The following is a 57671-nucleotide window of genomic DNA, read 5'->3' as shown; positions in this document are numbered from 1 at the left end:
TCGCGAACCGCTGCCACTCGTCGCCGGGCATCTTGCCGAGCAGCGACCCCTTGCCGTGCACCACCTCGTCGTGCGAGAGCGGCAGCGTGAAGTTCTCCGAGTAGGCGTACATCAGCGAGAACGTCATCTGGTGGTGGTGGTACTGGCGGAAGACCGGCTCGTGCTTGAGGTACGCGAGCGTGTCGTGCATCCAGCCCATGTTCCACTTGAACCCGAAACCGAGCCCGCCCAGATGCACCGGACGGGAGACGCCCGGCCACGCGGTCGACTCCTCGGCGACGGTGATGATGCCCGGCGCCTCGCGGTAGGCGACCGCGTTCATCTCCTTGAGGAAGGCGACCGCGTCGAGGTTCTCCCTGCCGCCGTACTCGTTGGGCGTCCACTCGCCCTCGCGCCGCGAGTAGTCGAGGTAGAGCATCGAGGCGACCGCGTCGACGCGCAGCCCGTCGACGTGGAACTCGCGCAGCCAGTACACCGCGTTGGCGACCAGGAAGTTGCGCACCTCCCTGCGACCGAAGTCGAAGATGTAGGTGCCCCACTCGGGGTGCTCGCCCCGCGCCGGGTCGGCGTGCTCGTACAGCGGGGTGCCGTCGAACCTGGCCAGCGCCCACTCGTCCATCGGGAAGTGCGCGGGCACCCAGTCGACCAGCACCCCGATGCCCGCCTCGTGCAGGCTGTCGACCAGGTGGCGGAAGTCGTCGGGGGAGCCGAAGCGGGACGTCGGGGCGTAGTAGGACGTCACCTGGTAACCCCAAGAGCCGCCGAACGGGTGCTCGGCCACCGGCATCAGCTCCACGTGCGTGAACCCCATGTCCACCACGTAGTCGACCAGCTCGACGGCCAGTTCCCGGTACGACAGGCCGGGCCGCCACGAGCCGAGGTGCACCTCGTAGACGCTCATCGCCTCCCGCAGGGCGTCACCCTCCGCGCGGCGGCGCATCCACTCGTCGTCCCGCCAGGTGTACTCCGACTTCTCGATCACCGACGCGGTCGCGGGCGGCAGCTCGGTGCGCCGGGCCATCGGGTCGGCCTTGGCCCGCCAGACCCCGTCCGCGCCGAGGATGCTGAACTTGTAGCGGTCGCCGGGGCCGAGATCGGGGATGAAGAGCTCCCACACGCCCGACCTGCCGAGCGAGCGCATGGGGTACGCGCCGCCGTCCCAGTGGTTGAAGTCGCCGATGACCCGGACGCCCCGGGCGTTGGGCGCCCACACGGCGAAGGCCGTGCCGTCCACGTCCTCGTGCCGTATGACCCGCGCGCCGAGGATCTCCCAGAGCCGCTCGTGACGCCCCTCGCCGATGAGGTGCAGGTCCACCTCGCCCAGCGTGGGCCAGTGCCGGTAGGGGTCGGTGGTCTCGTACGGCGCGGCCCCGGCGTAGGTGATCCGCAGCCGGTAGTCGGGGATCTTGTCGACTCCGGGCAGGGTCACCGCGAACACACCGTGGGCCACGTGTCTCATGTCGTGGGTTCTGTCGTCCACGAGCACCTGGACCTTCTGGGCCAAGGGCCGCAGTGTCCGGATCGTCACGCCCTCGGGACCCAGGTGCGACCCGAGGATCGAGTGCGGATCGTGGTGCGCTCCGCCCGCGAGCCGGTCCAGGTCCAAGTGCGCGTTCATGGCTTACTCCCGTAGATCGATAGCCCCTACCTTGCCCTACTCGGGTGACCCAACCCATGCCCCTGTCCGCTATCACCATGCGTGTTGGGAAAACGTGCGGATCCGATGGAGAGAAAAGTCACGATTGTCGGTTATGTAGAGGCCGGTCACAACGCCGTTCGCCGAACGTATCCGATCACCGGCGGCGTCGTGCCCGCGTTCGGGCCGCCGCCGGTGATCGCGCCGCCCGATGTCGCCCGGCGCGGCCGGCATCGGGAACGGCCGGTCAGTACGGGTTTCTGGCGGTGACGTCACGGGGGGTGATGCGGAACCCCTGCCAGTGGCTCGGCATGGGGTCGGCGTCCTCGTCGCGGGGGACGTGGTGGTAGCCGACGTTGACCCACAGGACCGGGTCGGCGAGCCGCTCCCCGTTGGTGTAGCGGTCGACGGACCGGGCGCACCGGGGAGACGGGTTGACCGTCGCCAGGCGCTCGCAGGAGCGGTAGTCGGTGACGTAGAGATCGGCCCGGGTGAAGGCCTCGTCGGCGGGGCCCCGGTACTGGGCGCTGTCGGAGTTGTTGATCTCCCAGGAGACACGGTGCCCGTCGGTGTTGCGCACCTTCCCGTCGACCACCCGCCACCAGCGCATCGGCCTGCTGACGGACCTGGCCTCCGTCGCGAACGCCGTCCGCAGGATCTTCCGGCTCGCGGTCCCGGAGCCGCTGAAGTCGTACTGCTCCACGACGTCGTCCGCCCGGCCCGCCACGTCGAAGTCCAGGCGCCAGAAGATGTTGTGGGTGTGGCTCGCCTCGAACCCGCTGTCGCCCACCCCGATGGGCCAGCCGTGCTCGGGCGTGGTGGTGAACCCGGCCAGCGACCCGGTGGCCCCCACACGCGGGGTGATCGCGCCGTCGTCGGAGAAGGCCCATTCGGCCAGGTAGGTGTACCAGCCGACCTGGAAGGCGGCGAACACCACCAGGTCACGCCCCTGGGCCGTCATGTTCAGCCGCTCGGGGACCGCCTTCAGGTGCGCGTGGCCGCGAGCCCTGGTCGTCACGCAGACGAACTGCTCGCGGCGCTCGCCGAGCGGGCAGTCCGCGGCCCGCAGCGGGATGGCGGTGTAGCCCAGCGACCCGATGTCGTGGTAGCGGGGCCGGCCCCTGTCGTACGGCACGTGGATCTGGGCCAGCGAGGTGCTGCGCAGCACGGTGATCGGCCGCTGGTTCCTCGGCGTGTAGACGATCCTGGTCAGGGTCAGGCCCTCGACGTTGCGCATCTCCCAGCAGAGCTGCCAGCGCGCCCCGTTGGGCAGGGTCTTGTCGACGCGGTACGGCGCGTTGCAGGGAGCCGCCGGAGGCCGCGCGGCCGTCGTCCCGCCCGTTCCCGCCGGGGCGCCGGACGGTGGCGGCGCGCTGGACGACGTGCGCGGTGGCGGTAGCGGCGGTATGGGAGCACCGGGTGCGGCGAGCCCTCCGGCGAGCAGGGCGCAGGAGAGGGTGAGGCGGAGGAACACGGATTACCACTCCAGAGTGTGGATCTTCTTGGCGGACAGGTCGACGACCATCCGGCTGGTGTCCAGCCAGGTGCCGTCGGGCAGCCGGACGAACAGCCGCAGGCACCGGTGGACCTCGCACTCCCCGGCGGGCCCGCTCTCGCCGGACGGGATGAAGATCAGCCCGCGCAGCCCCAGGTCCACCGCCGACCTCAGTCGCCCGCCCCCGGCCTTGGCGTACGCGTCGCGCACGGTCTTGCCGTATCCCGGGTGGGACAGCAGGAGCCCCGCGGCCGTCGTCTCCTCCTCCTTCGACGGCGGCGGTTGCACGCCCCGCGCCACGGTCTCCCGCACGACCTCGCCCCGGCCGAGGTCGACGGTCCGCACGATGAGCCTGTCGCCGCCGTAGTCGTAGAGGTACGCGTCGGCGCGGCGGCGGTCGGGGGAGGAGTCCTTGTCGTCGTCGCGCTCCACGTAGAGCAGCTTGATCCGCCCGGCGGCCATGTGAGATCTGGACCCCGCCGACGCGATCACGGTGGCCTGGGCGACCTCCTGGCCGGTCAGCGGATCTTCTCGCGCGGGCACCCCCGGGGCGGACCTCGCTGCCTGCGACCCCTGCTCTCCGGAGACGAACAACGCCGCCCCGGCGACGAGGGCCACCCCCGCCCCCGCGACCGCCATCACCATCAGTCTTCGCCCCATGAACGCCCTCTTTACTCACCGTTGACTTTTCATTGCGAAGAGTAGCGATCGGGGAGTGTCCAGACGGGTCCAAAGGCGTATTGCACTTTTGGTTTATGTTGTGGGTATTTGGGGTCTTCCGTCCGCATTTTGGACCGTGACACTCGGAGCGGGACGGGGCTCTCTCCGGTCTTCCCGTCTCCTCGGCGTGGTCCGGGGACACCGCTCCGTGGGCCCGGATAAATATCCGCCTGGGTAATTGGGGTGGGTTACGCCGGTATTTTGCTCCTTGACGGATATTTGCCCTCTGGTGAAGATTCTTGCCGATAGCGCACTTATTTCCAGGTGACCAACGACCTGGGACGTGCGCCAACTGGAGGAATCTTTCATGAGGAGCTCCCTCACCGGCAGGAGGGTGGGCCGCGCCGCGGTCCTGCTCGCCCTGCCTCTCGCCCTCAGCCTCGGCTCGCTGCCCGTTCTCGCCGTCCCCGCTCCGCCGGTCGGCGAGGTCGCCCCCGACCGGCGGTCCAGCACCGAACAGGACGGCGTGGCGCTGCTGCGCGTCATCGTTCCCGACCAGGCGGCCGTGGACCGGCTCAACGCCCTGGACGTCGACCTCGCGGAATACAAGAAGTCCGTCGAGGGCGGCCTGGAGGTCCACGCCGTACTGAGCCCCCCGGAGGCCCAGAAACTGCGTGACCTCGGCTTCGACGTACGCGGTCCCATCTCCGACCAGAGCGACGTCGCCGAGAACAAGGCGGAACGGCGGGAGGCGCTCAAGGAGGCCGCGGAGGCGGCGGCGGAGGTCGACACGCTGACCCCGCTCCGCGCCGAGTGGTTCACCAGCCTCGACGACCGGCGCTTCCTGTCGGTGGAGGTGAAGTCGAGCGCCGTCGACGCGGAGACCGTGCTCACCGCCACCTGGGACAGCGGCAGGAATACGCCCCCCGACTCGGGCGGCACCACGACGATGTCGCGCTTCACCGATGCCGGACAGTACATGTACCACCGGTTCAGCTCGCCGCTCTCCCTCACCGCGGTCCCCACCAAGGTCACGATCACGAGCAACCGCGGCGGCTCGGTCACGGTTCCGGTGACCAAGTGGCTGGGATCCCCGCGCAAGGCGCCGAACCCCCACTACGTCGCGGACTTCGTCGACCGCTACATGGACCCCACCGAGCTCACCGGCAGGATCACCGCCCTGGCCGCGGAGTTCCCGAAGATCAGCCAGATCGTCGACCTGCCCCACAAGACGAACGGCTACCGCCGGGCGGCGCAGGCACAGTTCGGCACGGTCGCGGCGAGCACGTTCTACGTGAGCTCGAAGGCGTACGGGCACGAGGGCGGCAACGACGTCAGCGTCGCCCTGGTGAAGCCCGACACCGCCTCCAGCCCGCTGGGCGTCTCCGTGAGCGGCAAGGACGTCGTGGTCAACCTCGGCACGGACGCGTCCTCCGCGATCAGCAGCACCGCCGTCCAGGTGGTGGAGGCGCTCAACGGCAACAGTGCGGCGTCGGCACTCCTGAGCGCGGCCACGTACCGGGGCAACGCCGGTACCGGCCTCGTCGACGCGGCGGCGGCGACGAGACTGACCGACAACCTGAAGGCGCCGGCGACCATCTCACGCGAGCCGTTCCAGACGAAGGCGCTGCGCATCGGCAAGAAGCGTGACGGGTCGAAGACCGGCGTGTTCCTCTACTGCCAGGAGCACGCCCGCGAGTGGGTGACCCCGCTGGTCTGCCTGGAGACCGCCGAGCGGCTCCTGCGCAACTACGCCCGCGACGGGCGGACCAAGAAGCTGGTCGACGACCTCGACATCTTCATCCTGCCCACGTCCAACCCCGACGGCGGGCATTACAGCATGTACGACTACAACATGCAGCGCCGCAACCTGACCAACCACTGCCCGGCCAACGCGGCCGACCCGGCGCGGCGCAACTCCTGGGGCGTGGACCTGAACCGCAACTTCTCGGTCGGTTCCGTCTTCGACGGCTACAGCGGCGCCTCGACCACCTGCACCAGCGACACCTTCGCGGGCCCGGCCGAGCTGTCGGAGCCGGAAGCGCGCAACGAGGTCTGGCTCACCACCCAGTACCCGAACATCAAGTTCGCGATGAACACGCACTCCTACGGCGGCTATTTCATGTGGCCTCCGGGCGCGTACAAGGCCGCCGGGCGCGAGCTGCTGCCGCGCGTCGACTACGGCACGGAGAACTTCTTCTGGGACGCCTCCGACCACATCCTCTCCGCGGTCCAGTCGTGGCGCGGCACGGGGATCTGGCCGGGCCGCACCGGTCCGGTGCCGGACGTGCTGTACTCCGCGGCCGGCAACAGCGCCGACGAGCACTGGTACAGCCGGGGCATCATCGGCTGGGACTTCGAGGTCGGCGCGGACGTCTACGACCCGGCGACCAAGCAGTTCCGGGCGGTCGGCTTCCAGCCGGACTTCGCGGAGGGGCACGAGGAGGCCATGGAGTTCGCCAGCGGCCAGATCGGCATCCTGGAGATCGCCCGGTCCTTCGCCGACGACAGGAAGCGTCCTCGGTCGGAGCTGAAGAGGACCGGCTGGACCACCACCTCGTCCACGTTCACCTTCGCGACCGACGAGCCCGCCAACGTGTACTACACGCTGGACGGCAGCCGCCCGACGCTGAGTTCCACCAAGCTCGCCGCCGCGGGGACGCGCGAGGGCGCGCAGCAGATCACGGTCACCAAGACCACCGATGTGCGCTGGTTCGCCGTTGACATCACCGGGAACGTCGAGAACGGCTACCGGCCGGACGGCCACGGCGACAACTACCGCAAGGAGAAGGTGAGGATCACCCGGGTTCCCTGACCCTCGTTCGCACGATCGCACGTTCGCGCGGCCACCGGTCCCCCCGGCCGGTGGCCGCCGCCTGTGGCGGGGGACCGGCCTCTACGGCGGGACCAGGCTCCCGGACCCGGCCCCCGGGCCCGTCGACGACGGGCCCGGGTCGCGTCCCCCGTCCGTCCGGATCGCGTCACCCGCCCGAAGCGGGTCACCCGCTCACCCGCTCACCCGGAGCGTGTCACCCGTCCGCACGGGGCACGTCCGGCAGGAGATCCCACTCCTCCCAGGAGATCTCCCTGCCCGGCCAGCGCACCGTGGCGTACGGCCACGCCTCGTCCAGCCAGGCGCGGACCACCGGCTCCAGCTCCTCCTCCAGGCCCGTGCCCTCCTCGTCGGCCCGTACCCAGAACGACACGTCGGCGTCGGCCCCCCGCTTCTCCGGAGGATCGACGTAGACGCACCCGAGCAGGCGGGACTCGTCGGGACTCATGACCGCGTAGTTGAACGACCTGCGCAGCAGGGCCTCCTTCTGGTGCCAGGCCAGGTCGATCAGGTTGTTCTCCAGCGTCATGTCGTCGAGCGGCCAGCCGCCCCACAGCGGGAAGCGCTCCCGCAGCGGGGCCGCGCTGCTCATCACGGCGTCGAAGTCGCGCACCGCGTCGTGAATCGTGATGGGCCGGATATGGAACCTCTCGTGCTTCACACCTGCGGGAATCTCATGGGACCTCGGTAGGAACGGCATGCGGACCATACTGGCGTGCCCGCCTTGGCACCCGCTGAACTCCCGCTTGCCCGGACAGTTCCGCTCCCCCGGTGTCCGCGCGCGTGATGTTCGCGTGGTGTCCGCGCGCACGGAGCGCTCCGCGTGGTGTTCACGCGCACGGAGCGCTCCGCGTGGTCACGCGCCGACGACGACGTCGATCGTCATCTCCTCGTCGCCCGGTGTGCCGGAGATCTCGATGGTCACGCCCGTCCACCCGCCGCCGGGCAGGTTCAGCGCCGGCGAGGTGTCCCTGCCGATGCTCGCGTTGCCCTGGAAGGGGTACAGGTCGCCCGCGTCGCCCCTGTTGCCGAGGCTGCCGATCCTGGCGAGCTGGCGGAGGCCGTCGGCCTGCATCAGCTCGATCGCCAGGCGCCGCTCGTCGTCGACGCCGGGAACGGCCTCGTCCACGACGTAGACCGCGACGCCCTGGTCGGGCAGGAACTCGTCCTGACCTCGCCGGCGGCGGTACTCGACGACGATGTACTGCGTGTCCTTCATCGTCCGCTCGTTGTGGACGACGACGAAGTCGCCGCCCTCGGCCGCCGGGCGGAGCGTGATGCCGCGGGTGGTCTCGGTGACCAGGCGCGGGGTGACCCAGTCGTGGAACATGCGCAGCATGCTGGTCGGGAAAACGGGTGTGACGCCGTTGTCGCCCCACGATCCCGCCGCCATCAGGCAGAAGTTGCCCAGCCCGTGCGACTTGGCGCCGGTCTGCGCCCGGTCGGTGTCGTAGTAGTCGGCCCAGCGCGCAGCCAGGTGTCCCCACTCGTGGGCGCAGACGCCGACGTTGCAGTCCTCGGGCACGGTCAGGAAGGTGCTCACCTGCAGGCCGGGCCCGACCGTGATCGGCTGCTCGCCGACGGTCCACTTCAGGCTCCAGATGAACTGCAGCCCGGCGGCGTCCGAGAAGGTCTCGGCGCCCGGACCGGCGTGCACGACGAACAGCGCGGTGACCCGGTTCTCGTCGAGCACGTCGTAGGAGGGGTCGAAGTCGACGCCCGCCTCCATGGCGGCCAGCACCGCGTCGCGCGCCATGCCCTGGGCGTTGCGCGGGAAGTTCTGCTCGTCCATCCCCGATTTGTCGTTGGCGTAGAAGGCCAGCGTCCGCGGCAGCCGGAACCAGCCGAACACCTCGCCCCGCACGTCGATGCCCCGGTCGTCGCCGAAGCCGCTGACCTTCCGGTAGAAGTCGCGCATGCTGCCCGCCTGGGTGCCGAACAGCAGCCTTTCGAAGTGCTCCACGTCGTGAGCCGGATCATGCGGCCGGTCGTCGAAGTCGACCAGCAGCACCAGGGTCCTGACGACGCCCTTGAGCTTCCTGGGCGGCCGGTTGATCAGGCTCACGTCGGGGGCGTGCGGGACGACGGCACCGTCGTCCAGACCCGCCGGGCGCGGTCCGCGCCGCTCGGAGCGCCACACCGTGTAGTAGTCCTCGAACGTCAGGTGCTCGGGCAGGATCCCGGCGGCCCTCAGCTCGTGGAAGCGGGCCTCCAGCCTGTCCAGCGCGTCTGGCGCCAGTGGAACGAAGTGCATGATGTCCCCCCTCGTCCGTCCTTCCAGTGAAGGTAGGAGAGAGAGGGGTTCCTGTCGTGAGTATCCCTACTCAACCGGCGGCCGACGCGTCCGCGCCGATCGCTCCGATCACCCCGTACCGCCGAGCCCGGCCACGAGACCGGCCAGTTCGCCGGTGCTCGCCCGGGTGAGGGCGTCGCCCATGCCGACGGCGATCGCGCCCGCGCGGATCCACTCCGGCGCGTCCCGCACGGTCACCCCGCCCGTCGGCATGAAGGGCACCTGATCGAGGGCGCGGGACAGGTCGCCGAAGGCGGCCAGGCCGATTCCCGAGGCGGGATAGAGCTTGACGACGTCCGCGCCGAAACTCATCGCGGCCAGCGCCTCGGTCGGGGTGAAGGCCCCGGGCATGGCGGCGGCCCCGCCGTCGTGCGCGGCCTCGATGACGGCGCGGTCGACGTTGGGCGCGACGACGAAGCGGGCACCGGCCTCGATCGCCGCCTCCGTCGCCCGCGCCGTGAGCACGGTCCCGGCGCCCACCACGACGTCCGGCCACGCGCCGGTCAGCTCACGGATGAGCCGCAGCGCGCCGGGGGTGGTCATGGTGATCTCGATGAGCTTCACACCCGCGGACAGAACCTCGGTCGCGGCGGCGCGCGCCTCGTCCTCGCTCCGCTTGCGAATGATCGCCACCAGCCGATGGGATCTGACCAGGTCGATCATCGATCGAATCCTTCCTGTCCTGAAACGAAGGCCTCGTACTCGTGCAGGCGCGGGAACCCCTCGTAGTCGCCCCGGTGGGCCACCACCTGGGCGGCGGTCCACGACCCGGTCCGCAGGGCGTCGGCGAAGGACCGGCCGCCGAGCATCTCGAACAGGTAGCCCGCGGTGAACGCGTCCCCCGCCCCGACGGTGTCGACGACGGCCGGGGCCGGGTGGGCGGGCAGGTCGATCGGCTCACCGCCCCGCTCGACGGCGACGCATCCGCGGTCGCCACGACGGATCACGACCCGGGGGATGCCGAGGTCGGCGAGGGCGCTCAGCGCGTCCGCGCAGGTGGTGGTCGCGCTGATGGCGAGTGCCTCGTCCTCGCCGAGGAGCAGGTCGTCGACGTCCGGCAGCAACGTGCGGCAGGCCGCGGCGGCCTCTTCGAGGGTCCACAGCTTGCGGCGGATGTTCGGGTCGAAGCTCACCGGCACGCCGTGGTCGCGGGCCAGGCCGACGAGGGTGCGCACGGCCTGGGCGGGGCCCCGGCCGAGGGCGAGCGTGACGCCGGTGACGTGGACGCGGCGGGCCCTCGCGACGAGCTCGCCGGGTACGTCGGCGCCGGTCAGCTCGGTCGCGGCGGATCCGGCCCGGTAGTAGTACACGTTCGTGAGGTGCGGGCCGAGCACCTCCTTGACCATCATCCCCGTCGGGGATTCGCCCTTCTTCACGTGGCCGACGTCCACGCCCTCGCCGCGCAGGGTGCGGTGGACCTCCACGCCGAAGGGGTCGGGGCCGACCCGCGAGATCATCGCGGGCCGCGCGCCGAGCCGGGCCAGGCCGATGGCGACGTTCGCCTCCGCCCCGGCTATCGCCTTGGCCAGGTAGGGCGCGCTGTCGAGGCGCTGTCCCTGCACGTACAGGCTGACGAGCGTCTCTCCGAGGGTGAGGACGTCGGACACCTGAACATCAGGCATGTTCATGACATTCTTTCCTGTGGTCGGTGTGGAACGCGGGGACGGTGAGCCTCCAGGTCGCTCCCCGCCGCCGGCCGGCACCCGAGGCGGGGCCGGGACGAGCCGGCCGGTCACCATTCGGCGAACGAGCCGTCGTCGTGGTGCCAGACCGGGTTGCGCCAGGCATGGCCCGCACGGTCTGCGTGGCGGACCGCCCGCTCGTCCACGGTGATGCCCAGGCCGGGGGCGTCCATCCGGCGCAGATGCCCGTCGACGAAGCGGAACGGCTCGGGGTCGACGACGTAGTCGAGGAGGTCCGCCCCCTCGTTGTAGTGGATGCCGACGCTCTGTTCCTGGATGAGGAAGTTGGGCGTGGCGAAGGCGACCTGCGCGCTCGCGGCCAGGGCGATCGGGCCGAGCGGGCAGTGCGGCGCGAGGAGGGCCCCGTAGGTCTCGGCGAGGGCCGCGATGCGGCGTACCTCGGAGATGCCGCCCGCGTGGGAGAGATCCGGCTGCACCACGGCGACACCGGCCTGCAGCGGCGCGAGGAACTCGGCGCGGCCGTACAGCCGCTCCCCGGTGGCGATCGGGATCGGCGAGCAGGTGACGACGTCGTGCAGGGCGTGGCCCTGCTCGGGAAGCAGGGGCTCCTCCGCGAACAGCGGCCGCAGCGCCGCGAGTTCCGGGAGGATGCGGCGGACCGCCGCGGCGCCCGCCCGGCCGTGGAAGTCGACGGCCACGTCGCGGTCGTCGCCGAGCACCTCCCTGGCGGCGGCGAGCCGGCGTACCACGGCGTCGATCTCGGCCGAGGTGGGAAGGGGGGAGAGGCGGCCGGTGGCGTTCATCTTGACCGCGGTGAAACCCGCCTCGACCTGGGCGGCGACCGCGGCGGCCACCTCGCCGGGCTCGTCGCCGCCCACCCAGGAGTACACCCGGAGGCGGTCGCGTACCGGGCCGCCGAGCAGCGCGTGGACCGGGGCGCCGTACGCCTGCCCCGCGATGTCCCACAGCGCCTGGTCGAGACCCGCGACGGCACTGGAGAGCACGGGGCCACCCCGGTAGAAGCCGCCCTTGGTGAGCACCTGCCAGTGGTGCTCGATCCGCAGGGGGTCCTCGCCGACGAGGTATCCGGCGAGCACCTCCACCGCCGCCCGCACCACCTCGGCGCGGCCCTCGACGACCGGCTCGCCCCAGCCGACGATGCCCTCGTCGGTCTCCACGCGGCAGAAGAGCCAGCGCGGCGGGACGAGGAAGGTCTCGACTCGCTCGATCTTCACTGCTCTTCCTCCGAGTCCCGCGAGCCCTTCGAGGTCTTCGGGTCCTTCGGGTCCTTCGAGGTCTGGGGGGACTTCGGGGGCTTCGAGTCTTTCGGGTCCTTCGATCGGCGGACCCTGTCCACGTCGTGGACGGCCTTGGCCAGCAGCACCCGCATGGCGTGTTCCGCGGCGTCGGGGTCGCGGTCGTGGATCGCCTCCACCACCGCCCGGTGGCTGGGCACCGGGTCGTCGTGGTGCTCGCCCCCGTGCACCAGGCGGTCCCGTTCGGCCAGACCGGTCTCGATGACGATCTCCATCCGCTCCAGCAGCTCGTTGTGCGTGGCGGCCAGCAGCGCGCGGTGGAAGAGCAGGTCGGCGGCCACGGCCGCCACGGGGTCGCCGTCGGCGGCGGCCATCGCGCCGAGGGCGGCGTCCAGGGCGGCGCGGTCCGCCTCCGTGGCCCTGTCGCTGGCCAGCCGGGCGGCGGCGGGCTCCACGATGGTGCGCACCTCGTGCAGCTCGTCAAGCAGCCGCGGGTCGGTGTGCTCGTCGAACTGCCAGCGGATCACATCGCCGTCGAGCAGGTTCCAGTCGGTGCGCGGACGCACGAACGTGCCGCGCCGCTGCCGGGCGTCGACGATGCCCTTGGCGGAGAGCACCTTGAGTGCCTCGCGCAGTGCGGTGAGGCTCACGCCGAGCTCCTCCTGCAGAGCCACGATGTTGAGCGTCTCGCCCTCGGCGATCCCGCCGCTGAGAATTCGCCGCGCGACGATCTCGACGGTCTGCCCGTGGACGCCGCGATGTGCGTACCGTGCCAAGGTTTTCGCGCCTTCCCTGTTGGTGAACGATGTTTCAGGCCGAGGCTTTCATCGCGGTCCAGCCGCCGTCCACAACGAGGCTGGCGCCGGTGACGTAGGCCGCGTCCGGTGACGCGAGGAACGCGACGGCGGCGGCCACCTCCTCCGGGGTGCCGAACCGCTTCGCGACGGTCTCCACGACGCTGCGCCGCCGGTCCTCCTCCGGCACCTGGTCCCAGGCGGCGGTGAGGATGGGGCCGGGGATGACGGTGTTCAGCCGGACCTCGGGCCCGTACTCCACGGCGAGCTGCCTGCTCAGGGCGAGGAGCCCGCCCTTGGCCGCCGCGTAGGCGGGGCGGCCGGGCAGGCCGACCAGGGCGTGCACGGAGGAGACGACGACGACCGCCCCCCGGCCCGCCCGCAGGTCGGGCAGGCAGGCCCGCACGCCCAGGAAGGTGCCGGTGAGGCTGACGGCCAGCTGGTGGTCCCACGACCGGCGGCTGGTCTCGTGGGCGGGCGCAACCTCGACGGCGTACGCGTTGCTCACCAGGATGTCGACGGGGCCGAATCTGGCGCGCGTGGCGTCGACCGCCGCGGCCCAGTCGGCCTCGTCCGAGACGTCGCCGACCACGGACAGTGATCGACCGCCGGTGGAGCGGATCTCGTCCGCGAGGTCCGTCGCGTCACGGACGTCCAGCAGCACCACGGCGGCACCCTCGGCGGCGAGACGCCGGGCGCTCGCCGCCCCGATCCCCGCCCCGGCCCCCGTGACCAGTGCGACCTTCCCCGAAAGCCGGTGCATGATCAGTCTCCTGTCGCCTTGCCGGTCTCAGTTAAATCATTAATTATGAAATATATTGACAGTCGATGGGGACCGATGCAACCTTCTGCTCACGACGTTCACATAACCGACACAAAGTGATGTCACGTAACGTGTCGACGAAGGAGGGAACACCCTTGAGCGACTTCGACTCCGGTCGCCGCCGGTTCCTCGGGCAGATGGGACTCGCCGGTCTGGGCGCGCTCGGTGCCGCCGGACTGGCGAGCGGCTGTGCCACCTCCGCGACCAGGCCCGCCGCGACGGCGGCCGCCACCTCGTCCGGTGCCGCCCCGGCCGGGCCGGTCACCCTCCAGTCCAACCTGTCCTCGCCGCAGGCCAAGGCGGCGATGCAGAAGATCATCGACGGGTTCAACAAACTGGGCAAGGGCACGGCGACGCTCAACACCGTCGCCTCGGAGACCTACCGCACCCAGCTGCCGACCTACCTCACCTCCGCTAACCCGCCCGACCTCTACACCTGGTACGCGGGTTCCGTCGCCAACAACTACGCCGACAAGAACCTGCTGCTCGACGTGTCCGACGTGTGGGGCTCGATGGGCGACTACCCCGCGGCGCTGCGCGAGCTGTCCACCGACGGCACGGGCCGGCAGATCTTCGTGCCGATGAACAACTACTGGTGGGGCTTCTTCTACCGCAAGTCCAACTTCGCCAAGTGGGGTGTGCAGGAGCCGAAGACCTGGGCCGAGTTCCTCACGCTGTGCGAGACGCTGAAGGGCAAGGGGATCCCGCCGATCGGCATCGGCCTGGGCGACACCCCGTGGGTGGCCTCCGTCTGGTTCGACTACCTCAACATCCGGATCAACGGCGCCGACTTCCACCGGGAGCTGCTGGCGGGCAAGCAGCGCTTCGACGACCCCAAGGTGAAGGCCGTCTTCGCCAAGTGGCGCGAGGTGCTCCCCTACTTCGACCCGAAGGGCAAGGCCTACCCGTTCCAGGAGGCGACCACGGCCCTGCTCGGGGGGAAGACCGGGATGTTCCTCATCGGCACCTTCTTCGCCGACGCCGCCCCCAAGGACGCCCTCGACGACCTGGACTTCTTCCGGTTCCCCATCATCGACCCCGCGGTGCCGATCGTCGAGGAGGCCCCGACCGACGGCTTCTTCGCCAGCGCCAAGTCGGCGAATCCGGCCGGCGCCAAGGCCCTGCTCACCTACCTGGCCTCGGCCGAGGCACAGGAGCTCTACATCGCGAGCAGCTCCGGCATCGTGCTCCCCGCCAACCCCAAGGCCAAGGCGGCCGACTCGCCGCTGGTCGCCAAGGGCAAGGCGATGCTGGACGAGGCCGCGGAGCTCACCCAGTTCTTCAACCGCGACTCCAGCGACGCCCTGCAGCCGACCGCCGACACGGCGCTGACCAAGTTCATGGACAAGCCTGACGAGATCGACACCATCCTGAGCGAATGGCAGACGGCCGCGCAGAAGGTCTTCAAGGGGTGAGGTGATGGCCACCCTCCTGTCAACACCCCCGGCGAAGCCGGCGAGCCGTCGGCGGCGATCGGTCCAGAGCCTGTCGCCGCTGCTCGCGGTGTTCGTCCTGGTGCCCTTCGTGGTGGAGAGCATCTGGGTCTTCTGGCCCGCGGTGCAGGGCCTCTACCTGTCGCTGACGCGCTGGGACGGGCTCACCCCGCCCGAGTTCGTCGGCCTGGCGAACTTCGCCGAGCTCGCGGGCGATCCGATCTTCCGGGGCGCGCTCGGCAACACCGTGCTGTGGCTGGTGCTCTTCGGCGGGCTCTCCGTGCTCGGCGGTTTCGGCATGGCGCTGGTGCTGCAACGCGACCGGCGGGGCGTCGGCTTCTACCGGGCGGCGCTCTTCACCCCGGTCGTCTTCTCGCTGGTCGTGACCGCGCTGGTGTGGCGGGTCTTCTACCAGCCCGACGGGCTGGCCGACCAGGTCCTCACCGCGGTCGGGCTGGAGCACCTGAGCCGTCCCTGGCTCGCCGACCCGGACACCGCGCTCTACGCGGTGATCCTGCCCGCCCTGTGGCGGCAGATCGGCTATGTCATGGTGCTCTATCTCGCCGGGCTCAAGGCGATCGACCCTGCCCTGTACGAGGCGGCCAAGGTGGACGGGGCCGGGGGCTGGCAGCGGCTCAGGCACATCACCGTCCCGCAGTTGCGCGGGGTCAACGCGGTCGTGCTCTCGGTCATCGTCATCGACTCGCTGCGCTCCTTCGACATCGTCTGGTCGCTCACCAGGGGAGGGCCGTACCACTCGTCCGAGTTGCTGAGCACCTACATGTACTCGGCGGCGTTCCAGAGCCTGCGCCTCGGCTACGGCTCGGCCATCGCGGTGGTCATCTTCGCGCTCGCACTCGTCGTGATCCTCGGCTATCTGGTCCGTGCCTTCAAGGAGGAATCATGACAAGAGGGCTTCGGACCGGGGTCTTCCACGGGAGCATGGCGCTGCTGTCGCTGCTCTGGCTGTCACCGATCATCTGGGTGGTGCTCACCTCGCTGCGCACCTTCGACGACGTGGCCGCCAACGGGGTGGGCAGCCTGCCCCGCTCGTTCACGCTCGACACCTACCGCCAGGCGTGGAGCGACGGCGGCCAGCTCCAGTCGCTCGTCAACAGCTTCCTGGTGACCGTGCCCGCGGTCGCGCTGAGCCTGCTGCTGGCGGCCATGGCGGCGTTCGCGCTGAGCCGCTACCGCATCCCCTTCCGCCGCACGCTGCTGCTGCTCATGCTCGCGGGCAACCTGCTGCCGCCGCAGATCCTGCTCATCCCGGTCTCCAAGTTCGCCGAGCTCACCGGCACGTATGACACGCTCGCCGCGCTGGTCGCCGTCCACGTCGCGTTCGGGCTCGGCTTCTACACCTTCGTCCTGCACGGTTTCATGCGCGAGCTGCCCTCCGCGATCCAGGAGGCGGCCACCATCGACGGCGCGGGCGTCGCGCAGGTCTTCTGGCGCATCGTGCTGCCGCTGACCAGGCCCGCCCTGGCCGCGCTCGGCGCGCTCTCCTTCACCTGGATCTTCAACGACCTGCTGTGGGCGATCACCGTGCTGCGCACGGACACCAAGATGCCGGTCACCCCGGCGCTGCTCGGGTTGCAGGGCCAGTTCGTCTCCTCCTGGAACGTCATCGCGGCGGGCACGATCATCGCCGCCGTGCCGACGCTCCTGGTGTTCCTGCGGTTCCAGCGGCACTTCATCTCGGGCCTCGCGATCGGAGCGGTCAAGTGACGCGGTGGGTGCCTCGTGGCGACACGACGGAGTACGCGGTCGCCGTGCCCGAGCACGACAGCACGCCGACGCCGTCTACCGCCACGGCGACACGGCCCACTCCGGCGGCCACCTGACCTCGGCGGGCCTGCCGGTCCGCCGGACCGCGGACCACGACGCGGAACCGGTCGTGTTCCACCGGGGGTGACCTCTGGACGCCCTCCCCGCGTGGCGCGCCGGTTCACCCGGTTCGCTTGGTCACCTGCTTCGCCCGGTTCCACGGGTTCCCCGCGGCGGGCCCGCCGCGGGGTGTCTCTTGTCGTGTCCCGGGGGTCAGCTACAGGTCGAGCCGTTGAGGGTGAACGAGCCGGGGGCGGTGTTGGTCCCGCTGTAGGAGGCGTTGAAACCGAGCCCGGCGGACTGCCCGGGGTTCAGGGTGCCGTTGTAGGCGGCGTTGCGGCCGGTCACGACCTGGCCGGACTGGGACCAGGTGGCGTTCCAGCCCTGGGTGACCCGCTGGTTCCCGGGGAAGGTGAACCTCAGCTCCCAGCCGTTGATCGCCGAGGTGCCGGTGTTGGTGACGGACAGGTTGGCGGTGAAGCCGGTGTTCCAGCTGTTGGCGCTGTAGGTGACCCGGCAGGAGGAGGGGCCGGGCGTGGGGGTGGGTGTGGGCGTGGGCGTCGGGGTGGGGGAGGGGCCGGGGGTGTCCAGGCCGAAGAACTGGATCGCGGACTCGGCCATCCCGCTCTGGGGCAGGTTGTGCCCGACGCCCGGCAGGCTGTAGGACTCGACCCTGACGGTGCCCGCGGAGTCGGCGTAGCGGCTGCGGTTCCAGCCCGCCCGGGGCGTGTCGGTGGAGGTCGGCGTCTGGCTCAGGCCGTGGACGTTGGTCCACTGCTTGACCGCCTCGCCCAGGTTCGGATAGCGCAGGGTGGAGTCCTCGGTGCCGTGCCACAGCTGGACGCGGGGCCGGGCGCCGGTGTATCCGGGATAGGCGGCCCGCACCAGGTTGCCCCACTCCTGGGGAGTCCTGATGATCGTGCCGTTGGCGCACTCGCTGTTCCACCCCGAGGAGCTGGCGAAGCAGCCGAAGGGGACGCCCATGAAGGCCGCTCCGGCCTTGAACACGTCCGGATACAGACCCAGCAGGACCTCGGTCATCATCGCGCCGGAGGAGGCACCCGTCACGTAGACCCGCGACGGGTCACCGTTGTGGCGCTGCTGGGCGTAGGTCACCATGGACATGAGCCCGACCGGGTCGCTCCCGCCGCCGCGCCTGAGCGCCTCGGGGGAGGAGACGTCGAAGCAGCTCCCGCTGCGGGTGGCCGACGGGTAGATCACGACGAACCCGTACTGGTCGGCCAGCGAGGCGAACTGCGTGCCGGAGTGGAAGGCCGGGCCGGAACCGGTGCAGTAGTGCACCGCCAGCAGGATGGCGGGACGGGGCGCCACCCGATCCGGGACGTAGATGTGCATCCTGAGATTGCTGGGGTTCGTCCCGAAACCGGTGACCTCCACCAGGGACGCGGAGGACGCGGGTGAGGTCGTCAGCGCCAGGCCGAGCAGGAGGGGAAGGGCCGCGCACAGCAGTCGCAGGGCCGTTCTCATCCGACTGCTCCCCGGTCCCGGCTGGGCCCGGCATGGAACATCGCTGTCGGACATCGTGGCTCTCCTTTCGGCTACGGCCGATCGCCGGAGCCCCTGACCGTGGCCCCGGCGTTCGACGCCTCACACTTGTCGCCGAAAGTTAAAGTTGTTTGCCGAAATTTTCAATCACCTGAGCGAGGGCACGGGCACGCGTCCGGCGCGATCCTTCCTCCCCGCGGTGTTTTCTCACAGGTGGGAAACACCTTTGGTGCGTGCCGCGGCGGGGCCGCCCCCGCGTCCTTCGGTGAAAGTTTCCATCCCTCCCGCATTCCCGGCGGCGTACGGGGGCCCGGACGTTCTTGTCCGCCGGGTCGAGGTTCAGCCGGGCACGGGCTTCCACGGGCTTCCGGCCAGGAGCCCGCCGTCGACGCGGATGCTCGCCCCGGAGATGAAGGAACCCGCGTCCGACGCCAGAAGCAGGCACGCTCCGACCAGCTCGGCGGGCATCCCCGGCCTGCGCAGGGGGCAGCGCTCCAGGATCCAGGAGGCGCGGTCGGCGTCCTCCCAGAGAGGGCGTGACAGCGAGGTCATCAGGAATCCGGGGGATATACAGTTCGCCCTGATGTTGTATCGGGCCCATTCGATGCACATCGTCTTGGTGACCTGCGCCAGGGCCGCCTTGTTGGCGCCGTAGACGGAGACGCCTTCGAGCCCGATCTCCGTGTTTATCGACGTGACGTTGATGATGGAACCGCCCCCGCCCGCCCGCATGACGAGCATCGCCTCGCGGGCCAGGAAATACGCCGCCTTCAGATTCACATCCGAAATCTCGGTCCACAGTTCCGGGGTGACGTTCGCTATGGGCTCGCGGGTGTTGATGGCGGCGGCGTTCACCAGCACGTCGAGGGTGCCGAATTCCTTTCTGGCCGCATCCGCGAGATTCTTGGGAGCGCGCGGATCCCGGAGATCGGCTATCACCACCGTGAAGTCGACTTTCCCGGCCTCCAGCAGGGATATGAGGGCCGAGCAGCGCTCCGTGTCGACATCACTGATGACGACACGTGCTCCGGCGGCGGCGAGTCCCGCGGTCAGCCATCCTCCGACGCCGCCACCGGCTCCCGTGATCAGGGCGACTTTGCCGCTCATGTCGAACAGGCTGGCTGGAGCCAGGTCGTCCAGGCTCCATGAATTATTCTGATCGTGCGCCGACATCATTGCGGAAAGGCCGTGATGACTGTTCAACATGAATTGCCCATCGATTGGTGCCGTGGCTTCACGGGGTCAGCTCCAAAGGCGCAGGATATCCGACGTCCTCTCCCTTCCGAGGAATCCTGAAATGCTGACACGCCGTCCCCGCGTGGTCTCTTTCACCGCATGGAGTCGTGTTGACCTGATGATGACCAGGTCGCCGACGCATGGCTTGATGGTGATATCAGGAGAAGGCAGGCTTTCCGCGTCGAAGCCGTACGTCCTCGACGTGGAGGGAATGTTCCGGGATCTGACGCCGTCGAAGGTCAGATCCCAGACGTGTAGTTCTCCGCCGTTTTCCGGGGCCTCCAGATACAGGTTCACCCCGAACTGTTTCGTGAACCGCATGTTGAAGTAGTCGAGCATGATCTTCGCCAGCACCGGATCGGAGATCAGCACCGAATCCATCGATCCCGTCAGGTCGACCGGCGGGAATATGAAAACATTCACCCTGCCCTCCTTGTGGGTGATGTGCAGGCTGAGCGGATGGGGGAGAGGGCCGATGTAGTCCTGATCGAACACGGCGAAGGAGACCCGCCCGGTGGCCAGCAGCTCGCAACTCCGCTCGGCCAGCCACAGCGACTTCTGAATGGTGTCCACGCTGGCTATGCTGCGGAAGCTCTTGAGCGGGCTCCGGCGGCTTTTTATGCTGTTGTGGACCTCCGTGAAATACTTGTCCAAACCAGGGTGTTCCCCCTTGGGCGGTGACAGGTTCAGGGTGCTGACGGTGGTGGCTCCGACGGTGATGTTGACCAGCTTCTCGAGAAACTCCTCGCTGGTGGTGAAGACCTCGATTCCCCTGGCCGGCTGCCGGAGCAGTCGCTCCTGCCTGTCACGGATGTTTTCAAGCCGTCCGTAGACATACCCGATGAAGGTCGCCATGGTGCCCAGGAGATATCCGGCCACGAGATCGAGTGGTACGGGTATCGGCCGGGGGAGAAACAGGTTTATGACTCCGACAGGTAGCGCAACGATCGCAAATAGTCCTGATAGCCACATTGCGAGTTTTCCTGCTACGCGAGTCGCTTCGTCACTCAACACGCCACCTGATCGTTTTAGCGTCCGGCTGATCGTCTGGCGATCAGGCTACGCCCGCACCGCGATCCTTTGTAGGCCCTATATGCGAGTGCTTCGGCAATGATTCGCGGCATATCTGGTGGATTTCATTAATCGGTCATGCTTTTTCCGGCCTGAATGCGCAGGCGTAAGCGGCCGGGCGAAACCGCACCGATCTCATGACGGACCGGGCGCGGGGAAGCCGTCACGTACCGGCCGAAGACCCGTCGAAGGACCGGTGGAACGCTCCGGGCGCACGCGAACTCCTCCCAGGGGGGCGCCGCGAGCCGCGCCGCGGACAGCGCTGGAAGGGCTCGCCGCGCGGTCAGATCCGGGCGGCGACGCTTCGTGCCTCCGCACCGGAAAGCGCCCTGTCCCAGAGGGCCACATTGGTGATGGCACCCGGCCAGAAGTCCACCGGCTCGCCGAAAGTGGACCGGCCGACATAAAAGGGACCGCTGGAGGGACGGATCGGCTCCTTCAGGAGCTTGACCCCTTCGAGTCGCCCGTCGACGTACATGCGGATCTCACCGGCGGAGCCCGCCCCCCTGTCGTGGACGGCCGCGAGATGCACCCAGGTCAGGGGTTTGACCTTCGTCGAGGAGACGACCCGCTCAGGCCGCCCGCCCTCCCCGTACACCGACAGGGTCCAGTACTCCCCCCCGGCCGGGGCAGGTGGAATCCGGCCGCGCCCGAGCCGTGCAGGACATGTACTGCACGCTGAACGAGAAGTACCCGTTCGTCGCCTCCTGGCTCGCCGCGGCGGCGTAGTAGAAATCGCTGGGAGAGCGGTCGATGCGAACCCGCGCCGCGGCGGTGAAGCTTTCCGTCGAATCGACGACGGGCCCGCGGTCGGTCGCGGCGTATCCCTTGACCCCGTCGAAGTACAGCGCGCCTTTCGCCGCCCGCGGTGGATGCGCCTCCCAGTTCGCGCCCCGGTTGAGAAGCAGCCCGTTGCCGCCCGCGGAGTCCCCCGCCCTGGAGCCCGCCCGCTCGCCGAAGTCCCAGAATCCGGCCAGTCCCGCAGGCAGCCCGCTGACGGCGGGCGTCTCCACGGGCGTCTCCACAGGACGTTTCGCGGCGCCCGGTTCGGCGTTGTCCGGCCTCCCGTCCTGGAGGACGATCGCGGTGACGGCGGCGGCGACCGCCGTCGCGGCGGTCAGGGACGCGATCACCGAGCCTCTCCTGAACCACGGAGTGGCCGCCCTGGTGGGCCCGGCCTCGACGTCGTCGGCGACCGGGAGCGCCGCCCCGGCCGGCTGCCACGGGACGGCGGCGGGCTCGCCACGGCCCGCCGCCCGGTACCCCGGTGGGTACGGTTCGACGAAGGTGCCGTGACCGACCAGCGTCTGGAGCACCTGGATGGCGGTGGGCCGATCGGCGGGATCCTTGGCCAGGCAGCGTGCGAGCACGCCCCGCAGCGGAGAGGGAAGGCCCGCCAGGTCGGGACTCTCGTTGAGGATCCTGTTGGCCACCGCGGCGAAGGACGTCCTGCCGAAGGGCGGGTTTCCCGTCGCGGCGAAGACCATCGTGGCCGCCCACGCGAAGACATCGGTGTGCGGCCCGGCGGGTTGCCCGCTGAACTGCTCGGGAGCCATGTAGGGCGGAGTGCCGATGAGGGAGTTCGTCGTCTGCTCACCGGAGTCGAGAGCGCGGGCGATGCCGAAGTCGACGACGCGGGGGCCGTCCGACCCGATCAGGACGTTGGAGGGCTTGAAGTCCCGATGGACCACCCGGGCACCGTGGATCGCCGCCAGCGCGGTGATCGTGTAGGTGGCCAGCCGCTCCAGCGTGTTCTCCCCGAACACGCCGTTCTTCTCGACCGCCTCCTGCAGCGACGGCCCGGCCACGTACTCGCTGACGATGTACGGACGTTCGCCGTCGACGTCGGCGTCGAGGATCGCCGCGGTGTGGGCCTGCGGGACGCGGCGGGCGGCGGCGAGTTCGCGGACGAACCGCGCGCGGACCTCTCTCGTCGGGAGCCCTCCGCTGAGGACCTTGACGGCGACCGGGCGCCCGTCCGGGGTGCGTCCGAGGTAGACGACCCCCTGCCCGCCCACCCCCAGGCGCCCCTCGATGCCGTAGAGGTCGATCCGGCGCGGGTCTTCGTTCCCGAGGGGGAGGACATCGATTCTGTCGAACATGGCGCCTTACCGTGTCGCGGTGCGTCGGCCTGCCGGTTGCGGCGAGGACGCGGGCACCTCCCGCCGGGCCGGAGGCCACGACCATCCCGGCTCGCGAACGCCCTCGCACCGCATCCGTCGGTCTCCGCTTCCGGCCCGCCGTCCACCGCCCGGAAGCGCGGCGGGGAGCCGCCGACCGGCGGCATGGAGCGACAGCGAAAGCAGATCATCGAGCGGATCCACCATAGCGTCACCCCACCCCCGGTCATCGGGAGAATCCGGACATCGGCGGCTTGGCCCCCCTCGGTGGCTCGCCTCTCTCAGCGGCACCGTCGTCTTCGAGACGACCACCGCCGGGGTGGCGAGCCGGCCCCCTGCTCGGCGTCGGGCGGGAGGCCGTCTTCGCCGAGCCGGGCCGCCGAGGGGGCGGCCGGTGGCTGGAAGGTCGGCGGTCGCTGGAAGGTCAGCGGTCGCTCCACCTGATCTCGTAGGGCCGGAGGGTGAACTCCTCGCCGTCCACGGTCGTGGTGACCTCCGCCTTGGTGGTGTTGACCATCACCAGTTGCCGAGGCTGCGCGAGCACCCGGACCCCGGGATCGGAGGAGGTGACCTTCTCCAGCTCGGCTCCGGCCGGGAACCACGTGGTGAAGTCGCTCACCAGCTTGCCGGTGGGGAGTGTGGCACCGGTCCGCGGATCCCACATGCACCCCTGGCAGGTGCCCTGCTTGGTCTGCGGGTTCCAGTACAGCGCCGTGGCGGCGCCGCTCTCGGCGAACTCGATCATCGAGGCGGCCTGGACGGCGAGCCGCATGGGCTCGGGCCACGTGGTGTTGTCCTCGGGGACGAAATACCACTCCGCCCACCAGACCGGCATGTCGCCGGTCCTCTCGCGCAGCCAGGTGGTGACCGCGCTGAACTTGCTCAGCGCTCCGAACGCGTCGGGCAGCATCTCGTGGGCGTCGGTCAGCGAGGCGCCGTCGACCACGACGAAGTCGGCGCCCTTCTTGTTCTTGAACCAGTACTCGAAGGCGTCCAGGGCGTTCTGGTTGACGACCCCCCACTTCCCCCGCAGCTCGGACTTGCCCGTCCTGTTGCTGTCGAAGCCGAGGTAGGGCCCGCCGACCATGGCGTCGGGCCGGGCCGCCTTCACCGCGTCGTAGACCTTGTTGTAGAGCGTGGTGTAGCCCTTGAAGTCCGCGGGCTTGGAGTGGTCCTTCCAGAAGCCCTTGAACTCGTTCCAGACCATGAAGTACTTGACGTCGCGGTACTTGGTGGCGACGGCCGCCGACAGCTTGGCGAAGTCGTCGAAGTGCTTGGGGTAGGGCGCGTCCTCCAGGTGCTCGTCCCAGCCCACGTCCGTGGTCGGTCCCTCGGGACCGCCCTTCATCCAGTCGGGGGCGCAGCAGAGCGTGATGACCTGCGTGCCGCCGGACTTCCTCATGAGGTTCGTCCGGCTGTCGAGGTCCTCCCAGTAGAACTCCCGCGGGCGGGGCTGGGGGTTGAGCGCTCCGAACCCCATGATGTGCTGGTTCTGCAGCATCGGGGTTTTGGCGAGCGTCCCGGCCACGACCTGCTCGAACTCCTGGGTGACGTTGTTGGCGCTGACCCCGGTGTGGGTGAGCCCCCAGCGAGGCCACGCGGGGTCGACCGGCGGCGCCTTCTGGATCTTGGCGCTGGGCGCCGCCGGTGAGGCGGCGGCGGACTGCCGTACGACGGGATCCGCCTGTTCAGCGGTGTCGCCGGAGGAGCAACCCGCCGCCACCAGCGTCATCGCGACGACCCCCGCCACCGAGGCGATGACCCGACCGGGACGCCGCCATGCGGATCTCCCACTACCTGATGACACCTGATACCCACCCGATCTTCAGCATCCGCTTTGCGCAGAGCGTTCCACAGGCCGCGTAAGAGCGTCATACAGGAACGCGGTTCACAGGTAAGCGTTATGGCCGGCCTGCGAAAACGCCCCCCGGGGTTTCGGGGGGCGGGCGTGTCCCTGCGTGCCGTCCCGCTGACCGGGTCGACCGTACCCTGCCGCGTCCGGCCGGTGGGCGGGGTGTCCAAGGAGACTCCGAGGACCTCTGTGTGACCTTTCCCACGATCACCCCTTGTGCGGATTTATACGCATAACATCAGCGGCTGACTCCCTAGGGTCTGCGGTGTCCGAAAAGTGACACTGCGAATCAAGGTGGAGGTTCTCATGAATGCCTTTGAACAGATCGGTGGCGGGCGTGTCTCCTGGCGGCGCGTGATGGGCCGCGCGGCGGTGGGCGCGGCGACAGTGGCGCTGGCCGCCGGTGCGGTGACGGTGCCCGCCGAGGCGGCGACGGCCGCACCCGCCGCCGCGATCACCGGCGAGGCGGCAGGCCAGGCCAGCCAGGCCACTCAGGCCACTCAGGCCAAGAAGTACTACTTCGCCGCCGGGCTCCTGGGCAGGAACGAGGTGCCGGAGCCGGGTAAGAAGGTCAACGACCGGGACGGTGTGGCGGTCGCGAAGTTCCGCATCCACGGGAACCGCTTCTACTACTTCGTCCAGTGGAAGAGGACCGCCAAGCCCAGCGCCTTCCACATCCACAAGGGCAAGGCGGGCAAGAACGGCCCCGTCGTCATCGACCTGCTGTCCAACGGCAAGATCCGTGGCAACACGAGCTTCGGCTCCGTCGTCGTCAACGACTCCAGCCTGCTCAAGGGCATCAAGAACAACCCGAGGAACTGGTACGCCAACCTGCACACCAAGCAGTTCCCCGACGGCGCGGTCCGCGGCCAGCTCACCAAGGGCGGCCGCTGGTAGCTCGTCGCGTACGTCGCCCAGGGCTGTGGACGACCTCTCGTATTCCTACTCCATCGCCGCCCGGATGGCCTGCGTCCCGTCGCGAACCGCGTCGAGCAGGGCCTGGTACTCGGGCTCGGCGACCCCCCTGGACGACTCCTCTCCCGCGCGCGACTCCTCTACCGCCCGCAGGTAGGCCAGCCAGAAACCGTGGATTCTTTCGGCCACATTGCCCGGAAGTACGAGAAGCCGGGGGTATTCGCCTTCGCGCAGGGCTCGCCGGCCGGGTCGCTTGAACCACATGTTCAGCCCGGCCATGGAGGAGATCCAGGAACCGATCAGATCGACGAGGTCGTTCCCGATGACCGAGCTCGTCAGCATTGTGAGCGCGAGGTTCATCGGCGGCGACGGAGTGGGTTTCCTCAGCTCGTCAGGCGGGGTCCAGCTCGGGAGCGGATCGCGAAACTCCCGCATCCACTCGGGAAGATCCCTGATCGCCGTCACCCCCATCGGAATCCGGGCGAGTCCCGCACACGGCCTTCGACCTCGCAGACCGCCGGCGGCCCGGATCGGCGGACCGTCAGCGATCCGATCAACGGCCCAGCTGGAAGGCCGACATCGGGATGTGCAGCCAGGTCGGCCGGTTGCGCGTCTCGTAGACGACCTCGTACGCGGCCTTGTCGAGTTCCAGGGCGCGCAGCAGGACGGCGTCCTCGGCGTGGAGGTGGCCCCCTCCGGCGGAGTAGCCCGCGAGGAAGGAGGAGCGGTTGAGCTCGGCCCACTCGATCGCCCGGGGGCGCAGGGCCTCGGCGTCGGGGTGGTCGGCCAGCAGGTGGCGGGCGGCGTAGTCGAAGGAGCGGAGCATCCCGGCCACGTCCCGCAGCGGGGAGGACAGGGCGCGGCGCTCGGCGATGGGCTGGCCCGGCTCGCCCTCGAAGTCGAGGACGATCCAGTCGTTGGTGGTGCGCATCACCTGGCCGAGGTGGTAGTCGCCGTGGACGCGCTGGACGGGCATCTCCCCGGCCACGTCCGAGACCCGCTGGTAGGCCTCCTCGGCGACGTGGGCGTGCTCGCCGAGCTCGGGCACCTCCTCCACCGCGATCCCCAGGCGGCGGCGGAACTCCTCGACCATCCGCTTGACCTCCTGCGACTCGACCACGTCGGTCGGGAAGGCGGCGGCCATCTCCTGGTGGACCTGGGCGGTGGTCACGCCGAGACGGTAGGCCTCGGAGCTGAAGTCACCGCCCGCGTCGGAGGCCGACGGTTCGAGGGAGCCGTACAGGTCGCGGACGCTGGCCAGGGCGAGGGCCCAGCCGTCGTTGGCGTTCGACAGGAACTCCTGGGTCATCGCCAGCGTGGTGGTCTCGCCGTCGAGGTCGGTCTCGATCCAGCCGTACGGCTGGGCGATGTGCTTGCCGTCGCGGCGGGCCAGGGCGGTGACGATCTCCAGCTCGGGGTTCACCCCGGCGGTCAGGCGGCGAAACAGCTTGCAGATGTAGGTGTCGCCGTACACCAGAGAGGTGTTGGACTGCTCGGCGCCGAGGACCAGGCTGCGCTTGGAGGTGTCGATCTCCACCCCGTCGAGGTGGCGGAAGCGGAGCGCGCCGAGGTCGCGGCCGGAGGCCATGCCTTCGAGCAGGGTGCCGGTGAGATCGGCGTCGTAGGCGGCGTCGTAGTAGCCGCCGCCGATGTGGGCCGGTTTGAAGCGGGCCCACTCCGGCGCCTCGCTGCCGAGCAGCAACTGGTAGCGGTCGCGTGCCCCTGACTGGTGAACCGAGATGATCAGGTGGCGCAGGCGTGGTGACAGCTCCACATCCGAGTCGACGACGAGATCGTCGATCGGGCGCCCCTTACCGGCGAACCATCGTTGATGGGCGATCCAACCGGTAAGGAGCTCCGTCAACACGGCTTTACGCCTCCTGGGATGCGGGTGGCAGGGTGAACCAGTAGAACCCATGCCCAGGAAGAGTCAAAAGATACGGAAGCTCGCCAATCGGTGGGAAAGGAACTCCGCCCATCGTCTCCACGGGGATCGATCCCTCGAAGCGGCGGAGGTCGAGCTCCACCGGCTGCGGGAACCGGGACAGGTTGTTGACGCACAGCATCCGGTCGTCGCCGAGCTCGCGGACGAAGGCGAGGACGCTCGGGTTGGAGGAGTTCAGCTCGGTGAACTCGCCCAGACCGAAGACCGGGTGCCGCTTGCGGATGTCGATCATTCGCTTGGTCCAGTGGAGCAGCGAACCCGCGCTCCGCTGCTGCGCCTCGACGTTGAGCGCCTGGTAGCCGTAGATCGGGTCCATGATGACCGGCAGGTACAGGCGCCCGGGGTCGCAGTCGGAGAATCCCGCGTTGCGGTCGGGGCTCCACTGCATGGGGGTACGGACACCGTCGCGGTCGCCCAGCCAGATGTTGTCCCCCATGCCGATCTCATCGCCGTAGTACAGCACGGGAGATCCCGGAAGGGAGAGCAGCAACGCCGTGAACAGCTCAATCTGGTTGCGGTCGTTCTCCAGCAGCGGGGCCAGCCGCCGCCGGATGCCGACGTTGGCGCGCATCCGGGGATCCTTGGCGTACTCCGAGTACATGTAGTCGCGCTCGTCGTCCGTCACCATCTCAAGCGTGAGCTCGTCATGGTTGCGCAGGAAGATGCCCCACTGGCAGTTCTCCGGGATCTTCGGCGTCTGGGCCATGATCTCGGAGATGGGGTAGCGCGACTCCCGCCTGACCGCCATGAAGATGCGCGGCATCAGCGGGAAGTGGAACGCCATGTGGCACTCGTCGCCCCCGGTGGCGGAGTCGCCGAAGTACTCGACCACGTCGGCGGGCCACTGGTTGGCCTCGGCCAGCAGCACCCGGTCGGGGTAGAGGCGGTCGATCTCCGCCCTGACCCGCTTCAGGTACTCGTGGGTCCTGGGCAGGTTCTCGCAGTTGGTGCCGTCCTGCTCGAAGAGGTACGGGATGGCGTCCATGCGGAAGCCGTCGATGCCCAGGTCCAGCCAGAAGCGCAGCACCTCCAGCATCGCGTCCTGCACGTCCGGGTTCTCGTAGTTGAGGTCCGGCTGGTGCGAGAAGAAGCGGTGCCAGTAGTACTGGCCCCGGACCGGGTCGTGGGACCAGTTGGACGTCTCGGTGTCGACGAAGATGATCCGGGCGTCCTTGTAGAGCTCGTCGTTGTCGTTCCAGACGTAGAAGTCGCCGAACGGCCCCTCGGGGTCGTGGCGGGAGGCCTGGAACCACGGGTGCTGGTCGCTGGTGTGGTTCATCACCAGGTCGGCGATGACCCTCATGCCACGCTTGTGCGCTTCATCGACCAGTTTTACGAAATCTCCGAGATCGCCAAAATCAGGAAGGATCTTCATGAAATCGGCGATGTCGTACCCGCCGTCGCGCAGCGGCGACTCGTACAGCGGAAGCAGCCAGAGGCAGTCGACACCGAGCCACTGGAGATAGTCCAGTTTCTGGATGAGACCGCGGATGTCTCCGGTGCCGTCGCCGTTGGAATCGGCGAAGCCCCGGATGAGAACCTCGTAGAAGACGGCACGCTTGAACCAGTACGGATCGCGCGGCTTTTCCTCGTCGAAGGTGTTCGGAATTGGCTCAGGTAGCTGACTCACCAGTGGACTCCCCGCTGTTCTGCCGGTATGGGCGTACCCGGCCGGCTCACCGCTGGTTCGCCGCCGCGGCACGCAGAGTGAAGACGTGCGCTGGGTGGATGTGGGGATCGAGACGCACGTAGTTGTCCTGCCGCCAGCGATACGACTCGCCCGACAGTTCGTCGTCCACGACGAACTCGGCTTGCCAGTCGAGACCGAGGGCGGGCATGTCCAGCGACACCGTCGCCTCGTGGGTGTTGTGCGGATCCAGGTTCACGACGACGAGGACAACGTCGCCCAGGCCGTGCCGTCGTGTGGCCGTGTCATAGGCGCCGGGCAACCGCTTGGAGAAGCAGATCACATCCGGGTGATTGACGCTGTGAAACCGTAGATTACGCAGTTCCTGGAGCGCCGGGTGTGCTCTTCGGAACAAATTGAGTTGCGTGATGAACGGGGCCAGGGTACGGCCTTCCCGCTCAGCCTCTACCCAATCGCGGGGTTTGTACTGATATTTCTCGCTATCAAGGTATTCTTCACTACCCGGCCTAACCGGCACATTCTCCGCAAGTTCATATCCCGCGTACACGCCCCACGTCGGCATCGCCGTGGCCGCGAGTACCGCCCTGATATGAAATGCCGGGACTCCCCCGTGCTGGAGGTATTCGTGGAGAATGTCCGGAGTATTGACGAACACGTTGGGCCGCATGTAATGCGACGTCTCATGGGAGAGCTCGCTCAGATACGTCTCGACGTCCGTGCGGGAGTTCTTCCACGTGTAGTACGTGTACGACTGGTGGAAGCCTACCTTGGCCAGCGTCCGCATCATCGCGGGGCGCGTGAAGGCCTCCGCCAGGAACAACACGTCCGGATCGGTCGTGTGGACGTCGGCCAGCAGCTTCTCCCAGAAGGCCACCGGCTTGGTGTGCGGGTTGTCCACCCGGAAGATCCGCACCCCGTGGTCCATCCAGAGCCGCACGACCCGCCTGATCTCCTCGTAGATCCCCTTGGGGTCCTTGTCGAAGTTCAGCGGGTAGATGTCCTGATACTTCTTCGGGGGGTTCTCCGCGTACGCGATCGAGCCGTCGGCGCGGATGTTGAACCACTCCGGATGCTCCTTGACCCACGGGTGGTCGGGCGCGCACTGCAGGGCGAAGTCGATGGCGACCTCCATGCCCAGCTCGCGGGTCTTGGCCACGAAGGCGTCGAAGTCCTCGAACGTGCCCAGGTCGGGGTGGATGGCGTCGTGGCCGCCCTCCTCCGAGCCGATCGCCCAGGGGGAGCCGGGATCGTACGGCTCGGGCGTCAGGGTGTTGTTGCGCCCCTTGCGGAAGCTGTGCCCGATCGGGTGGATCGGCGGCAGGTAGACGACGTCGAAACCCATCCTCGCCACGGCGGGCAGCCGCTTGGCGGCGGTCTGGAAGGTCCCGGACTTGGGGGCGACGCCCTGCTCGACGATCGCGCCCTCGGAGCGCGGGAAGAACTCGTACCACGACCCGAACAGCGCCCTGCGGCGGTGCACCAGGACCGTGCGCGGAGCCGACTTCGTCACCAGGTCGCGCAGCGGGTGGGCACGCAGCAGCGCCGCCGTCTCCGGGAGCTGGGCCACGGTGAACCGGGCCCGCGGGTCGATGTCGGTGTCGCGCAGCCTGGCCGCGATCGCCTGGAGCGCGGCCCGGTGCCCGCAGGCGTGCTGCTCCGCGGTCCCGGGGCGCTTCGCCGTCCGCGCCGCCGAGATCTTGCCGCTCGCCGGTTTGCCGGTCGCCACCGCGCCGCTCGCGGGGCCGGTCGCGGGCCCGCAGTCGGCGGGCCGCACCGCCCTCGCCGCGCGGTCGAAGAGCCGGGCGCCCTCCTCGCACATCAGGTCGGCGTCCATGCCGCGCGGGATCTTGATGCCCGCGTCGTGCAGCCAGGTGGCCAAGGGATCGCCCCACGCCTCCACCCGGAAACGCCACTCACCCTCTGTGGGCAGCGTCACCTCCACGCCCCACCGGTCGGTGCCCGGGGCGAGCTCGCGCATGGGCAACAGGGGGCCTCGCACGCCACCGGGGCCGGTGAACACGGCCCCTGCCGCGACCGCGTCGTGTCCCTCGCGGAACACGGTCGCGGAGATCTCGAAGGTCTCACCCGCGGCGGCCTTGGCGGGGCGGCGCCCGCAGTCGACCGTGGGGTGGATGTCCTGAATTGGGATTCGTCCGATCATCGCGTCTCAAGGTAGCGGCGGCACGCCCGGTACCGCCGGGGAAGTAATCAAGGAAAGATCTTCGTTTTTTCAAGCATTCCCGGGGCGGCCGGTCTCGGGGCAAGCGGAAGCCCGCCCTGCTGGGACGGCCGGTTCCCGAGGGCAGTACATCTGGCTCGTATCTCCGGTGCCCCAATAGTCCATCTTCATGCGTGCCGATGGATAGAGTGCGGCACCTCTTACTCTTCCGCGAGCCGTCCTCACAGTCGATCACCTACCTTTGATGTGTTTGGGGTGGATTGATAGCGGTGAGAGGGAGACGCGTGAGTGTTGGGGTCGCCCTCGTGGCGCTGAGTAACTAGGGTCTGGCACCGTGAGAGCAATCCGCAGGTTTACCGTCCGCACCGTCCTGCCGCCGGAGCTGGCCTCCCTCGGCGAGCTCGTCCTCAATTTGCGCTGGTCGTGGCACCCAGAGACATTGGACCTGTTCGGCGAGGTCGACCCGGCCATCTGGGGCCGCGTGGGGTACGACCCCGTCGCCCTGCTGGGCGCCGTGGAGGCCGACAGGCTCCGCGAGCTGGCCGCCGACCGCCGCTTCCTGAGGCGGCTGGCCGACGCGGCCGACGATCTCCGCGAGTACATGACCGCCCCCCGGTGGTACCAGACCATCTCCGAGGCCCCCAAGGCCGTCGCCTACTTCTCTCCCGAGTACGGCATCGCCGCGGCCCTGCCGCAGTATTCGGGCGGGCTCGGCATCCTCGCCGGCGACCACCTCAAGGCCGCCAGCGACCTCGGCGTGCCCATCCTGGCCGTCGGCCTGCTGTACCGCCACGGCTACTTCACCCAGTCCCTCTCGCCCGAGGGCTGGCAGCTCGAGCACTACCCCTCCCTCGACCCGGGCGGCCTGCCGCTGACCCTCCTGCGGGAGGAGGACGGCACCCCCGTACGCATCAAGATCAGCCTTCCCGAGCAGCGCACGCTGCACGCCCAGGTCTGGGTGCTCCAGGTCGGCAGGGTGCCGCTGCTGCTGCTCGACTCCGACGTGGCCGAGAACGACGCCGCCGCCCGCGACGTCACCGACCGCCTGTACGGCGGCGGCGGCGACCACCGGCTGCTCCAGGAGCTGCTGCTCGGCGTCGGCGGCGTCCGCGCCATCCGCGCCTACTGCCGGGTCACCGGGCACGCCGAGCCCGAGGTGTTCCACACCAACGAGGGCCACGCGGGCTTCCTCGGCCTGGAGCGCATCCGCGAGCTCACCGAGGCCAGGCTCTCCTTCGACGAGGCGCTGGAGGCGGTCAGGGCCGGGACCGTCTTCACCACGCACACCCCCGTGCCCGCCGGGATCGACCGCTTCCCCGCCGAGATGATCGGCCGTCAGTTCGGCGGCGACAACGCGTGGCCCACGGTCCCCGTCGACCGCATCCTCGCGCTCGGCGCCGAGGAGGAGCCCGGCAAGTTCAACATGGCCGCGATGGGCATGCGGCTGGCCCAGCGGGTCAACGGCGTCTCCGAGCTGCACGGCGCCGTGAGCCGGGAGATGTTCCAGCGCCTGTGGCCCGGCTTCGACACCGACGAGGTCCCGATCGGCTTCATCACCAACGGCGTGCACGCCCCCACCTGGGTCGGCCGGGAGATCATGGAGCTGGCCGGCAGGGAGCTGCCCACCCTGGTCGACCGCGCCCAGGGCTGGGAGAGCATCAGCAAGGTCTCCGACGGCGACGTCTGGGGCATCCGGGGGCGGCTGCGCGAGAAGCTGGTCGTCGCGGCCCGCGCGCGGCTCCGCCAGTCGTGGATCAACCGGGGCGCCTCTCCGGCGGAGCTCGGCTGGATCGACGACGCCCTCGACCCCGACGTGCTGACCATCGGCTTCGCCCGCCGGGTGCCCTCGTACAAGAGGCTCACCCTGATGCTGTCCGACCCCGACCGGCTCCGCGCGCTGCTGCTCGACCCCGCCAAGCCGGTGCAGATCGTGATCGCGGGCAAGGCCCACCCGGCCGACGAGGGCGGCAAGAAGCTCATCCAGCAGATCGTGAAGTTCGCCGACTCCGAGGACGTGCGGCACCGCATCGTCTTCCTGCCCGACTACGACATGGCCCTGGGCCAGCTGCTCGTCCAGGGCTGCGACGTGTGGATGAACAACCCGCTGCGCCCGCTGGAGGCGTGCGGCACGTCCGGGATGAAGGCCGCGCTCAACGGCGGCCTCAACCTGTCCATCCGCGACGGCTGGTGGGACGAGTGGTACGACGGCACCAACGGCTGGGCCATCCCCACCGCCGACGGCGTCGCCGACCCCGACCGCCGCGACGAGCTTGAGGCCGCCGCCCTGTACGACCTGATCGAGCACGAGGTGGCCGACCGGTTCTACGACCGGGCCGACGGGCTGCCCCGGCGCTGGCTGGAGATGGTCAGGCACACCCTGACCTCGCTCGGCCCCAAGGTGCTGGCCGGGCGGATGCTCCGCGACTACGTGGTCGACCTCTACGCCCCGGCCGCCAAGTCCGCCCGCGCCCTCTCCGGCGAGGGGTACGAGCAGGCCAGGAGCTTCGCGGCGTGGAAGCTCAAGGTCGGCAGGGCCTGGCCGGGCGTGCGGGTCGAGCACGTGGAGGCCTCGGGTCTGGGCGACAGCACCCCGGAGCTCGGGACGTCCCTGGAGCTGAAGGCCACCATCGCCCTGGGCGAGCTGGAGCCCGGGGACATCCGGGTCCAGGCCGCCTACGGCCGGGTCGGCGACCACGACGACCTGGCCGCCCCCGCCTACGCCGACCTGACCGTCGAGACCGAGGGGGACGACGGCAGGGCCGTCTTCGCCGGGACCATCCCCCTCGACCGCACCGGCCCCTTCGGCTACACCGTCCGGGTCGTCCCCGACCACCCGCTGGTGGCCTCGACCTCGGAGCTCGGCCTGGTGGCGGTGCCCGAGGAGCCCGTCGGCATGACCAACGGCACCCTCCGCTGACCATGTGACCATCCGGTACCGGCCGGATGACCGCCCGGCGCCCGCCGCGCGGCCATCCGACCGGCTGCCCGGTGGTGGGACCTCCGCGCTCCTCCCGGCTCTCCGGGAGAGGCGCGGAGGTCTTCGCGTTCCGGCACGGCGAACGGCCCGGCACGGCGAACGGCCCGGCACGGCGAACGTTCCGGTGCGGTGAGGAACGGCCCGGTGCGGTGAGCGGTGCGGTGAACGTCCTGATGCGGTGAACGGTCGCGCACGGACGCCGGGGGAGGGCGTTCCGACACGGACGGCTCCGAAGGTGTCCGCGTTCCGACACGTTGCGTGGTGAGGTGGGTAGGGTTGAGCACTCGATCCCTGGCGCCCAAGAGAGGTTCCCGGCGCCGTGACCCCGGAGCACGCCTGATCGTACGGCGGCCCGGTGGCGCGTGGCCCGCGGAGGTCGGTGCCGCGGGCCACGCGGAGAGACCGGGGCGAGGGGTCAGGCGTTGGCCTCCAGGGCCGTACGGACCGCCGATTCCAGGGCGCCCTCGATCCAGGAGTGCTTCAGCGAGGTGTGCTCGCCCGCGAAGTGCAGCCGTCCCACGGGGGCGGTGATGGCGGGGTGGATCTCGGTCATCTGACCGGGCGTGAAGACGGCGGCCTCGCCGAAGGCGTAGCGGTTGCGCAGCCAGCTCTGGGTCCGGCCGTGGCCGGTGTAGAACTCGGAGATGCGCTCCCCGTGCACCTCCTGCAGCCCTCGCAGCGCGTGACCGTAGCGCTCGGCGTCGTCCATGGAGTCCCAGCGGGAGGCGTCGTCGGCCCACGCGTAGCTGGCCAGCACGACGCCGCCCTCGCTGCCGCGCACGGGGTGGGAGGGGAAGTAGACGAACCGGTTGGCGTTGTCGGTGACCGATCCGCCGCCCGTCACGTGGCTCGCGGGCCCCGGGCGGTAGCGGGAGCCGAGCTCGCGCCTCCAGTCTCGCTCGTCGAACTCCCACCAGCGCCTGCGGAACTCCAGCAGCACCTTGGTCGCGGAGTCGTAGTGCAGCTCGATCACCGCGCGCCGCTTCGGGTACGGCAGGGCCGGGGCGATCTCCACGTGCCGCAGCGCGGAGAACGGGATCGTGATGATCGCGAGGTCTCCCTCGAACGTCTCGCCCCTGCCCTGGGGCCTGGAGGCGGACTCGGTGCTGCCCGTCTCGGTGACCGTCTCGACGCGTACGCCCCGCGCGGTGTGCTGGATCCGTACGGCCCGCCGGTCCATCCTGATGTCGCCGCGCAGCCCCCGCGCCAGCCTGTACGGCAGCTGCCGGCTGCCCCCCTCCATCTCCCAGTACGTCGCCGACGGATTGACCAGGCTCCGGGTCAGGAAGGTGTGCATGAACGACAGCGGCAGCCGGGAGGTCAGGTTCTCCAGGGTGCCGATGGCGTCGATCGCCGCGTCGCTCAGCCGGGCGTGCTCGCGCAGGAAGCGGTTCATGGAGTAGTCGTCGAAGTCGTACAGGACGCGGGCCCAGCCCTCGATCAGCTGCGGCAGCGGCTTGTCGACCCGCTGCGAGCCGCGGACGACGGAGAAGTAGTCCCTGACCGGGTCGAGCGCGTCGTCCAGGATCTTCCCGGCCGTCCTGGCGTCCCGCAGCCCGAACGAGGCGTTGATCTCGCGCGGGTTCCTGGCGTACTCGTCGCGGCGCTGGGTGATGCCGTTGACCCGGATCAGGGTGTGGTTCGCCCGCTCAGGCGCGGTGAACTCCCCCCGGGAGGGGCCGGAGCGCCAGACCGGCCCGCGGCGCGGGGTGTAGAGGACGGGCGGTGTCGGGCCGGTCGCCGCGTCGCCCGGCCGTATGTCGACGTTGTAGAACAGGCGCCGGGAGATGCCCAGCTTGTCGATCAGCGCCAGCGTGAGCGGGTGGAAGTCGGGGATGCGCATCGCCCCGGCCTCGGCGTACTGCAGCCGGTCGGCGAAACCGGTCTCGAAGGTCTTGATCCGGCCGCCGATCCGGTTGCCGTTGGCCTCGATGACGGTGACCCGGTGCCCGGCCCGCTTCAGCAGCGTCGCGGCCACCAGGCCGGCGATCCCGGCGCCGACGACAAGGATCTTCTTGGGGGTGCGGGTCCTGGGCAGGCCCTCGTCGATCAGCACCTTGAGGTATTCGAGCTTGAGGTCCGAGCCGTCCTCGCCGACAAGCAGCAGGTCCCGCGCCACCCGCGTGCAGGTGTCCCAGCGCCTTCCGTCGCGCGGTTGCCGCCCGGTGCGCGCGGGAGCCGGATCCGCGAGCGAGACCGCCGCCGCGACCGCCGGTTCGACGGCCGAGCCCACCGCTCCCACGGCGCCCAGCCCGGCCAGCCTGGCGAATCCCCGCCGGTTCATACCTGGCACGACATCCTCCCTTTCGTCGTCACTGAAAGTAGTTGGATGACTACTATCGGTTCACGTCCGGGTCTGCCAGGGTCTTTCCGGTTGTGACTCCAACCGTTCGCTCGGGGCCTGTCTTTCGTGGCTTTTGTCATGGGGGACGTGTGGTCCTCCGGCGAGCGGCTCCGGCTGCGAAGGCCGGGTCGAATCAGCAAAAACCTCTTTTATGGGGCAAAACCCGACAGATCCGTCTTTTGTGGAGTTCTTTCTTGTTTGTGGCGGGAATGGCTAGATAGCCGGCATCTCGTACACCCTGGAGAGAACATTGGACGGATGGACGTTCGAGGGCCAGCCGGGCGCGCTGGGCGACACCGCGGTCACGCTGGTCGAGGGCGGCTCCTTCTGCGTGTGCGCCCGCAACGGCGACATCCTCCCCGGCGGGGCCCAGGGTGTTTACCACGCCGACACCCGGATGCTGTCGCGCTGGGAGCTTCGGGTGGACGAGCTGCCGGTGGAGGCTCTCAGGGTGCTCCCCGCCGAGCCCTACCACGCGACGTTCCTCGGCAGGGCGGGCCCCCGCCCCGGCCGGGCCGAGAGCAGCCTGCTCGTGATCAGGGACCGCTACGTCGGCGGCGGCCTGCGCGAGGACCTGACCCTGCGCAACCTGGCCGGCGAGCCCGCCGGATGCGTGGTGGACATCCACGTCACCTCCGACGTGGCCGACCTGTTCGAGGTGAAGGCCGGCCGGATCCGGCACGTGACCGACGTGGAGATGACACCCGACAGGACGGGACTGCTGATCGTCTCCGCCTGCCGCTCGCGCGGCACCAGGGTGGTGGCCGAGCCGACGCCGTTCGTCGTTCCCGGCCTGCTCATCTTCCGCGTCGTCGTGCCCGCGCGGGGGGAGTGGACCGCCAGCCTGCAGGTCAATCCGATCCTGGAGGGCGAGGAGTCACCCGCGTGGTTCTCCACCCACCACCCGCTGGAGCACGCGGAGCCCGCCAGGCGCCGCGCCGACTGGGAGCGCCTCAGCTCGGTCGTCCTCACCTCCGACCGCCGCCTGGCCCAGGTGCTGGATCGCTCCAGGGAGGATCTCGGAGCGCTGCGGCTCTTCAAGCCCGGCGAGCCGGACGAGCCGCCGACGATCGCCGCGGGCGCGCCGTGGTTCATGACCCTGTTCGGCCGCGACTCGCTGCTGACCTCCTGGATGGCCCTCCCGCTGGACCAGTGCCTGGCGGTGGGCACCCTCAGGCGCCTGGCCGCGCTGCAGGGCACCGTCGACGACCCGCTGACCGAGGAGGAGCCCGGCAAGATCCTGCACGAGCTCCGCTTCGGCACGCAGACCGGTGCCTCGCCGCACGCGGGCCTCGCCTACTACGGCTCGGTGGACTCGACCCCGCTGTTCGTGATGGTCATGGGCGAGCTGCGCCGGTGGGGCATGCACGGGGAGGCCGTCGAGGGGCTCATGCCGAACGTCGAGGCCGCCCTCGACTGGATCCGCAGGTCCTCCGACCCCTTCCTGTCCTACCGGCGCAAGACCGACCACGGGCTGATCAACCAGGGATGGAAGGACTCCTTCGACGGCATCAACTTCGCCGACGGCACCCTCGCCAACCCGCCCATAGCCCTGGCCGAGGTCCAGGGCTATGTCTACGCCGCCTACATCGCCCGCGCCCACTTCGCCCACGAGGTGGGCGACAGCGCCCTTGAGGGGCAGTGGAGGGCCCGCGCGGAACGCGTCAGGGACGCCTTCAACGAGCGCTTCTGGCTGCCGGACCGGGGCTACTACGCCATCGGCCTCGACGGCGCCGGACGCGCCATCGACAGCCTCGCCTCCAACATGGGCCACTGCCTGTGGACCGGCATCGTCGACGAGGACCGGGCCCCCCAGGTCGCCGAGCGGCTGCTCTCGCCGGAGATGTTCACCGGGTACGGGGTGCGGACCCTCGCCACCACCATGGGCGCCTACAACCCGATGAGCTACCACAACGGCTCGGTCTGGCCGCACGACAACGCCCTGGTCGCGGCCGGGCTGATGCGCTACGGCTTCACGGGCGAGGCCAAGCGGATCGCCTTCGGCCTGCTGGACGCGGCCGAGGTCTTCGGCTGGCGGCTGCCCGAGCTGTTCTGCGGGTTCGACCGGGCCGAGTTCACCTGGCCGGTGCCCTACCCCACCTCGTGTTCCCCGCAGGCGTGGGCCGCGGCGAGCCCCGTCCAGCTGGTCAGGAGCCTGCTGCGCCTCGAACCGTGGATCCCGTACGGGCGGGTGTGGCTGGATCCCGTCGACCTGGAGGGCCTGCGGGTCGAGGGGCTGCCGATCGCCGGCTCCAGGGTCACGATCGAGGTCGGCGCGAACGGCGCCACCGTCACCGGGCTGCCCGAGGGGGTCACCCTCGTCAACGAGCCGCGCAACCCGGTGACCGCGGCCCTGCGGCGGGTCCACTGATCGTTTCTCCGTTTCCTCCCGTGTCCTCCCGGATTTCGCGTCCTTCCAGGTTTCGTGTCTCTTCAGGTGAGGTGGCCATGGTTTCTTCGAGAAATGTCCCGGGATGGTCTGACAGCATGCGCATCCTGATCGTCGCGCCGCCCTGGTACGACGTGCCGCCCCAGGGCTACGGGGGCATCGAGTCGATGGTGGCCGGTCTCGTCGCCGGGCTGACCCGGCGCGGGCACGACGTCACGCTGATCGGGGCCGGCCCGGCGGGAACCTCCGCGTGCTTCCTGAGCACCTACGGGCGGGCGCCCTCGGAGCGCATCGGCGAGCCGCTGCCCGAGGTCCTGCACGCCGCCAGGGCGTACGCGATGACCTCGAAGCTCGTCGTGGACGTGATCCACGACCACACCCTGGCCGGGCCGCTGACCGCGCCCGCGCAGGCCGCCCCGACGGTGCTCACCTGCCACGGGGAGGTGGTGGGGGAGTTCGGCGAGTACTACCGGGTCCTCGGCGCCACCGTGTCGATGGTGGCCATCTCCGAGGCCCAGCGGCGCATCGCCCCCGACCTGAACTGGGCGGGGGTGGTCCACAACGCGGTCGACGTCGCGGTCTTCCCCTTCAGGGAGCGCAAGGAGGACTGGGTGCTGTGGCTGGGCCGGTTCAACGAGGACAAGGGCGCCCACCTGGCCATCGACGCCGCCCGCGCGGCGGGGCGGCGCATCCTGCTCGCCGGCAAGCTCACCGAGAAGGCGGAGCACGACTACTTCGACGAGCACGTCAAGCCCCGGCTCGGCCCCGACGCCGAGTACGTCGGCGAGGCCGACACCGCGCGCAAGCACGAGCTGCTGGGGGCGGCCAGGTGCCTGATCTTCCCGATCCTCTGGGAGGAGCCGTTCGGCATGGTCATGATCGAGGCCATGGCCTGCGGCACACCCGTGGTCGCCCTCTGCAGGGGTGCCGTGCCCGAGGTGATCGTGGACGGGGTCACCGGATTCATCCGGGGCGCCCCCGCGGAGCTCCCCGCCGCCATCGAGGCGACGGGCGCGCTCGACCCGAACGCCTGCCGTTCCCGCGTGGAGCGCTTCTTCGGGGTGGAGGTGATGGCCCGCTCGTACGAGGCGATCTACCGCAGGGCGATCGCCGGGTTGCCGAAGCGGACGGGGGAGAACGGGCGCGGGGGCTTCGGGGAGAGCAGGGACCTGGCCATGCCCGTCAACTGAGACGCGCTCTATGGTGGATCGCGGCACAGGGATCATGACACGGTCGATCACCGCGCGGCCCGCGGGTCCCGGCGGAAGGCGGAAGGACGTCCATGGGTGAGTTCGTGCGGGTGGAGGCGGCCGACGGGGTCGCGACGATCAGGCTCGACCGGCCGAAGATGAACGCGCTCAACCGGCAGGTCCAGTTGGAGATCGCCGAGTGCGCCCGGCAGGTGGACGCCGACGACGACGTGTACGCCGTGGTCGTCTACGGGGGGAAGGTCTTCGCGGCCGGGGCCGACATCAAGGAGATGGCCGACATGTCGTACGCCGACATGGCGGTCCACTCGCAGGTCCTGCAGAACTGCTTCACCGCCGTCGCGAGGATCGGCAAGCCCGTCGTCGCGGCCGTGACCGGCTACGCGCTCGGCGGCGGCTGCGAGCTGGCCCTGTGCGCCGACGTCAGGATCGCCGGGGAGTCGGCCAAGCTGGGCCAGCCGGAGATCCTGCTCGGGATCATCCCCGGCGCGGGCGGCACCCAGCGGCTGCCCCGGCTGATCGGCCCGGCCCGGGCCAAGGACCTCATTTTCACCGGGCGCCACGTGCCCGCCGCCGAGGCGCTGGGCCTCGGCCTGGTGGACCGGGTCGTCCCCGACGAGGACGTGTACACCGAGGCCCTCGCGTACGCCGCCCGGTTCGCGGGAGGTCCCGCCCTGGCGCTGCGCGCCGCCAAGAAGGCCGTGGACCGCGGCCTGGAGACCGATCTCGACACCGGCCTGGAGATCGAGCGCCTGCAGTTCTCCGGGCTGTTCGCCACCGACGACGCGGGGATCGGCATGCGAGCCTTCTCCGAGAGGTCGAAGGCGGAGTTCACCGGACGCTGACATGTCCGCCGGACCGGCCGATCTTGTCGGGATTGGTCCTGGCCGATTGAGGAATGCCGGTATCGTGCCGGATTATGGTGCGGTTGGTGAAGCGCGCGCTGGTGCCCGCCCCGCTGCGGCGGGCGGTTCTCGGCTGGTTCGACTCCCGGTACATCTCCAGGGCCGACCACCGGCAGGACGTCAAGGACGCCCTCTGGGAGGTTCAGACGCTGGCGAGGGAGGTCACCTCGCTGCGCGCGGAGGTCGTCGAGCTTCGCGCGCGGGTGGCCGGAGTCAAGCTCGACCCGGCGCGGGCCGGGCGCTGGGACGACGCCCACCGGCTGGCCCAGGAGACCGCGGTCGCGCTGGACGGGGTGCTCCGGAACGAGGTTCTGCTCTGGCAGGCCGTGGACCGCGCCACCGGGACCGCCGGGGCCGCGGGAAGCACGGGAAGCACGGGGGGCGCCGCGTGAGAGTGGCCTGGACGGCCGACGGAGGCACCTGGCACCTGGTGTTCCGGCTGGACCCCGAGGACGACGTCACCGGCCTCTGCGCCGACGGCCAGCCGCTGAAACTGGCCACGAACACCTTCAGGGTCGAGCTGCCGCGGGTACCGCGTGACATCCATCCCGACCTGCTCGCCCTCGCCGCGTGGACCGTGATCGCACCGTGGACCCGGCGCCGTGTCACCTTCGACCGGCCGATCTCGCCGGAGCTCGCCGGGGCGATCGGCGACGGCTGGGGGGTCGAGGCCGGTCCCACCGGGACCACCGGGACGCGGGCGCGCTCCGGCGGCAGGCTGGCGATCTCCTACAGCGGCGGGGCCGACTCGGTCGCCGTGGCCGCGATGCTGCCCGACGCGCCGTTCGTGCACTTCCAGCGGGTCTCCCACCCGCGCGTGCCCAACCGGTGGACCCACTACCGCTCCGACGTCCTGGCCTCGCTGGCGGGGAAGACCGGCCGCGAGCTGACCGTCGTCCGCTCGGACCTGGAGTTCACCCTCGCCGAGCCCCGACCCGGCTACCCCGAGCACCACGCGGTCGCCGCGGGCGCGCTGCTGATGGCCGACGAGCTCGACCTGGGAGGCCTGGCCTTCGGCTACGAGCTGGGGTCGCGCTGGCTGGGGGGCGCCCGCTACGTGCACCGCTACACGCCCGACAACCTGATGTGGGCCCCGCACGGCGCCTGGGGACGGGCGTTCGCCGCCGCCGGGCTGCACATCGTGCTCCCGGTGGGCGGGGTGAGCGAGGCCGTCACGATGCGGCTCGCCCTCGGCTCCGAGCTGCGCGAACAGCTCCGCTGGTGCCTGCGCGGGGTGGGCGGCCCCTGCGGGATCTGCGGCAAGTGCCTGTACAAGGAGCTCATCCAGGCCGCCGTCGAGCGCCGCCCGCTGCGCACCACGATCACCGCGGGCCGCCCGGTCGCCCGCAAGTGGCAGCAGCCGCCCCCGTACGGGGGGCAGGAGATGATCGAGTACGGCTGCGCCCGGGTGCCCGGCATCGAGGACACGGTCTTCGCCGCGGCGGCGCGGTACCTTCGCGCGACCGAGTCGTCCACCGCCTGGCTGGACCGCTGCTACCCGCCCGCGGTCGCGGAGATTCCCGAACCGTGGCGCAAGCAGGTTCACGACTTCGTGGACGGGGAGATCGGTTTCATGAGCGAGGAAGAGGCGCGTCGCGTCGAGACGTGGGGTGCGGCGTGAAGGTCTACGTCTCGGTCGACATGGAAGGTGTCACCGGACTGACCGACCCCGAGGAGATGCACGCCGGGGGCCGGGGCTACGAGCGCGGCTGCGAGCTGATGACCGGCGACGCCAACGCGGTCGTCGAGGGGGCGTTCGACGCCGGCGCCACCGCCGTGCGCGTCAACGACGCCCACGGCTCGACCAAGAACCTCAGGATCGACCTCCTCGACGAGCGGGCGACCCTGCTGCGGGGGCCCGGCAAGCCGCTGCGGATGGGACAGGGGCTCGACGCGAGCTACCGGGCGGCCTGCTTCGCCGGCTACCACGCGCGGGCCGGCGTCCAGCACGGCGTGCTCAACCACACCTGGATGGGCAAGGAGATCCACAACATCTACCTCAACGGCGAGGTCTGCGGGGAGACCCGCCTCGTCGCCTCCTTCGCCGGGACGCTCGGCGTGCCGGTGGTCCTGGTGACCGGGGACGAGGCCGTCTGCGAGGAGGCCAGGGAGCTGCTCGGCGACGTGGAGACCGTCGCGGTCAAGAAGGGCATCGACAGGTTCTCCGCCGAGCTCCTGCCGCCCGCCGTCGCCCATGCCCGCATCCGCGAGGCCGCGGCCCGCGCGCTCGACCGGGTGGCCGACTTCCGCCTCTGCGCCCCCGAGCCGCCGTTCACCCTCGGCGTCGAGTGGAACTCCACCGCCATCGCCGCCGGATGCGCGATCATCCCCGGCGTGACGGCGGCGGGTCCGCGGCACACGGAGTTCACCACCGACGACTTCTCGCAGATCATGGCCCTCCTGGGGGTCTTCGCCACGATCGGCGGCCACGTCGCCTGCGGCAGCGGCGCGTACGGCTGACGGCTGACCCTTCCCATGCCCGCTCGATGTCCTTTTCGATACCCTTCCGCCCCCCGGCTCCTCGATCCGGATAACCTGCGACGCGCGGTTCCCCTCAACCCGGTTCCCCTCGCCCCGGCTCTTTCCGACCCGGCGACTCCCTTCGACCCGACGGTGCCCGATGTCCTTTGACGACCCCCATGAGTGACGAGACCGGCCCCGCGCGGGCCGACGCCGCCTCCCCCTCCGCGGTGACCACCGCCGCCGCGCCCGCCACGGGAGAGGGCCTGACGCGCAGGGCGCTGCTGGTCGGCGTGGGCGCGGCCGGGGGCGCCGGCGCCATGTTCGCGGCCATGGGCGCGCTCGGCCTCGCCCCGGAGTCCCAGGACAGGAACTTCACGCCCCCGCAGCGCTCCGACTTCTCCCTCACCGGCAGGGCGGCGGCCAAGGTGGTCGTCCTGGGCGCGGGCATCGCCGGGCTGACCTGCGCCTACGAGCTGGGCAAGGCCGGGTACGACTGCACGGTCCTGGAGGCGTCCGGCCGGGTGGGCGGCAGGAACCTCACGCTGCGTGCGGGCGACCGGCTGGACGAGCTGGGCGGCGAGACGCAGACCGCGGCGTTCGAGGAGGGCACCTATTTCAACGCGGGGGCCGCGCGGATCGCGCCGTGGATGGTCACCATGGACTACTGCCGCGAGCTGGGCGTACCCGTCGAGATCTTCGTCAACAACAACGCCTCGGCATACGTCTACACGCGGGGCATGACCGCCCCGGTCCGGGCGCGCGCGGCCCGCGCGGACCTGTACGGCTACGTCGCGGAGCTGCTGGCCAAGGCGAGCAACGCGGGCGCGCTGAACCGTCGTCTGACCGGGGAGGACCGTGAGCGGCTGGCGGAGTTCCTGCGGCGTTTCGGCGACCTCGGCCCCGACCTCGCCTACCGGCGGGACTCCAGGCGGCGAGGGTTCGAGACCTATCCCGGGGTGGACGAGGGCGTCTCCGTGGGCCCGGCCTCCTCGCTGCGCGACGTGCTCGCCGCGGGCACCGGCAGGTACGTCACCATGGACTTCGGCTACGACCAGGTCATGCCCATGTTCCAGCCGGTGGGCGGCATGGACACCATCACCGGCGCGCTCGCCGACGCGGTCGGCCGCGACAGGATCAGGACGGGCACGCCGGTCACCGGGATCAAGAACCTGCCCGACGGCGTGGAGGTCACCCACCGGAGCGGCACCGGGAACGGCGTCGTGCGCGCCGACTACTGCGTCGCGACCCTGCCGCCCCACCTGCTCGCGCGCCTGCCGCACAACCTCGGCACCCCGGTCACCGCCGCGCTCCGCACGCCCGTACCCGTCTCCGCCGGCAAGATCGGGCTGGAGTACGGGAGGCGCTGGTGGGAGATCGACGACCGCATCTACGGCGGCGCCTCCGAAACGGACCTGGACATCACCCACATCTGGTACCCCTCCTACGGCTTTCATTCCCGCGGCGGCCTGGTGGTCGGCTACTACAACGTCGAGGAGAACGCCGAGACGTACACCGGGCTCTCCCACCGCGAGCGACGGAACCGCGCGCTCACCCAGGGCAAGAAGATCCACGGGGAGAAGTACCGCGCCGAGCTGCGCTCCAGCGTCTCGATCGCCTGGCGGCGCCAGCCGTACATCGAGGGCGGCTGGGCGAGCTGGCCCTCCTTCGACGCCGCCTTCGACCTGCTGCAGCGCCCGGCGGGCCGGGTCTACTTCGCCGGTGACTGGCTCACGCACCTGACCGCCTGGCAGGCCGGTGCCATGGAGTCCGCGAGGAGAGCGGTCACCGATCTGCACCACCGGGTGCTCCAGGCGACCTCCTGAGTGTCACCCCGCGGCCGTAAAGTCTTCGGTGCGAGAGAATTTCCGAGGGAAATCCTAGGGAGACGAGACGGCGATGGCGATCGGGACGTTGGACTGGACGAGTGCCGCGGAGCGGCCGGACCTGCTGGCCGAGCCGGTGGCACGGGCGATCGGCGGGCTTGACGGGGTCGCCGGGCTTGACGGGGTCGGCGGGATCGGCGGGATCGGCGGGATCACCGTCGCCGAGATCGACCCGGAGCTAGCCGACACGGCGGCCTTCTGCGAGCGTTACGGCGTGGGCATGGGCGAGTCGGCCAACTGCGTGATCGTGGCGGCCAGGCGCGCGGGGGAGACCCGCTACGCGGCGTGCATGGTGCTCGCCACCATGAGGGCCGACGTCAACGGTGTGATCCGGCGCCACCTGGACGCGCGGAAGATCTCGTTCGCGCCGATGGACGACGCGGTCACGCTGACCGGCATGGAGTACGGCGGGATCACCCCGCTCGGGCTGCCCGAGGACTGGCCCGTGCTGGTCGACGAGGCGGTGGCGGCCCACCCGGAGGTCGTGATCGGCAGCGGCGTCCGCCGCTCCAAGCTGGCCGTGCCCGGTTCCCTGCTGGCCGGGTTGAAGACGGCGCAGGTTCTCCACCTGGCGAACTGAAGCGGAAATGAGATTAAGTAGAAGCGGGAATCGGGAAACCGCCGAGGTTCTGTGAACGTTATTCAGTCGGAAAATGTGGCCCGATGGTTCATCTCGTGGGCGGGGTCTAAGCCGATATGGTGCTTCATGCCATGAATCAGGACGACCGATTGGGCCCTTACCGGCTGCTGCGGCGGCTCGGTGAGGGCGGTATGGGTGTGGTTCACCTAGCCGTCGACCCGCAGGGCCGGCAGGTGGCGGTGAAGGTCCTCCGCGCGGAGGTGGCGGGCGACGACGTCGCGCGTCGCCGTCTTTCGCGTGAGGTCGAGACGATGCGGCGGGTGCGCAGCGAGTACATCGCGGAGGTCCTCGACGCCGATGTGACCGGCCACCGCCCCTACATCGTGACGCGCTACGTCGCGGGCAGGCCGCTGGACGAGGTCATCAAGCAGGACGGCCCCATGGAGCTGCCCGCGCTGCTGCGGGTCGCGCACGGGGTGGCGTCGGCGCTGGCCGCCGTCCACTCGGTCGGGGTGATCCACCGTGACCTGAAGCCCGGCAACGTCCTCATCCTGGACGGCGAGCCGGTCCTCATCGACTTCGGCATCGCGCAGGCCGTCGACGCAACCCGGCTGACCCAGACCGGCATGTTCATCGGCACGCCCGGCTACCTCGCCCCCGAGATCATCGAGGGGCACGAGGCCGGGCCCGAGGTCGACGTGCACGCCTGGGCGGGCACCCTGGTCTTCGCCGCCACCGGTCTGCCGCCCTTCGGCAAGGGCACGCTGGAGATGATCTTCTACAACATCACCGCGGGCAAGGCGAACGTCGACGCCGTTCCCCCGGCGCTCCAGCCGGTCCTGCGGGCCGCCCTGCAGCGCGATCCGGCCAGGCGGCCCGCCGCCGCCGAGCTGGCGAAGCAGGTGGGACGCCTGCTGCCCGGCTCCGGCAGGCCCCGGGTGCCCGACGAGATCACCACGGTCGCGGAGTTCGACGACTCCGCCCCCGGCTCCCGCGGTCCGGGCACGCCGGGCCGTCCCGGTGCCTTCGGCGTCCCCGGCGCGCGGACCGGCCAGGGAGACCAGCCCGGTCAGAGCGGTCAGAGCGGCCGACCCGTTCAGAGCGGTCAGAGCGCCCCGCCGGTCCCGCGCGTCCCCGGACGCCAGGGCGCCGCGGTCGACGAGCCCGGCGACGTGCCGACCCCGGTGGCGTCACGCCCCGCGGTCCAGCAGCCCACCCGGCCTCCCGTTCCCGCGGCCCAGCCCCACGAGTACGTATCGCTGCTCGGCGAGGAGCAGCCCGACCCGTGGCCCACCCGCCGGGTGACGCCCGAAGAGCTGCGCCAGGCCGCGGCGGCCCAGCAGGCCGCGCACGACCTGCCCACCGGCATGCTCGCCCCCGAGGACGTCCCGACCCGCGGCCCCGGCGTCGCCCAGGGGCCCGTGCCCGGTCCGTCCCTTCCCTCCCACGACCAGGGCGCCACGGCGCCGGTCCCCGACGGGGACATCCCCACCCAGCGGGTCCGCCCCCAGGACCTGCAGGAATACATCCGCCAGTACAACAACCAGCAGGGCCAGCAAGGTCAGCAGAGCCGGCAGGGTCAGCAGGGTCAGCAGGGCCGGTCGCCGCAGCCCGGTGGCCAGCCTCCGTCGCCCTACCCGCAGCGGCAGGCCCCCTTCGACCAGCAGCAGACCCCGCACGTCCGCAATCCCACGCCGCCGCCCTACCCCTACCCGCACCCCCAGCCGCAGCAGCAGTCCCAGCAGCAGCCCCAGCAACACGCCCGGCAGCCCCAGCAGCCCGTGCCGGCGGCGCTGCACCCCGGCCAGCGGCCGGGGCACGCGTTGCAGCGTTCCAAGGCGTACGGGGTGGCGAGCGTGCTGATGCTGGTCATCATGACGGTCGCGGCGGTCATCGCCCCGGTGATCGTCGCCGCGCTGGCGATCCCGGTGGCGATCCTGCTGCGCGCCGCCGACATCGCCCAGCCGGCGCTCAGCGGCCGCAGGGCCGCGGGCGCGGCGGCGGCCGACGTCTTCCGGGTGCTCGGCCAGCCCGCCGCGCTCCTGAAGTCGATCGGCATCACCATCGCCCTCGTGCCGTACGCGCTGATCCTCGGCCTGCCGGTGACGCTCCTGCTCGCCGTGCTGGTCGGAGGCATGCCGGAGACCAACGCGCTGAGCTGGGGCGTGGCCGTCGCGATCTGGACCGTCTGCGCCGGACCGGGTGTGGAGGGCCCCAGCCGCCAGATGCGACGTACGCTGGCATCACTGCTGCCGTCGCGCGGCGCGGCCATGATCGTCGCCGCGGTGCTGGCGGCGGTGGCGGCGCTGATGGTCTTCCTGGCGATCGGCACCGTGGGAGACAGGGCACGACCGGCGGTGTGGACGCCGGTCGACGTCGGAACGGTGGTGCACGAACTGAAGGACCTACGAAAGAAGGCGGCGTGATGACCGGCGACACGCGGGCGCCCGAGAGGCTGGGTCCGTACCGCCTGCTCAGGAAGATCGGCGAGGGCGGCATGGGCGTCGTCCATCTCGGGCTCGACGAGGACGGGCGCGAGGTGGCCGTCAAGGTCCTGCACCCGCACGTGGCCGCCGACCTCAAGGCTCGCGACCGGCTCACCCGCGAGGTGGAGACCATGCGGCGGGTGCGCAGCCCGCACGTCGCCGAGGTGCTCGACGCCGAGCTGACGGCCAAGCAGCCCTACATCGTGACCCGGTTCGCCCCGGGCCGCACGCTGGAGGAGACCGTCCTCGAGGACGGCCCGCTTTCGCCCGACCAGCTCATCCGGCTGGCGCGGGGCATGTGCGCGGCGCTGGTGGCCATCCACGCCGCCGACGTCATCCACCGCGACTTCAAGCCGTCCAACGTGATGATCGTCAACGGTGACCCGCTGGTCATCGACTTCGGCATCGCGCACCTGGTCAACGCGACCCGGCTGACCCAGACCGGCATGTTCGTCGGCACGCCCGGCTATCTCGCCCCGGAGATCATCCGCGACTCCGAGATCACCCAGGCGGCCGACGTGCACGCGCTGGCCTCGACGGTCTTCTTCGGCGCGACCGGCAAGCCGCCGTTCGGCACGGGCAGCTTCGAGGTCGTCTGCTTCAACATCATGGAGGGCCGGGCCAACGTCGACCTGGCCCCCGCGTGGCTGCGGGGCTGGCTGCGGCGGGCACTGGCCGTCGATCCCGTCGCCCGGCCGTCCGCGACGGATCTGCACCGGATGGCCCGCGCCCTCGACCCGAGCGTGACGGCCTTCCAGGAGACGCCGCCCACCGCCGTCCTCGACGGCGGGACGAAGGTCCTCAACACCGACGGCACCAGGATTCTGGACGGTCAGACCCCGTCCTCGTCCAAGTCCCCGTCCCCGCCGCCGAGGAACGGCACCCGCGCCCTGCCGCAGGACGACGGTTACTCCGACCTGCTCCCGCCGGTCGAGTACGCCAAGCCGGAGCGGCGCGAGCGCAGGTCCGGCCAGGAGCAGGGCCGGGCGTCCGGCGCGACGGCCCCGCCCCCGTACGTCCCGGCGTCCAAGCCGCTGCCCTACGTCCCCGCGCCGCCCTCGGCGCAGGCCAGGGCCGCGGCCCCGCCGCCCTTCGCCGACCAGCGGGTGGCCGGATACCCGGCGCCGCCGCCGAGCGGCCAGGCGAGGCCCTACCCGCCGCCGGTCCAGTCACGGCCGCACACCCCTGCGCAGGAGCGGCCCGCGCCGCGCACCCCGCCGCAGGAGCGCTACCGTGCCGGCCACCCGCTGGCCGCGGTGCTGCTGCTGACGATCGTGGTGGCGCTGGCCTGCATGCTGCCCGTGGTGGTGAGCGTGTTCGCGCTGGCCGCCGCGCTCTGCCTGCGGGTGGGCGAATACCTCTTCGGTGACCTGGTCCAGCGCCGCTCCATCCGGGGCAGCAGCGCCACCGACCCGTTGCTCGCGCTGATCGGCACCCCGTGGGCGCTGATCAGGGCCGCGTTCGGGACGCTGGTCACCGGGTTGCTGTCCGCCATGTTCGGCATGTGCGTGTGGGGGGTCCTCGTCTTCGCCGGGGACATGAACAGGAACTTCGCGGCCGCCTACGCCGCGGGCGCCTTCGTGGCGGGGCTGTTCGTCCTGCCCGGCGGCGGCAAGCCCCGCAAGGCCGTCGCCCGGGTGCTGAGCGGGGTCATCCGCAGCCCCGGCGCGGGCATGGTGACCACGATCGTGCTGGGCACGCTGGCGTTCTTCGCGGTGATGGGGGCGCTGAGCGTGGTCCCGACCTTCTCCCCGTGGCAGCCGCCGACCGAGGTCGTCAAGGACCTCACGTCGCAGTGGCGGCAGTCGGCGAACGAGGGCACGATGGGCGCGCTCGACCTCGTCGGGGGGCTCTTCGACGACCTGATGACCAGCCTCGGCCTCGGATTCCTGACATTCTGGAAGTAACGGGCTTGCCGCCAGGTTTTTCCCGGCCGCCGACCGGTGCGCGACGGCCCTCTCTGCTGCACGATGGAGGGGACCAGCCGGAAGGAGTCGCATGGTTGCGCCGGACGGTGAACGTCTTGGCCCCTACCGCCTGCTGTCGAGACTGGGCGCCGGAGGTTTCGGCGAGGTCCACCTGGCGCTGGACCCCGAGGGGCGCACGGTGGCGGTCAAGATCCTGCATCCCCACGTCGCGGCGGACGAGACGGCCCTGACCAGGCTGGCCCGCGAGGTCGAGACGATGCGGCTGGTCCAGGGCCCGCGTGTCGCCGAGATCCTGGACGCCTCCCTGGAGGGGCCCCGCCCCTATCTGGTCACCCGTTACGTGCAGGGCCGCCCGCTCGGCGCGCTGGTGGCCGCCGACGGGCCGGTCGTCGGCGACGCTCTCGTACGGCTGGCGCGCGGCCTGGCCGAGGCGCTGGCCACCGTGCACGCCGCCGGCGTGGTGCACCGGGACCTCAAGCCCGCCAACGTGATCCTGACCGACGGCGAGCCGGTCGTCATCGACTTCGGCATCGCCTTCGCGCTCGACTCGCCCTCGGTCACCGCCTCGGGGGCCGTGCTCGGCACGCCCGGCTATCTGGCGCCCGAGGTGCTGGAGGGCACCGAGTCCGGTTCCGAGGCCGATGTCTTCGCCTTCGGGGCGACGTTGGCGTACGCGTCCACGGGACGGCACCCCTACGGCACGGGCCCGGCGTCGGCGATCGGATACCGCGTCGTCCACCGCCCTCCCGACCTCGACGGCGTTCCCGACCGGCTGGAGCCGACGCTTCGGGAGTGCCTGCTGCGCGACCCCGCCGCCCGGCCCTCCGCGGACACGCTCGTGGCGCGGCTGGGCGGCACACCCGCCGTACGGCCGGCCGGGTACCACCGCGACCCCGCCGATGCCCGGAAGGCCGCCAGGGCCGAGGGCGCGTGGCACCGGCCGGCCGCGTTCCGTGACCCCCCGCCGTTCACGGAGGCGGGTCTCCCGGATCCCGCGCCGTTCCCGGAACCCCGGCCCTCGGACGTCCCGGTGCCGAAGGCCAGGCGGTCGCGCGACTCCGAGGAGAGCGGGGTGCGGGATCTCGGCACCAGGGAGTGGCGGCCAGGGCAGCCGCGCCCGCCGGCGGGCAGGCCCTCGCCCGAGGAGGCCCTGGAACGCCGCAGGGTCGTCCTGCACCGCCGCTGGGTCGTCGGCACCGGCCTGCTCGTCTCCCTGATGGCCGCGACCGCCAGGGAGCCGCTGCCCGAGGTGGCGCTGCTGCTCCTGACCGGGTACGGCTCGGTGATGCTCGTCGACGCGGGCATCGCCCTGTTCGCCCGCCGGAACCGTGGGCGCATGATCCTCGACCTGGCCGCCGGGGCCGGGGCCGTCGCGCTGGGGGCGGTCCTGAGCACGTTCTTCAGCACGCTCACCCTGGCCCTGGCGCTGGGCACCGTCGTCTTCGTCCTGATCGCGATCCTGGCGGGCAGTTAGCGCGGGCGTGAACCGCGGTGGGGGCCGTACGCGTGGCGGGGAGCCCGCGCGCGAATACCGGAATATAGTTCGGTATGGTAGGGGCAGGGTCCTGGGGGAAGGCTACGACTGCCCGGCGCGAGCCGTGCAACCTGGTGGTTTGCGCCTAAGCTACCGATGGGTAACATAATTGCGGGGGGCCGGGGCGGGCACGTACCGACCGGGCCACCCGATGCCACACCGCCCCAGGGCACCTGGCAGTCTTGGCAGCGCGTGCACGTACCCCGCGTGCACGTACCGCATCCGGCGTCAACCGCAGCGACGCGGTGGCGTACGCGAACACGGGAGGTCGGCCACCGGCCATGAACATCGTCGTCTGCGTGAAGCAGGTCCCCGACACGGCGACCGAGCGCAAGCTGAAGTCCGATGACAATACGCTCGACCGCGACGCCGCCGACGGCGTCATCAACGAGCTGTGCGAATACGCGGTCGAGGAGGCGCTGCGCCTGAAGGAGGCGCACGGCGGTGAGGTGACCGTCCTCACCATGGGCCCCGCCAAGGCGAGCGACACCATCCGCAAGGCCCTGGCCATGGGTGCCGACAAGGCCGTCCACCTGGTGGACGACGCGCTGCACGGCTCGGACGCCCTGGGCACCTCCCACGCCCTGGCACAGACCCTGAAGAAGATCGGTTTCGATCTGGTCGTGCTCGGTTCGGAGTCGACGGACGCCCGCACCGGCGTCCTCGCCGCCATGCTGGCCGAGCGCCTCGGCGTGCCGCAGCTCACCTTCGCCAATCAGGTGCAGGTCAACGAGGGCTCCATCTCCATCCAGCGTGTCACCGACTACGGTTACGACCGCGTCGAGGCCTCGCTGCCCGCCGTCGTCTCCGTCGTGGAGAAGATCAACGAGCCGCGTTACCCGTCCTTCAAGGGCATCATGGCCGCCAAGAAGAAGCCGGTCGAGAAGCTCGGCGTCGCCGACGCCGAGATCGACGCCTCCCAGGTGGGCCTGGCCAGCTCCTGGAGCGAGGTGGTCGACTTCGCGGTCGCCCCGCCTCGCGCCGCGGGCACGGTCGTCAAGGACGAGGGCGACGGTGGCGTGAAGGCCGCCGACTTCCTCGCGTCGAAGAAGTTCGTCTGAGAGCGGGGGTTAGCTGAGATGTCCGAGATTCTCGTTCTGGTCGAGCATGTCGAGGGCCAGGTCAAGAAGGTCACCCTTGAGCTGCTGACGCTGGCCAGGAGGCTGGGCACCCCGGCGGCGGTCTGGACGGGCGCGGGCTACTCTCCCGAGGCCCAGGCCAGGCTGGCCGAGTACGGTGCCGAGAAGATCTACCTGGCCGACTCCGCCGAGGTCAGCGACTACGTCGTGGCCCCCAAGGCGGAGCTGCTGGCCCACCTCGTAGCCGAGAGGTCGCCGGCCGCGGTGCTCGTCGCCGCGACGGCCGAGGCCAAGGAGATCGCCGGCCGCCTCGCCATCAAGATCGACTCCGGTGTGCTCACCGACGTCGTGGGCATCGAGGACGGCCTGGTCGCCGACCAGTCCATCTTCGGCGGCGGCGTCAACGTCCGGTCGCGCGTGACCAAGGGCACCCCGATCGTCGCGGTGCGCCCCAACGCCACCCCCGTCGAGGCCGTCGCGGGCGCGGGCACCGAGGAGCGCGTCGCCTTCACCGTGTCCGACGCCGCCAAGGGCGCCAGGATCGTGGAGCGGGTCAAGGAGGAGAAGGGCGCGCGCCCGGAGCTCACCGAGGCCGCGATCGTGGTCTCCGGTGGCCGGGGTGTCGGCTCGGCCGAGAAGTTCTCGATCATCGAGGAGCTGGCCGACTCGCTCGGCGCGGCCGTCGGCGCCTCCCGCGCAGCCACCGACGCCGGTTGGTACCCGCACCAGTTCCAGGTCGGCCAGACCGGCAAGACCGTCTCGCCGCAGCTGTACATCGCGGCGGGCATCTCCGGGGCCATCCAGCACCGGGCCGGCATGCAGACCGCCAAGACGATCGTCGCGATCAACAAGGACCCCGAGGCGCCGATCTTCGAGCTCGCCGACTTCGGTGTCGTGGGCGACCTGCACCAGATCGTCCCGCAGCTGACCCAGGAGGTCACCAAGCGTAAGTGACCGGCCAGGTCACGGCGTGTCTCCCGGTTGTCCGGACGGTGAGAACGCGAGAGGGCGCCGCACGTGTCGTGCGGTGCCCTCTCGTGTTCCGGCGGGCTCCCGGCCGGGGGCCCGCCGGGGTCAGGCCGCCATGGAGAGTTCGCGCCTGGGGGTCTCCAGCGGGACGGTGACCGCGCGGGAGCGGGGCAGGAACCACGCGACCGCGGCGATCAGGACGCCGAGCACCACGGCGATGCCGAGGCCCACCCTGAGCGTGACCAGGTCGGAGAGGAAACCGACGATCACGGGGCCGAGCAGCAGTCCCGCGTAGCCCATCGCGCCGGTCTGGGCGATGGTCGGCCCGGGACTGCCGGTCGCGCCGCCCGCCAGGGACATGGCCATCGGCGAGACCGTCGCCACGGCCACGCCCACGAACAGCATGGCCGAGATGGCGATCGGCGCCGTGGGGGCCGTGATGACGACGGCGAAGGTCGCGGCGGTGGCCAGGCCCGAGGCGACCATCATGCCGCGGGCGCCGAAGCGGACCTGGACGCGGTCACCGGCCAGGCGCCCGGCCAGCATGCCCGCCTCGAAGATCGGGTAGCCCAGCGCGGCGAGCGCCTCCGGCGCACCCAGCACGTTCCGCAGGTACAGGCCGTTCCAGTCGGCGACCGTACCCTCCACCATGAACGCGCAGAAGGCGATCACGCCGAGCAGGTAGACCACCGGGGGCATCCGGCGGCGGGGCGCCGCGGGGGCGCCCCTCTCGCGGCCGGGGGCCGTCACCGGGTCGGGCAGGTAGGAGCGGCTGACGAGGGCCGCCACGGGGAGCGCGAGCAGGGCGACCAGGGCCAGGTGGACCGTGATCGAGAGTCCCGCCGCGATCGCCGCGGTGCCCAGCAGGCCCGCGGAGATCGCTCCCACGCACCACCCGGCGTGCATGCCGTTCATCAGCGGGCGGCCGTAGGCGCGCTCGACCGCCGATCCCTGCGCGTTCATCGCGACGTCCACCGCGCCGAACGCCATGCCGAACAGGCCGCTCGCGGCCAGGGCCAGCGGGAACGACGGCGCCACCGCGAGCAGCGCCAGGGTGATCGCGGTCAGGGGGGCCGCGACCCGCAGGATGCTCCGGCTGCCGAAACGTGCCATCACCCCGCGCATCGACTGCATGGTAATGAGCGCTCCCAGCCCCCACACGAGGAGGGTGACGCCCACCGACGCCTCGGACAGGCCGAGTTTGTCGGAGAGCGCCGGAATGCGCACGGTCATCGATCCGCACAGCAGTCCGGCGAGCACGAATGTGAGAACCGCCCCGGTTCGAGCCGCTCTCAGGTCGCGGGTCATGACTCAATCCCTTCAATAAATGTTTTGACAAACCGGGAAACGGGCACACCAAAGTCGGTCGCTTTCGCGCGTGCGAAAGCGACCACCAATCTTTGTGAGTGTTTCCCCTGGTCAGGCGAATGATCAGACGGGTGCCCGCCGGTCGGCGCGCCGTGGCGCCAAAGTGATCAGCCGGGCAGGGTGATCAGCTGGGAAGCAGGGCCAGCAGGCGCTGTTTCAGCTCCTCGAAGTGCTCGGCGTCGTAGAGGTCGGGGTCGTGGCTCGCCACGTCCCACAATCCCTCGCAGGCCAGGCGCACGATCTGTGCCGCCCCCGGGTCGGGCTCGCTGTCGAGCCCCTCACGGTGCCACCTGGCCATCGCCATCCGCAGCGGCGCCAGAAGATAGAGGTTGCCGGAGGCTCCCGTCACCACGGCCCAGCGTCGCAGCCTGCCGCTCTGCACGGCGGCGAACGTGGCCGCCAGGTAGTTCTTGGTGTAGGTGTCGTGGCCCTGAGTGGCGACGAGCTCGTCGAACTCCTCGATCAGCCGCTCGACCATGCCCTTGATCAGGGCTTCCTTCGTGCCGAAGTGGTAAAGCAGGCCGCCCTTGCTGCATCCGGCGCGCTCCGCCACGGTCGCCAGGGTGAGCGCCTGAGAGCCCTGGTCGCAGAGCAGATCCTCTGCCGCGTCCAACAGCTCTTCCCGTCTCATGGCAGTTACTGTACCGTCTGGACGGTTTAGTGGTCAACTCCGGGCTCAGGCCCTCCAACGGCGCGGATACGCTTGGAAGGTTGACAGCGAGTTGGGGGAGGGGAATGCGGCCGTGAAGTCCGCCTATCTCGATCACGCGGCGACCACGCCGATGCTTCCCGAGGCGATCGAGGCGATGACAGCCCAACTCGGCCAGGTCGGCAACGCGTCCTCCCTGCACGCCGCCGGCCGCCGCACCCGCCAGGTCGTGGAGGAGTCGCGGGAGACCATCGCCGCCGCGCTCGGCGCCAGGCCCAGCGAGGTCGTCTTCACCGCGGGCGGCACCGAGGCCGACAACCTCGCCGTCAAGGGCCTGTACTGGGCCCGCCGCGCCGGGGGCGCCGACAGGATCCTGATCAGCGCGGTGGAGCACCACGCCGCTCTGGACCCCGCGTACTGGCTGCGCGCCCACCAGGGCGCGACCGTCGAGCCGCTCGAGGTCGACGAGTTCGGCCGGGTGCACCCGCAGACCCTCCGCGACGCCATCGAGCGCGACCCGGCCAATGTCGCCCTGGTCAGCGTCATGTGGGCCAACAACGAGGTCGGCACCGTCCAGCCGGTCCACGCGCTCGCCGCGATCGCCGGGGAGTACGGCATCCCCTTCCACACCGACGCGGTCCAGGCCGTCGGCCAGCTTCCCGTGGCCTTCGCCGACTCCGGGGTCGACGCGCTGACGCTCTCCGGGCACAAGGTCGGCGGCCCGATGGGCGTCGGCGCCCTGCTGCTCGCCCGGGGCGTCGACCCGGTGCCGGTGCTGCACGGCGGCGGCCAGGAGCGCGACGTCCGCTCCGGCACGCTCGACGCCCCCTCCGTCGCCGGTTTCGCCACGGCGGTACGGGCCGCGGTGGCCCGGCAGGCCGAGAACTCGGCCCGGCTGACCGGGCTCCGCGACGACCTCATCCGCCGGGTCCGCCAGGCGGTGCCCGACGTGATCCTCAACGGCGACCCGGTGAACCGCCTTCCCGGCAACGCCCACTTTTCCTTCCCGGGCTGCGAGGGCGACGCCCTGCTCATGCTCCTGGACGCCAAGGGCGTGGAGTGCTCGACGGGCTCGGCCTGCTCGGCCGGGGTGGCCCAGCCCTCCCACGTGCTGCTCGCGATGGGCGCCGACGGGTTCCGGGCGCGTGGCTCGCTGCGCTTCTCCCTGGGGCACACCTCGACCGAGGCGGACGTGGACCGGCTGGCCGAGGTCATCGGCCTCGTCGTCGAGCGCGCCCGCCGCGCGGGCCTGAGCTGATCCGCCGCGAACCGGCGGACGGCCTCGGGGCCTCCCGGATCGCCGAGGACGAGGAGACCTCCCGGCCCGACGAGAGAGGACGAGGGCCCTCCCGGCCCTCCTGGCCCTCCCGGCCCGACGAGGTGGGCGCCGACGCGGGTACGCTCAAGGGGTTATGAGTCTTCGTGTGCTTGCCGCCATGTCCGGTGGCGTCGACTCCGCCGTGGCGGCCGCCCGCATCGCCGAGGCGGGCCATGACGTCACCGGTGTCCACCTCGCCCTCTCCGCCAACCCCCAGTCCTATCGGACCGGCGCCCGCGGGTGCTGCACGGTCGAGGACTCGCGAGACGCCCGCAGGGCCGCCGACGTGATCGGCATCCCCTTCTACATATGGGACATGGCCGAGCGGTTCCATCGCGACGTGGTCGAGGACTTCGTCAGCGAGTACGCCGCCGGCCGCACGCCCAACCCGTGCCTGCGCTGCAACGAGAAGATCAAGTTCGAGGC

The 57671-nt window shown here is 70.5% G+C and carries 45 protein-coding genes (2 of these 45 only partly in view); 21 read left to right on the top strand and 24 right to left on the bottom strand.

Features of this window, described 5'->3' with window-relative positions; genetic code table 11:
- The 3 genes from glgB to ACSDR0_RS10450 all read right to left on the bottom strand — a co-directional run.
- Positions 1–1618 carry the 5' portion of a 1,4-alpha-glucan branching protein GlgB gene (glgB, locus tag ACSDR0_RS10460; RefSeq protein WP_435288559.1) on the bottom strand. The gene continues 695 nt to the left of window position 1, outside the view, so only the first 1618 of its 2313 coding nucleotides appear in the window; the start codon lies at positions 1616–1618; its stop codon lies off the left edge, out of view.
- A 265-nt stretch (positions 1619–1883) separates the two neighbouring features.
- Positions 1884–3110: a copper amine oxidase gene (locus ACSDR0_RS10455; protein ID WP_435288558.1), complete on the bottom strand. Its 1227-nt coding sequence runs from the start codon at positions 3108–3110 to the stop codon at positions 1884–1886.
- A gap of 3 nt (positions 3111–3113) precedes the next feature.
- Positions 3114–3791 carry a hypothetical protein gene (locus tag ACSDR0_RS10450; RefSeq protein WP_435288557.1) on the bottom strand — a complete coding sequence of 226 codons (678 nt, stop codon included), beginning with the start codon at positions 3789–3791 and terminating at the stop codon, positions 3114–3116.
- 367 nt (positions 3792–4158) lie between these two features.
- Between ACSDR0_RS10450 and ACSDR0_RS10445 the strand changes: the two genes are divergently transcribed.
- Positions 4159–6606, top strand: a complete 2448-nt coding sequence (locus ACSDR0_RS10445) for a M14 family metallopeptidase (RefSeq protein WP_435288556.1) — start codon at positions 4159–4161, stop codon at positions 6604–6606.
- Positions 6607–6820: 214 nt separating this feature from the next.
- On the opposite strand, the gene ACSDR0_RS10440 is transcribed toward ACSDR0_RS10445, so the two are convergent.
- The 7 genes from ACSDR0_RS10440 to ACSDR0_RS10410 form a co-directional block, all read right to left on the bottom strand.
- Positions 6821–7285 (bottom strand): GNAT family N-acetyltransferase, encoded by a 465-nt coding sequence (locus tag ACSDR0_RS10440; protein ID WP_435288555.1) that lies wholly within the window; start codon positions 7283–7285, stop codon positions 6821–6823.
- A 195-nt stretch (positions 7286–7480) separates the two neighbouring features.
- Positions 7481–8878, bottom strand: coding sequence for a M6 family metalloprotease domain-containing protein (locus ACSDR0_RS10435; protein ID WP_435288554.1), 1398 nt, complete (start codon positions 8876–8878; stop codon positions 7481–7483).
- A gap of 108 nt (positions 8879–8986) precedes the next feature.
- Complete coding sequence (locus tag ACSDR0_RS10430) at positions 8987–9580, bottom strand: bifunctional 4-hydroxy-2-oxoglutarate aldolase/2-dehydro-3-deoxy-phosphogluconate aldolase (protein ID WP_435288553.1); 594 nt, start codon at positions 9578–9580, stop codon at positions 8987–8989.
- The gene (locus ACSDR0_RS10425) at positions 9577–10545 is read right to left on the bottom strand and encodes a sugar kinase (RefSeq protein ID WP_435288552.1); all 969 of its coding nucleotides are present in this window, start codon (positions 10543–10545) and stop codon (positions 9577–9579) included. The genes ACSDR0_RS10430 and ACSDR0_RS10425 overlap by 4 nt, the downstream gene beginning before the upstream one ends.
- A 104-nt stretch (positions 10546–10649) precedes the next feature.
- Positions 10650–11795: a galactonate dehydratase gene (gene dgoD, locus ACSDR0_RS10420; RefSeq protein WP_435288551.1), complete on the bottom strand. Its 1146-nt coding sequence runs from the start codon at positions 11793–11795 to the stop codon at positions 10650–10652.
- Positions 11792–12592 carry a FadR/GntR family transcriptional regulator gene (locus tag ACSDR0_RS10415; RefSeq protein ID WP_435288550.1) on the bottom strand — a complete coding sequence of 267 codons (801 nt, stop codon included), beginning with the start codon at positions 12590–12592 and terminating at the stop codon, positions 11792–11794. Before ACSDR0_RS10415 ends, dgoD begins: the two co-directional genes overlap by 4 nt.
- A 34-nt stretch (positions 12593–12626) precedes the next feature.
- The gene (locus ACSDR0_RS10410; RefSeq protein WP_435288549.1) at positions 12627–13373 is read right to left on the bottom strand and encodes an SDR family NAD(P)-dependent oxidoreductase; all 747 of its coding nucleotides are present in this window, start codon (positions 13371–13373) and stop codon (positions 12627–12629) included.
- Between the two features lie 155 nt (positions 13374–13528).
- Here ACSDR0_RS10410 and ACSDR0_RS10405 point away from each other — a divergent pair, with 155 nt between their 5' ends.
- From ACSDR0_RS10405 to ACSDR0_RS10395, 3 genes are read left to right on the top strand one after another with little or no spacing between them, the layout of a single operon-like run.
- On the top strand, positions 13529–14848 hold the full coding sequence (locus tag ACSDR0_RS10405; RefSeq protein WP_435288548.1) for an ABC transporter substrate-binding protein: 1320 nt from the start codon (positions 13529–13531) through the stop codon (positions 14846–14848).
- A gap of 4 nt (positions 14849–14852) precedes the next feature.
- The gene (locus ACSDR0_RS10400; protein ID WP_435288547.1) at positions 14853–15773 is read left to right on the top strand and encodes a carbohydrate ABC transporter permease; all 921 of its coding nucleotides are present in this window, start codon (positions 14853–14855) and stop codon (positions 15771–15773) included.
- The gene (locus ACSDR0_RS10395) at positions 15770–16594 is read left to right on the top strand and encodes a carbohydrate ABC transporter permease (protein ID WP_435288546.1); all 825 of its coding nucleotides are present in this window, start codon (positions 15770–15772) and stop codon (positions 16592–16594) included. Before ACSDR0_RS10400 ends, ACSDR0_RS10395 begins: the two co-directional genes overlap by 4 nt.
- Here the strand turns inward: ACSDR0_RS10395 and ACSDR0_RS10390 are convergent.
- From ACSDR0_RS10390 to ACSDR0_RS10360, 7 genes are all read right to left on the bottom strand, one after another.
- Positions 16587–16772 (bottom strand): hypothetical protein, encoded by a 186-nt coding sequence (locus ACSDR0_RS10390; RefSeq protein WP_435288545.1) that lies wholly within the window; start codon positions 16770–16772, stop codon positions 16587–16589. The genes ACSDR0_RS10395 and ACSDR0_RS10390 overlap by 8 nt on opposite strands.
- Before the next feature lie 134 nt (positions 16773–16906).
- Positions 16907–18181 (bottom strand): extracellular catalytic domain type 1 short-chain-length polyhydroxyalkanoate depolymerase, encoded by a 1275-nt coding sequence (locus tag ACSDR0_RS10385; RefSeq protein WP_435288544.1) that lies wholly within the window; start codon positions 18179–18181, stop codon positions 16907–16909.
- Between the two features lie 357 nt (positions 18182–18538).
- The gene (locus ACSDR0_RS10380; protein ID WP_435288543.1) at positions 18539–19306 is read right to left on the bottom strand and encodes an SDR family NAD(P)-dependent oxidoreductase; all 768 of its coding nucleotides are present in this window, start codon (positions 19304–19306) and stop codon (positions 18539–18541) included.
- A gap of 135 nt (positions 19307–19441) precedes the next feature.
- Positions 19442–20446: a 2OG-Fe(II) oxygenase gene (locus tag ACSDR0_RS10375; protein WP_435288542.1), complete on the bottom strand. Its 1005-nt coding sequence runs from the start codon at positions 20444–20446 to the stop codon at positions 19442–19444.
- A gap of 343 nt (positions 20447–20789) precedes the next feature.
- On the bottom strand, positions 20790–21104 hold the full coding sequence (locus ACSDR0_RS10370) for a LamG domain-containing protein (protein ID WP_435288541.1): 315 nt from the start codon (positions 21102–21104) through the stop codon (positions 20790–20792).
- Entirely contained in the window at positions 21079–22608 is a 1530-nt protein-coding gene (locus ACSDR0_RS10365) for a serine/threonine-protein kinase (protein WP_435288540.1), read from the bottom strand. Before ACSDR0_RS10365 ends, ACSDR0_RS10370 begins: the two co-directional genes overlap by 26 nt.
- 442 nt (positions 22609–23050) lie before the next feature.
- Complete coding sequence (locus ACSDR0_RS10360; protein ID WP_435288539.1) at positions 23051–24376, bottom strand: xylan 1,4-beta-xylosidase; 1326 nt, start codon at positions 24374–24376, stop codon at positions 23051–23053.
- 408 nt (positions 24377–24784) lie between these two features.
- Here ACSDR0_RS10360 and ACSDR0_RS10355 point away from each other — a divergent pair, with 408 nt between their 5' ends.
- A complete protein-coding gene (locus tag ACSDR0_RS10355; protein WP_435288538.1) occupies positions 24785–25375 on the top strand; it encodes a CHRD domain-containing protein in 591 nt (196 codons plus the stop codon).
- 45 nt (positions 25376–25420) lie between these two features.
- Here the strand turns inward: ACSDR0_RS10355 and ACSDR0_RS10350 are convergent, their stop codons facing one another.
- The 4 genes from ACSDR0_RS10350 to ACSDR0_RS10335 all read right to left on the bottom strand — a co-directional run bounded on the left by ACSDR0_RS10350 (position 25421) and on the right by ACSDR0_RS10335 (position 31147).
- Complete coding sequence (locus ACSDR0_RS10350) at positions 25421–25858, bottom strand: hypothetical protein (protein ID WP_435288537.1); 438 nt, start codon at positions 25856–25858, stop codon at positions 25421–25423.
- Positions 25859–25946: 88 nt separating this feature from the next.
- Complete coding sequence (locus ACSDR0_RS10345; RefSeq protein ID WP_435288536.1) at positions 25947–27260, bottom strand: maltokinase N-terminal cap-like domain-containing protein; 1314 nt, start codon at positions 27258–27260, stop codon at positions 25947–25949.
- Between the two features lie 4 nt (positions 27261–27264).
- Positions 27265–28968: a maltose alpha-D-glucosyltransferase gene (gene treS, locus ACSDR0_RS10340; RefSeq protein WP_435288535.1), complete on the bottom strand. Its 1704-nt coding sequence runs from the start codon at positions 28966–28968 to the stop codon at positions 27265–27267.
- Positions 28969–29014: 46 nt separating this feature from the next.
- A complete protein-coding gene (locus ACSDR0_RS10335; RefSeq protein WP_435288534.1) occupies positions 29015–31147 on the bottom strand; it encodes an alpha-1,4-glucan--maltose-1-phosphate maltosyltransferase in 2133 nt (710 codons plus the stop codon).
- Positions 31148–31499: 352 nt separating this feature from the next.
- On the opposite strand from ACSDR0_RS10335, the gene glgP reads away from it, so the two are divergent.
- Positions 31500–34082: an alpha-glucan family phosphorylase gene (gene glgP / locus ACSDR0_RS10330; protein WP_435288533.1), complete on the top strand. Its 2583-nt coding sequence runs from the start codon at positions 31500–31502 to the stop codon at positions 34080–34082.
- Between the two features lie 475 nt (positions 34083–34557).
- Here glgP and ACSDR0_RS10325 read toward each other — a convergent pair whose 3' ends face one another.
- Complete coding sequence (locus tag ACSDR0_RS10325) at positions 34558–36426, bottom strand: FAD-dependent oxidoreductase (RefSeq protein WP_435288590.1); 1869 nt, start codon at positions 36424–36426, stop codon at positions 34558–34560.
- A 310-nt stretch (positions 36427–36736) separates the two neighbouring features.
- Here ACSDR0_RS10325 and ACSDR0_RS10320 point away from each other — a divergent pair, with 310 nt between their 5' ends.
- From ACSDR0_RS10320 to ACSDR0_RS10260, 13 genes are all read left to right on the top strand, one after another.
- On the top strand, positions 36737–38857 hold the full coding sequence (locus tag ACSDR0_RS10320) for an amylo-alpha-1,6-glucosidase (RefSeq protein WP_435288532.1): 2121 nt from the start codon (positions 36737–36739) through the stop codon (positions 38855–38857).
- Positions 38858–38973: 116 nt separating this feature from the next.
- Positions 38974–40065 carry a glycosyltransferase family 4 protein gene (locus tag ACSDR0_RS10315; RefSeq protein ID WP_435288531.1) on the top strand — a complete coding sequence of 364 codons (1092 nt, stop codon included), beginning with the start codon at positions 38974–38976 and terminating at the stop codon, positions 40063–40065.
- A 92-nt stretch (positions 40066–40157) separates the two neighbouring features.
- Entirely contained in the window at positions 40158–40928 is a 771-nt protein-coding gene (locus tag ACSDR0_RS10310) for an enoyl-CoA hydratase/isomerase family protein (RefSeq protein WP_435288530.1), read from the top strand.
- A gap of 86 nt (positions 40929–41014) precedes the next feature.
- Entirely contained in the window at positions 41015–41380 is a 366-nt protein-coding gene (locus ACSDR0_RS10305) for a hypothetical protein (protein ID WP_435288529.1), read from the top strand.
- Positions 41377–42609: a DUF6395 domain-containing protein gene (locus ACSDR0_RS10300; RefSeq protein WP_435288528.1), complete on the top strand. Its 1233-nt coding sequence runs from the start codon at positions 41377–41379 to the stop codon at positions 42607–42609. Before ACSDR0_RS10305 ends, ACSDR0_RS10300 begins: the two co-directional genes overlap by 4 nt.
- Entirely contained in the window at positions 42606–43448 is an 843-nt protein-coding gene (locus tag ACSDR0_RS10295) for a M55 family metallopeptidase (RefSeq protein ID WP_435288527.1), read from the top strand. Before ACSDR0_RS10300 ends, ACSDR0_RS10295 begins: the two co-directional genes overlap by 4 nt.
- 179 nt (positions 43449–43627) lie before the next feature.
- Entirely contained in the window at positions 43628–45274 is a 1647-nt protein-coding gene (locus ACSDR0_RS10290; protein ID WP_435288526.1) for a flavin monoamine oxidase family protein, read from the top strand.
- Between the two features lie 73 nt (positions 45275–45347).
- Complete coding sequence (locus ACSDR0_RS10285) at positions 45348–45914, top strand: YbaK/EbsC family protein (protein WP_435288525.1); 567 nt, start codon at positions 45348–45350, stop codon at positions 45912–45914.
- Between the two features lie 131 nt (positions 45915–46045).
- Complete coding sequence (locus ACSDR0_RS10280; protein ID WP_435288524.1) at positions 46046–48340, top strand: protein kinase domain-containing protein; 2295 nt, start codon at positions 46046–46048, stop codon at positions 48338–48340.
- Positions 48340–50307, top strand: a complete 1968-nt coding sequence (locus ACSDR0_RS10275) for a protein kinase domain-containing protein (protein WP_435288523.1) — start codon at positions 48340–48342, stop codon at positions 50305–50307. Before ACSDR0_RS10280 ends, ACSDR0_RS10275 begins: the two co-directional genes overlap by 1 nt.
- A 91-nt stretch (positions 50308–50398) precedes the next feature.
- A complete protein-coding gene (locus tag ACSDR0_RS10270; protein WP_435288522.1) occupies positions 50399–51802 on the top strand; it encodes a protein kinase domain-containing protein in 1404 nt (467 codons plus the stop codon).
- A gap of 341 nt (positions 51803–52143) precedes the next feature.
- Positions 52144–52923, top strand: a complete 780-nt coding sequence (locus ACSDR0_RS10265) for an electron transfer flavoprotein subunit beta/FixA family protein (RefSeq protein WP_435288521.1) — start codon at positions 52144–52146, stop codon at positions 52921–52923.
- 18 nt (positions 52924–52941) lie between these two features.
- Positions 52942–53895 (top strand): electron transfer flavoprotein subunit alpha/FixB family protein, encoded by a 954-nt coding sequence (locus ACSDR0_RS10260; RefSeq protein WP_435288520.1) that lies wholly within the window; start codon positions 52942–52944, stop codon positions 53893–53895.
- A 120-nt stretch (positions 53896–54015) separates the two neighbouring features.
- Here the strand turns inward: ACSDR0_RS10260 and ACSDR0_RS10255 are convergent, their stop codons facing one another.
- Together ACSDR0_RS10255 and ACSDR0_RS10250 are read right to left on the bottom strand one after the other, a co-directional pair.
- Entirely contained in the window at positions 54016–55218 is a 1203-nt protein-coding gene (locus tag ACSDR0_RS10255; RefSeq protein ID WP_435288519.1) for an MFS transporter, read from the bottom strand.
- A gap of 184 nt (positions 55219–55402) precedes the next feature.
- Positions 55403–55909 carry a TetR/AcrR family transcriptional regulator gene (locus ACSDR0_RS10250; RefSeq protein ID WP_435288518.1) on the bottom strand — a complete coding sequence of 169 codons (507 nt, stop codon included), beginning with the start codon at positions 55907–55909 and terminating at the stop codon, positions 55403–55405.
- A gap of 112 nt (positions 55910–56021) precedes the next feature.
- Here ACSDR0_RS10250 and ACSDR0_RS10245 point away from each other — a divergent pair, with 112 nt between their 5' ends.
- Both ACSDR0_RS10245 and mnmA read left to right on the top strand, forming a co-directional pair.
- Entirely contained in the window at positions 56022–57185 is a 1164-nt protein-coding gene (locus ACSDR0_RS10245; protein ID WP_435288517.1) for a cysteine desulfurase family protein, read from the top strand.
- 154 nt (positions 57186–57339) lie between these two features.
- Positions 57340–57671 carry the beginning of a tRNA 2-thiouridine(34) synthase MnmA gene (mnmA, locus tag ACSDR0_RS10240; RefSeq protein ID WP_435288516.1) on the top strand. Its footprint extends 739 nt past the window's final position, so only the first 332 of its 1071 coding nucleotides appear in the window; it begins with the start codon at positions 57340–57342; its stop codon lies beyond the right edge, outside the window.

This window comes from Streptosporangium sp. G11 (genome assembly GCF_051192615.1).
Classification (GTDB): domain Bacteria; phylum Actinomycetota; class Actinomycetes; order Streptosporangiales; family Streptosporangiaceae; genus Streptosporangium.
The sequence above is the reverse complement of the archived record's forward strand: the minus strand, read 5'-3'. Positions and strand labels throughout refer to the sequence as shown.

Bases quoted from the DNA above. Each gene is read 5' to 3' on its own strand.
- ACSDR0_RS10450 (WP_435288557.1), bottom strand. From the start codon at position 3,791: ATGGGGCGAAGACTGATGGTGATGGCGGTCGCGGGGGCGGGGGTGGCC.
- ACSDR0_RS10445 (WP_435288556.1), top strand. From the start codon at position 4,159: ATGAGGAGCTCCCTCACCGGCAGGAGGGTGGGCCGCGCCGCGGTCCTG.
- ACSDR0_RS10435 (WP_435288554.1), bottom strand. From the start codon at position 8,878: ATGCACTTCGTTCCACTGGCGCCAGACGCGCTGGACAGGCTGGAGGCC.
- ACSDR0_RS10430 (WP_435288553.1), bottom strand. From the start codon at position 9,580: ATGATCGACCTGGTCAGATCCCATCGGCTGGTGGCGATCATTCGCAAG.
- ACSDR0_RS10425 (WP_435288552.1), bottom strand. From the start codon at position 10,545: ATGAACATGCCTGATGTTCAGGTGTCCGACGTCCTCACCCTCGGAGAG.
- ACSDR0_RS10410 (WP_435288549.1), bottom strand. From the start codon at position 13,373: ATGCACCGGCTTTCGGGGAAGGTCGCACTGGTCACGGGGGCCGGGGCG.
- ACSDR0_RS10400 (WP_435288547.1), top strand. From the start codon at position 14,853: ATGGCCACCCTCCTGTCAACACCCCCGGCGAAGCCGGCGAGCCGTCGG.
- ACSDR0_RS10395 (WP_435288546.1), top strand. From the start codon at position 15,770: ATGACAAGAGGGCTTCGGACCGGGGTCTTCCACGGGAGCATGGCGCTG.
- ACSDR0_RS10385 (WP_435288544.1), bottom strand. From the start codon at position 18,181: ATGAGAACGGCCCTGCGACTGCTGTGCGCGGCCCTTCCCCTCCTGCTC.
- ACSDR0_RS10380 (WP_435288543.1), bottom strand. From the start codon at position 19,306: ATGAGCGGCAAAGTCGCCCTGATCACGGGAGCCGGTGGCGGCGTCGGA.
- ACSDR0_RS10365 (WP_435288540.1), bottom strand. From the start codon at position 22,608: ATGTTCGACAGAATCGATGTCCTCCCCCTCGGGAACGAAGACCCGCGC.
- ACSDR0_RS10355 (WP_435288538.1), top strand. From the start codon at position 24,785: ATGAATGCCTTTGAACAGATCGGTGGCGGGCGTGTCTCCTGGCGGCGC.
- ACSDR0_RS10335 (WP_435288534.1), bottom strand. From the start codon at position 31,147: ATGATCGGACGAATCCCAATTCAGGACATCCACCCCACGGTCGACTGC.
- ACSDR0_RS10325 (WP_435288590.1), bottom strand. From the start codon at position 36,426: ATGAACCGGCGGGGATTCGCCAGGCTGGCCGGGCTGGGCGCCGTGGGA.
- ACSDR0_RS10315 (WP_435288531.1), top strand. From the start codon at position 38,974: ATGCGCATCCTGATCGTCGCGCCGCCCTGGTACGACGTGCCGCCCCAG.
- ACSDR0_RS10310 (WP_435288530.1), top strand. From the start codon at position 40,158: ATGGGTGAGTTCGTGCGGGTGGAGGCGGCCGACGGGGTCGCGACGATC.
- ACSDR0_RS10290 (WP_435288526.1), top strand. From the start codon at position 43,628: ATGAGTGACGAGACCGGCCCCGCGCGGGCCGACGCCGCCTCCCCCTCC.
- ACSDR0_RS10285 (WP_435288525.1), top strand. From the start codon at position 45,348: ATGGCGATCGGGACGTTGGACTGGACGAGTGCCGCGGAGCGGCCGGAC.
- ACSDR0_RS10280 (WP_435288524.1), top strand. From the start codon at position 46,046: ATGAATCAGGACGACCGATTGGGCCCTTACCGGCTGCTGCGGCGGCTC.
- ACSDR0_RS10275 (WP_435288523.1), top strand. From the start codon at position 48,340: ATGACCGGCGACACGCGGGCGCCCGAGAGGCTGGGTCCGTACCGCCTG.
- ACSDR0_RS10270 (WP_435288522.1), top strand. From the start codon at position 50,399: ATGGTTGCGCCGGACGGTGAACGTCTTGGCCCCTACCGCCTGCTGTCG.
- ACSDR0_RS10265 (WP_435288521.1), top strand. From the start codon at position 52,144: ATGAACATCGTCGTCTGCGTGAAGCAGGTCCCCGACACGGCGACCGAG.
- ACSDR0_RS10260 (WP_435288520.1), top strand. From the start codon at position 52,942: ATGTCCGAGATTCTCGTTCTGGTCGAGCATGTCGAGGGCCAGGTCAAG.
- ACSDR0_RS10255 (WP_435288519.1), bottom strand. From the start codon at position 55,218: ATGACCCGCGACCTGAGAGCGGCTCGAACCGGGGCGGTTCTCACATTC.
- ACSDR0_RS10250 (WP_435288518.1), bottom strand. From the start codon at position 55,909: ATGAGACGGGAAGAGCTGTTGGACGCGGCAGAGGATCTGCTCTGCGAC.